The organism is Acrocarpospora corrugata, assembly GCF_009687845.1.
Lineage (GTDB): Bacteria > Actinomycetota > Actinomycetes > Streptosporangiales > Streptosporangiaceae > Acrocarpospora > Acrocarpospora corrugata.
This window is the reverse complement of the sequence record NZ_BLAD01000057.1, coordinates 16,735-74,405: the sequence shown is the minus strand read 5'-3', so window position 1 is coordinate 74,405 and position 57,671 is coordinate 16,735. Positions and strand designations below refer to the sequence as shown.

Annotated in this window: 47 protein-coding genes (1 of these 47 running past the window's edge); 18 read left to right on the top strand and 29 right to left on the bottom strand. The window is 70.2% G+C overall.

Annotated features, from left to right (window positions below; genetic code table 11):
* Together Acor_RS21735 and Acor_RS21730 are read right to left on the bottom strand one after the other, a co-directional pair.
* A protein-coding gene (locus Acor_RS21735) for a RecQ family ATP-dependent DNA helicase (protein WP_246238921.1) crosses the window boundary here: on the bottom strand, nucleotides 1–810 show its beginning. 1,272 nt of this gene lie to the left of the window's left edge; the window shows 810 of its 2,082 coding nt (coding positions 1–810); it begins with the start codon at nucleotides 808–810; its stop codon lies off the left edge, out of view.
* Between the two features lie 34 nt (nucleotides 811–844).
* Entirely contained in the window at nucleotides 845–1,666 is an 822-nt protein-coding gene (locus Acor_RS21730; RefSeq protein ID WP_155338547.1) for a TauD/TfdA dioxygenase family protein, read from the bottom strand.
* Nucleotides 1,667–1,847: 181 nt separating this feature from the next.
* Between Acor_RS21730 and Acor_RS21725 the strand changes: the two genes are divergently transcribed.
* Genes Acor_RS21725 through grpE form a run of 3 tightly spaced genes read left to right on the top strand, consistent with a single transcriptional unit; the run spans nucleotide 1,848 to nucleotide 3,177 of the window.
* Entirely contained in the window at nucleotides 1,848–2,258 is a 411-nt protein-coding gene (locus Acor_RS21725; RefSeq protein ID WP_155338546.1) for a hypothetical protein, read from the top strand.
* 30 nt (nucleotides 2,259–2,288) lie between these two features.
* Nucleotides 2,289–2,696, top strand: coding sequence for a hypothetical protein (locus Acor_RS21720; protein ID WP_155338545.1), 408 nt, complete (start codon nucleotides 2,289–2,291; stop codon nucleotides 2,694–2,696).
* Nucleotides 2,697–2,736: 40 nt separating this feature from the next.
* Nucleotides 2,737–3,177 (top strand): nucleotide exchange factor GrpE, encoded by a 441-nt coding sequence (gene grpE, locus Acor_RS21715; protein ID WP_155338544.1) that lies wholly within the window; start codon nucleotides 2,737–2,739, stop codon nucleotides 3,175–3,177.
* A gap of 1 nt (nucleotide 3,178) precedes the next feature.
* Here the strand turns inward: grpE and Acor_RS21710 are convergent, their stop codons facing one another.
* Nucleotides 3,179–3,757 carry an RNA polymerase sigma factor gene (locus Acor_RS21710; RefSeq protein ID WP_246238920.1) on the bottom strand — a complete coding sequence of 193 codons (579 nt, stop codon included), beginning with the start codon at nucleotides 3,755–3,757 and terminating at the stop codon, nucleotides 3,179–3,181.
* Nucleotides 3,758–3,867: 110 nt separating this feature from the next.
* On the opposite strand from Acor_RS21710, the gene Acor_RS21705 reads away from it, so the two are divergent.
* The 3 genes from Acor_RS21705 to Acor_RS21695 are packed head-to-tail and all read left to right on the top strand — an operon-like array spanning nucleotide 3,868 to nucleotide 7,761.
* Nucleotides 3,868–4,116: a hypothetical protein gene (locus Acor_RS21705; protein ID WP_155338543.1), complete on the top strand. Its 249-nt coding sequence runs from the start codon at nucleotides 3,868–3,870 to the stop codon at nucleotides 4,114–4,116.
* Nucleotides 4,113–5,903: a dynamin family protein gene (locus Acor_RS21700; RefSeq protein WP_155338542.1), complete on the top strand. Its 1,791-nt coding sequence runs from the start codon at nucleotides 4,113–4,115 to the stop codon at nucleotides 5,901–5,903. The genes Acor_RS21705 and Acor_RS21700 overlap by 4 nt, the downstream gene beginning before the upstream one ends.
* Entirely contained in the window at nucleotides 5,893–7,761 is a 1,869-nt protein-coding gene (locus tag Acor_RS21695) for a dynamin family protein (protein ID WP_155338541.1), read from the top strand. The genes Acor_RS21700 and Acor_RS21695 overlap by 11 nt, the downstream gene beginning before the upstream one ends.
* Here Acor_RS21695 and Acor_RS21690 read toward each other — a convergent pair.
* On the bottom strand, nucleotides 7,729–10,098 hold the full coding sequence (locus Acor_RS21690) for an Hsp70 family protein (protein WP_155338540.1): 2,370 nt from the start codon (nucleotides 10,096–10,098) through the stop codon (nucleotides 7,729–7,731). The genes Acor_RS21695 and Acor_RS21690 overlap by 33 nt on opposite strands.
* Before the next feature lie 113 nt (nucleotides 10,099–10,211).
* Here Acor_RS21690 and Acor_RS21685 point away from each other — a divergent pair, with 113 nt between their 5' ends.
* A complete protein-coding gene (locus tag Acor_RS21685) occupies nucleotides 10,212–12,704 on the top strand; it encodes a DNA gyrase/topoisomerase IV subunit A (RefSeq protein WP_218034409.1) in 2,493 nt (830 codons plus the stop codon).
* 51 nt (nucleotides 12,705–12,755) lie between these two features.
* Here Acor_RS21685 and Acor_RS21680 read toward each other — a convergent pair whose 3' ends face one another.
* Complete coding sequence (locus Acor_RS21680; RefSeq protein ID WP_155338538.1) at nucleotides 12,756–13,118, bottom strand: VOC family protein; 363 nt, start codon at nucleotides 13,116–13,118, stop codon at nucleotides 12,756–12,758.
* A 139-nt stretch (nucleotides 13,119–13,257) separates the two neighbouring features.
* Here Acor_RS21680 and Acor_RS21675 point away from each other — a divergent pair, with 139 nt between their 5' ends.
* On the top strand, nucleotides 13,258–13,815 hold the full coding sequence (locus tag Acor_RS21675) for a thioredoxin family protein (RefSeq protein WP_155338537.1): 558 nt from the start codon (nucleotides 13,258–13,260) through the stop codon (nucleotides 13,813–13,815).
* Here Acor_RS21675 and Acor_RS21670 read toward each other — a convergent pair.
* On the bottom strand, nucleotides 13,812–14,054 hold the full coding sequence (locus Acor_RS21670; RefSeq protein WP_155338536.1) for a hypothetical protein: 243 nt from the start codon (nucleotides 14,052–14,054) through the stop codon (nucleotides 13,812–13,814). The genes Acor_RS21675 and Acor_RS21670 overlap by 4 nt on opposite strands.
* A 167-nt stretch (nucleotides 14,055–14,221) precedes the next feature.
* On the opposite strand from Acor_RS21670, the gene Acor_RS21665 reads away from it, so the two are divergent.
* Complete coding sequence (locus Acor_RS21665; protein ID WP_155338535.1) at nucleotides 14,222–14,722, top strand: beta-class carbonic anhydrase; 501 nt, start codon at nucleotides 14,222–14,224, stop codon at nucleotides 14,720–14,722.
* Here the strand turns inward: Acor_RS21665 and Acor_RS21660 are convergent.
* A complete protein-coding gene (locus Acor_RS21660; protein ID WP_218034407.1) occupies nucleotides 14,719–16,785 on the bottom strand; it encodes a DNA gyrase/topoisomerase IV subunit B in 2,067 nt (688 codons plus the stop codon). The genes Acor_RS21665 and Acor_RS21660 overlap by 4 nt on opposite strands.
* A gap of 250 nt (nucleotides 16,786–17,035) precedes the next feature.
* Between Acor_RS21660 and Acor_RS44550 the strand changes: the two genes are divergently transcribed.
* Entirely contained in the window at nucleotides 17,036–17,266 is a 231-nt protein-coding gene (locus Acor_RS44550) for a DUF7455 domain-containing protein (RefSeq protein ID WP_155338533.1), read from the top strand.
* 54 nt (nucleotides 17,267–17,320) lie between these two features.
* On the opposite strand, the gene Acor_RS21650 is transcribed toward Acor_RS44550, so the two are convergent.
* Nucleotides 17,321–18,058, bottom strand: coding sequence for a GNAT family N-acetyltransferase (locus tag Acor_RS21650; protein ID WP_155338532.1), 738 nt, complete (start codon nucleotides 18,056–18,058; stop codon nucleotides 17,321–17,323).
* Nucleotides 18,059–18,111: 53 nt separating this feature from the next.
* Between Acor_RS21650 and Acor_RS21645 the strand changes: the two genes are divergently transcribed.
* Entirely contained in the window at nucleotides 18,112–18,861 is a 750-nt protein-coding gene (locus Acor_RS21645) for a YaaA family protein (RefSeq protein WP_155338531.1), read from the top strand.
* Here Acor_RS21645 and Acor_RS21640 read toward each other — a convergent pair.
* The 4 genes from Acor_RS21640 to Acor_RS21625 form a co-directional block, all read right to left on the bottom strand.
* Entirely contained in the window at nucleotides 18,851–19,750 is a 900-nt protein-coding gene (locus Acor_RS21640) for a hypothetical protein (protein ID WP_246238919.1), read from the bottom strand. The two genes, Acor_RS21645 and Acor_RS21640, sit on opposite strands and share 11 nt — an antisense overlap.
* Before the next feature lie 199 nt (nucleotides 19,751–19,949).
* The gene (locus Acor_RS21635; RefSeq protein WP_246238918.1) at nucleotides 19,950–21,584 is read right to left on the bottom strand and encodes an RNA polymerase sigma factor; all 1,635 of its coding nucleotides are present in this window, start codon (nucleotides 21,582–21,584) and stop codon (nucleotides 19,950–19,952) included.
* A 218-nt stretch (nucleotides 21,585–21,802) separates the two neighbouring features.
* Nucleotides 21,803–23,896, bottom strand: coding sequence for a SpoIIE family protein phosphatase (locus Acor_RS21630; RefSeq protein ID WP_155338528.1), 2,094 nt, complete (start codon nucleotides 23,894–23,896; stop codon nucleotides 21,803–21,805).
* Nucleotides 23,897–24,078: 182 nt separating this feature from the next.
* Nucleotides 24,079–24,642, bottom strand: coding sequence for an HhH-GPD-type base excision DNA repair protein (locus tag Acor_RS21625; RefSeq protein WP_155338527.1), 564 nt, complete (start codon nucleotides 24,640–24,642; stop codon nucleotides 24,079–24,081).
* Nucleotides 24,643–25,371: 729 nt separating this feature from the next.
* Here Acor_RS21625 and Acor_RS21620 point away from each other — a divergent pair.
* The 4 genes from Acor_RS21620 (at nucleotide 25,372) to Acor_RS21605 (ending at nucleotide 29,162) form a co-directional block, all read left to right on the top strand.
* Nucleotides 25,372–26,871 (top strand): hypothetical protein, encoded by a 1,500-nt coding sequence (locus tag Acor_RS21620; RefSeq protein WP_155338588.1) that lies wholly within the window; start codon nucleotides 25,372–25,374, stop codon nucleotides 26,869–26,871.
* A gap of 70 nt (nucleotides 26,872–26,941) precedes the next feature.
* Nucleotides 26,942–27,700 carry a LamB/YcsF family protein gene (locus Acor_RS21615; RefSeq protein WP_155338526.1) on the top strand — a complete coding sequence of 253 codons (759 nt, stop codon included), beginning with the start codon at nucleotides 26,942–26,944 and terminating at the stop codon, nucleotides 27,698–27,700.
* Nucleotides 27,697–28,320: a 5-oxoprolinase subunit B family protein gene (locus Acor_RS21610; protein WP_155338525.1), complete on the top strand. Its 624-nt coding sequence runs from the start codon at nucleotides 27,697–27,699 to the stop codon at nucleotides 28,318–28,320. The genes Acor_RS21615 and Acor_RS21610 overlap by 4 nt, the downstream gene beginning before the upstream one ends.
* Nucleotides 28,317–29,162 carry a 5-oxoprolinase subunit C family protein gene (locus tag Acor_RS21605; RefSeq protein WP_155338524.1) on the top strand — a complete coding sequence of 282 codons (846 nt, stop codon included), beginning with the start codon at nucleotides 28,317–28,319 and terminating at the stop codon, nucleotides 29,160–29,162. Before Acor_RS21610 ends, Acor_RS21605 begins: the two co-directional genes overlap by 4 nt.
* A 16-nt stretch (nucleotides 29,163–29,178) precedes the next feature.
* Here Acor_RS21605 and Acor_RS21600 read toward each other — a convergent pair whose 3' ends face one another.
* The 13 genes from Acor_RS21600 to Acor_RS21545 form a co-directional block, all read right to left on the bottom strand.
* A complete protein-coding gene (locus tag Acor_RS21600; protein WP_155338523.1) occupies nucleotides 29,179–30,873 on the bottom strand; it encodes an ABC transporter family substrate-binding protein in 1,695 nt (564 codons plus the stop codon).
* Nucleotides 30,870–32,768, bottom strand: coding sequence for an ABC transporter ATP-binding protein (locus Acor_RS21595; RefSeq protein WP_155338522.1), 1,899 nt, complete (start codon nucleotides 32,766–32,768; stop codon nucleotides 30,870–30,872). The genes Acor_RS21600 and Acor_RS21595 overlap by 4 nt, the downstream gene beginning before the upstream one ends.
* Nucleotides 32,765–33,724, bottom strand: a complete 960-nt coding sequence (locus Acor_RS21590; RefSeq protein ID WP_155338521.1) for an ABC transporter permease — start codon at nucleotides 33,722–33,724, stop codon at nucleotides 32,765–32,767. The genes Acor_RS21595 and Acor_RS21590 overlap by 4 nt, the downstream gene beginning before the upstream one ends.
* Nucleotides 33,721–34,689, bottom strand: coding sequence for an ABC transporter permease (locus Acor_RS21585; RefSeq protein ID WP_155338520.1), 969 nt, complete (start codon nucleotides 34,687–34,689; stop codon nucleotides 33,721–33,723). Before Acor_RS21585 ends, Acor_RS21590 begins: the two co-directional genes overlap by 4 nt.
* Before the next feature lie 64 nt (nucleotides 34,690–34,753).
* Nucleotides 34,754–35,707, bottom strand: coding sequence for an ABC transporter permease (locus Acor_RS21580; RefSeq protein ID WP_155338519.1), 954 nt, complete (start codon nucleotides 35,705–35,707; stop codon nucleotides 34,754–34,756).
* Nucleotides 35,708–35,713: 6 nt separating this feature from the next.
* Nucleotides 35,714–36,661, bottom strand: coding sequence for an ABC transporter permease (locus tag Acor_RS21575; protein WP_155338518.1), 948 nt, complete (start codon nucleotides 36,659–36,661; stop codon nucleotides 35,714–35,716).
* On the bottom strand, nucleotides 36,636–37,703 hold the full coding sequence (locus Acor_RS44545; RefSeq protein ID WP_281353248.1) for an ABC transporter ATP-binding protein: 1,068 nt from the start codon (nucleotides 37,701–37,703) through the stop codon (nucleotides 36,636–36,638). The genes Acor_RS21575 and Acor_RS44545 overlap by 26 nt, the downstream gene beginning before the upstream one ends.
* Complete coding sequence (locus Acor_RS44540) at nucleotides 37,700–38,704, bottom strand: ABC transporter ATP-binding protein (protein WP_246238916.1); 1,005 nt, start codon at nucleotides 38,702–38,704, stop codon at nucleotides 37,700–37,702. Before Acor_RS44540 ends, Acor_RS44545 begins: the two co-directional genes overlap by 4 nt.
* Nucleotides 38,704–40,461 carry an ABC transporter substrate-binding protein gene (locus Acor_RS44535; protein ID WP_246238914.1) on the bottom strand — a complete coding sequence of 586 codons (1,758 nt, stop codon included), beginning with the start codon at nucleotides 40,459–40,461 and terminating at the stop codon, nucleotides 38,704–38,706. Before Acor_RS44535 ends, Acor_RS44540 begins: the two co-directional genes overlap by 1 nt.
* Nucleotides 40,462–40,533: 72 nt before the next feature.
* Entirely contained in the window at nucleotides 40,534–42,879 is a 2,346-nt protein-coding gene (locus tag Acor_RS21560) for an AAA family ATPase (protein WP_155338516.1), read from the bottom strand.
* Between the two features lie 96 nt (nucleotides 42,880–42,975).
* Complete coding sequence (locus Acor_RS21555) at nucleotides 42,976–43,932, bottom strand: isopenicillin N synthase family dioxygenase (protein ID WP_155338515.1); 957 nt, start codon at nucleotides 43,930–43,932, stop codon at nucleotides 42,976–42,978.
* 6 nt (nucleotides 43,933–43,938) lie between these two features.
* A complete protein-coding gene (locus tag Acor_RS21550; protein ID WP_170317026.1) occupies nucleotides 43,939–44,640 on the bottom strand; it encodes a DoxX family protein in 702 nt (233 codons plus the stop codon).
* Between the two features lie 67 nt (nucleotides 44,641–44,707).
* On the bottom strand, nucleotides 44,708–46,270 hold the full coding sequence (locus Acor_RS21545) for an MFS transporter (RefSeq protein ID WP_155338513.1): 1,563 nt from the start codon (nucleotides 46,268–46,270) through the stop codon (nucleotides 44,708–44,710).
* Between the two features lie 152 nt (nucleotides 46,271–46,422).
* Between Acor_RS21545 and Acor_RS21540 the strand changes: the two genes are divergently transcribed.
* Both Acor_RS21540 and Acor_RS21535 read left to right on the top strand, forming a co-directional pair.
* Nucleotides 46,423–47,442, top strand: a complete 1,020-nt coding sequence (locus Acor_RS21540) for an alpha/beta hydrolase (protein WP_246238912.1) — start codon at nucleotides 46,423–46,425, stop codon at nucleotides 47,440–47,442.
* A gap of 217 nt (nucleotides 47,443–47,659) precedes the next feature.
* Nucleotides 47,660–49,261 carry a pyridoxamine 5'-phosphate oxidase family protein gene (locus Acor_RS21535; protein WP_174876180.1) on the top strand — a complete coding sequence of 534 codons (1,602 nt, stop codon included), beginning with the start codon at nucleotides 47,660–47,662 and terminating at the stop codon, nucleotides 49,259–49,261.
* On the opposite strand, the gene Acor_RS21530 is transcribed toward Acor_RS21535, so the two are convergent.
* The 4 genes from Acor_RS21530 to Acor_RS21515 all read right to left on the bottom strand — a co-directional run bounded on the left by Acor_RS21530 (nucleotide 49,262) and on the right by Acor_RS21515 (nucleotide 55,720).
* Nucleotides 49,262–50,563: a GH1 family beta-glucosidase gene (locus tag Acor_RS21530; RefSeq protein ID WP_155338511.1), complete on the bottom strand. Its 1,302-nt coding sequence runs from the start codon at nucleotides 50,561–50,563 to the stop codon at nucleotides 49,262–49,264.
* Entirely contained in the window at nucleotides 50,560–51,552 is a 993-nt protein-coding gene (locus tag Acor_RS21525; protein ID WP_155338586.1) for a LacI family DNA-binding transcriptional regulator, read from the bottom strand. Before Acor_RS21525 ends, Acor_RS21530 begins: the two co-directional genes overlap by 4 nt.
* A gap of 5 nt (nucleotides 51,553–51,557) precedes the next feature.
* Entirely contained in the window at nucleotides 51,558–54,335 is a 2,778-nt protein-coding gene (locus Acor_RS21520) for a glycoside hydrolase family 3 protein (RefSeq protein ID WP_155338510.1), read from the bottom strand.
* Nucleotides 54,336–54,505: 170 nt separating this feature from the next.
* Complete coding sequence (locus tag Acor_RS21515; RefSeq protein ID WP_246238904.1) at nucleotides 54,506–55,720, bottom strand: ROK family transcriptional regulator; 1,215 nt, start codon at nucleotides 55,718–55,720, stop codon at nucleotides 54,506–54,508.
* Nucleotides 55,721–55,947: 227 nt separating this feature from the next.
* On the opposite strand from Acor_RS21515, the gene Acor_RS21510 reads away from it, so the two are divergent.
* Nucleotides 55,948–57,612, top strand: coding sequence for an extracellular solute-binding protein (locus Acor_RS21510; protein ID WP_155338509.1), 1,665 nt, complete (start codon nucleotides 55,948–55,950; stop codon nucleotides 57,610–57,612).
* The last annotated feature ends 59 nt before the right edge of the window (nucleotides 57,613–57,671 follow it).

The following is a 57,671-nucleotide window of genomic DNA, read 5'->3' as shown; positions in this document are numbered from 1 at the left end:
CTGCTCGCGGAGATACGCGGCGATCTCCTGGGCTGCGGCCACGGTCAGCGTGTAGACGATCCCCGACCCGGGCAGCTCGCGCAGCGTCTGCGCCAGCCAGGCCAGCCGCTGCCCGGCCCCGGGCAGCTTCACCACGCTCAGATGCAGGCTCTCCCGCTCCAGCGGCCCGCGCAGGACGAGCGTCTCCTCCTCGTCCCCGGCCAGCTGCTCGGCCACGTCCCGGGTGACGCGCGCGTTCGCGGTCGCCGTGGTGGCCAGCACCGGCACTCCGGGCGGCAGCTCGGCCAGCATGGTCCGCAGCCGCCGGTAGTCCGGCCGGAAGTCGTGCCCCCAGTCGGAGATGCAGTGCGCCTCGTCGACCACCACCAGACCGGCGCTCTCGGCCAGCTCGGGCAGCACCTGGTCGCGGAACTCGGGGTTGTTCAGCCGTTCCGGGCTGACCAGCAGCACGTCCACGGTCCCCTCGGCGACCTGGGCGTAGATCTTCTCCCACTCCTCGGCGTTGGCCGAGTTGATGGTGGCCGCGTGGATGCCGGCCCGCTCCGCGGCGGCGATCTGGTTGCGCATCAGCGCCAGCAGCGGCGACACGATGACCGTCGGGCCCTCGCCCAGGTCGCGCAGGAGGGCGGTGGCGATGAAGTAGACCGCCGATTTGCCCCAGCCGGTCCGCTGCACGACCAGCGCCCGCCGCCGATCCACCACCAGCGCCTTGATCGCCAGCCACTGGTCCTCGCGCAGTCGCGCGTCCGGGCCCGCGAGCGCCCGTAGACGCTCCTCGGCCTCCTCGCGCAACACCTCTTCTTCGGTCACCGGTCCTTAGTACCAGGTCCCGGCGACGGTTTCGTCACCGATCCAGGTGCTCGGGGAAGGCGTTCACGGTCACCCGGTGCATCCGGCGCCGCTCGGTGTAGTCGGCGACGGCGTAGTGCTGGGTGCTGCGGTTGTCCCAGAACGCCAGCGTGCCCACCCGCCAGCGCAGCCTGACCTGGTATTCGGGGTTGCGGACGTGGTCCACCAGCAGCGGCAGCAGCACTTCGTTCTCGCGGTCGGTGAGACCGGCCAGGCGGGTGGTGGAGGCCCTGTTCACGAACAGCGCCTTGCGGCCGGTCTCGGGGTGGACGCGGACCACCGGGCGCTCGATCGGCGGCCACTTGCGCTGGATCTCGGCCAGGTCGAAGTCGTGGCCCTTGGAGATCGCCTTCCTCATCGAGCCGGTGATGTCGTGGATCGCGGTCAGCTCGTCGCAGAGCCGCTGGATCGACGGCGAGAGCGTCTCGTACGCGAGATAGGTGTTGGCCCACATGGTGTCCCCGCCCACCGAGGGCAGGATCATGCAGCGCAGCAGCGAGCCCATCGGCGGGACCGGCTCGAAGGTGTTGTCGCTGTGCCACTCGTCGGCGCCCTCGCCCTTGGGGGAGGTCTGGTCCAGGACGTGGATGGGGGTGCCGCTGTCCTTCTTGAAGGCCGGGTGGTTGATCGTGCCGAAGTGCTCGGCGAACCGGATGTGCTCCTCGTCGGTGATCTCCTGGTCCCGGAAGAACAAAACCTTGTGCGCGAGCCAGCCCTGCCGGACCGTCCGCGTCTCCTCCTCGGAGAGCGGTTTGCGCAGGTCGACCCCGGTCACCTCGGCCCCGATGTGCCGCGTCATCGGTATGAACTCGATCATGGCAGCCTCCCGGTATCAAGCAATCGCTTGGTCAAGCATAGGACGATCGGGCCGCCCTGCCGAACTCCCAGGTCAGAGGTTCGCCCGAAAAATCGGACCGATACAAAGATCGGTGAAACAAAGCCGGTCCCGCCCGCATCTACCTCCATGACGATCCACCCAGCAGACTTTGGAGTAGAAAATGGACGTGTACGACGCCGGCACCTCTGAGCTCGCCGACACCGACGGCGACGGCTACTACGAGACCGCCGCGTATGACAGCAACAACGACGGCGTCGCCGACGCCGTCGTGTCCGACCTGGACGGCGATGGCGACATCGACATGGAGGCCTACGACACCGACGGCGACGGCAACGTGGACACGGCGATCCTCGACACCGACAATGACGGCGTCGCGGACACCGCGCTGTTCGACACCAACAGCGACGGCCAGGCCGACGTGGTGGCGGTCACCATTCCGCCCACCGCCGACGACGCGCCGCTGTTCCCCGAGACCGGCGCCACCACCCCCGACACGGCCACCGAGGAGCCCGGCCTGAGCTCGCACGACATCGTGGAGGGCGCGCTGCCCGGTCCGGAGTACACCGCCTAGCAGGAACGTTCCACCGGAAGGAAACCCACCATGGGGAACCCCCAGGACCCGAACCAGCCCCCTCAGCCCCAGCCCGGCTCCTACGGCCAGCAGCTCCCGCCGTACGACGCGGGCGCGCCGCTGCCGCCCCAGCAGCCCGGCTACCAGTACCCGCCACCCCCTCCGTACGGCCAGCAAGGTCCGCCGTACGGGCACCAGTACGAGCAGTACGGGCAGCACAACAAGCAGGTCAGCGGCGCTCAGACCATGTCGATCATCGCCTTCGTGCTGGCCGGTCTGGCCCTGCTGATCCTCCCGATCATCCTGGGCCCGGTCGGCATCGCGCTCGGCGTGATCGGCCACCGGCGCGGCGAGAAACTCGGCGTCGCGGCCGCGATCACGGCCGGTGTGTGCATGGTGGTCGGCATGGTGCTGGGCTACGTCCTGGCCACCATGTAGGCCGGTCGGGCCACGAACCCCACCTCCCCGAGGAGCCAGAATGCCCACCGGCCGCCCTGCCCCCTCCCCCGCTCAACCCCCCCTGAGCGCGGGAGAAGGGCTGGCGCGCGCGCTCGCCGAAGTGGCGGCGGGCGGTCCGAGCCCGGCCGTCGCCCAGCAGATCGAGCGCCTGCTGGAGACCCGGCCGGACCGCGCGGCGCTGGCCCTGGCCTGCGCCCGCTTCCGCGACCAGCTCGGCGAACGCTCCCCTGACCTGGCGGAACTGCTGGGCGCCGCGCTGGCGGCGGCCGGGATCAGCGAGGTGCGCCCCGACGGCGAGCCGTTCGACGGCGAGCGGCACGAGGCCGTGGACACCGCGCCCACCGACGACCCGGACGCGCACGACACGATCGCCGAGACCGTGCGGGCCGGGTATCTGGACGGCGCCGAGGTGCTGCGGGTGCCGCAGGTCGTGGTGTATCGGCGGGATCCGCCGTCATGAGCTATCCCAGCAGTTCGCGCAGGCTCTGCCGGCCGCGGAAGATCCACACTTTGACGGTGTTCAGCGGCACCTCCAGTGTGGCCGCGGTCTGCTCGTACGTCAGCCCGCCCGCCCATAACAGCAGCGCCGACCGGTGCGCGGGAGAGAGCGTGCCCAGTGCCCTGCGCAGGTCCACCAGGCCGGCCACGGTCTCGTCGAACCCGCTCTCGGCCGCGCGCGGTTCCGCCGCTTCGGGGAACAGCAGGTCGTCGTGGGAGCTGCGGCGCCGTACCACCGACAGGGCGGAGTTCCTGGCGATGGCCAGGACCCAGGCCGCGAACGGCGCCCGGCCCTCGAACCGGTCCAGGCCCTTCCAGGCGGCGATCTGGGTGTCCTGCAGCGCGTCGAGAGCGTCCGGGCGGTTGGCGGTGAGGTGGAAGCAGAGGCCGAAGGCCCGCCGTTCGACCGGCTGCCAGAGCTGGCGGAACGCCTCGGGGTCGCCCGAGCGCGCGGCCGCGACCAGCGCGGAGTCGTCGCCGGGCATGTCGCCACCGAGATCACCGAGATCACCGATGTCACCGCCGACAAGCGGAGCAGGCATCCGCGGCACATCCTCCCGAATCCGAAAATGCCCGGCACTGGGGGCTAGAACCGGGAAAACTGCAACGATCAGACCACTCCCGCCGCTGAAACGACATGAGATGTCACGGCATGATATTCGACCGTAATGAGGGCTTGGAGGGAGATGACGCGGCGGCGTTCTACGACCTCCTTTATGGCCTGGTCCCGGCTCCCACTCCGGCGGAAAGCCTGGCCATGTTCGAGGAGACGATGAGCACCACCGAGGCCGAACCCGAAGACCTTTACCAGGATTTCGAGGGGCATTTCGACCATTCCGTTAAAGAAACGGACTTTAGTGACGATTTCTCTGATTTAGGGGATTTCGGGGACTTTTCATGAACCCAAGTGACCGACTGCGGGAGCTCTGCGGCACGACCATCGCCAAACTGGCCGATCCCGGTCTGCGGGACCGGGTTCACCAGGTCCGGGTCCGGCTCGACGCACCCTTGAAGATCGCCGTCGCCGGCGCGGTCAGCAGCGGGAAGTCCACCCTGGTGAACGCCCTGCTCGGGCTCCCGGTCGCGCCGGTGGACGCGGGCGAGTGCACCCGGGTCGTCACCCAGTACGAATACGGCCCCGACGACGGCCGGGTCGAGGTCGACTGCGAGGACGGCCGCACCTTCCTCACCCGCCTGGACCCCGGCCACCGCCTCCCCGCCGAACTGGGTGTCCCGATCGACCTGGTCCGCCGGATCCGCGTGCAGCTGACCTCCGAGGCCCTGCGCGCCATCACCGTGGTCGACACCCCCGGCATGAACACGGTGACCGTCGAGAACGAGCGCGCCGCCCGCCGCATGCTGTTCGGCACCGACCAGGACGACGACCACGCGCAGGCCCTGATCTACGTGCTCCGCTACGTCCAGGCCTTCGACGACAGCACCCTCGCCGAGTTCCGCGGCCTCACCGAGGCGTGCGGCATGACCTGCGTGAACACCCTGGCCGTGCTGAGCCAGATCGACCGCCGCGGCGACGAGGAGGACCCCTGGCCGACGGCCAGGCGGCTGGCCGTCAAGGCGTACGCGGATCTGCGCGCCTCGGTCTTCGACGTGGTCCCGGTGATCGGCCTGCTGGCCGAGACCGCGGGCACCGGCGCGCTCGGCCCGGCCGAACTCGACGGCCTGGCCGCCCTCGCCACCCTGGACGAGGCCGACCTGGAGTTCCTCCTCCTCGACCTGGACGACCTCGCCGACTCCCCCGACTCGCCGCTCACCCCCGAGGTGGCCGCCCGCCTGGTCCGCCACCTGCACCGGTACGGCTTACGCACCGCGATCACCCACGTCGGCGAGGGCCCCGAAGCCCTCCGCCAGACATTGCTCGATAAATCGGGATTCGGGGTTGGGGCCAGGAGCGGCACCGTCGCCGGCGGCATCGCCCACTTCGCCCGCCGGGCCGGCCAGCTGAAAGCCCTGGCCGCGATCACCCAGCTGCGCCGGATCACCCGCTCCCCCGCGTTCGGCTCCGACCTGGCCGTGCTCGACGCCCTCGCCAATGAACTCGACGAGACCAAGCCGATCGCCGCCGGCCTGCACGGGCTGCGCCTGTTCGCCGCCGTCGAGGCGGTCGCCCGCGGCCAGCTGGTGCTCACCGACGAGATGTCCAACGAGCTGTTCCGGCTGGCCCGCTCCGACGACCCGGCCGAACAGCTCGCCGTACCCGCCCAGGACGTGCCGGAGGCGGCGCGGCGGGCGACCGAGCGGTGGCGGGCCCGCGCGATGATCGAGCGCGGCCGGGTCGGCGGGCAGCGCGCCAGGGACGTGCTCGGCGTGCTGGAGGACCTGGCCGCGCCGCCGCGCCTGCAGACCCAGGCCCCGATCTTCCTGCCGGTCCCTGCGGCCCCCGTGGACGCCGACGCGGTCCGCCGGCTGCTGGCCTCGCCGCTGGTCCCCGCCGAGGACCGGCAGGCCCTCGGCAGCCTGCTGGCGGGCGCCGACGGCGCGGCCCAGGTCGGGATCGCCGGCGGGCCCCCCGACGTGGCCGCCTACGCGGCCGCGCTGAGCGCGCGGTTCCGCTCGCTCAGCCATTTCCTCCCGTTCACCGCCGACCGGCGGGCCGCCGAGAGCGTCAGCGACAGCTACGCCCACCTCGCGGTGACCTCGGTCCAGAAAGGTTCCCCCCATGTCGGCTGAGCTCGTCACCCGCGTGCTGCGCCTGGCCAACGAGGTCAACACGCTCGCCAAGCAGGCCGGCCGCGCCGACCTGGCCGAGGTGCTCGTCCAGGTCGCGGCCAGATGGAAGGAGACCGAGACCACCATCGTGCTGGCCGGCGCCCAGAAGCGCGGCAAGAGCCGCCTGCTGAACGCGCTGATCGGGCACCCCGGGCTGCTCCCGGTGGACGCGGACGTGGCCACCAACTGCTACCTCGGGCTGCGCCGGGGCCCGGCGCTGACCGCCAAGGTGCACAAGGCGAACGAGGACTTCGCCATCGACCCCGCGCAGATCACCGACTACGCCTCGATGACCGGCGACCCCGCCAAGCGCCGTGAGGTGGTCAACGTCGAGCTGACCGTCGACCACCCACTGCTGGAGGGGGTGCGGCTGCTGGACACCCCCGGCGTGGACAGCCTCACGGTCGGGCACCGGCAGGCCACGGTGGCGATCCTGCAGCGGGCCGACGCGCTGCTGTTCGCGCTCAGCGCCCAGGACCAGCCGGTGCTCCGCCACGAGCTGGAGTTCCTGGCCGAGGCGGTGCAGCGGGTCCAGGCGGTCACCTTCGTGCTGACCAAGGTGGAGGACTCGGCCAACTGGCAGGCGCTGCTGGCCGAGAACCGCCGCAGGCTGGAGCTGTTCGTGGCCGAGTCCGGCCTGGTCACGCCGGAGAACGGGCGGATCCTGCGGGCCGCGGCCTGGCTGCCGGTGAGCGCCAAACTGGCCGAGGCCGCGGTCGCGCAGCGCCGGCTCGGCCGCCCGGAGCGCGCCGACCAGCTGCACGAGCGGAGCGGGATCGGGCGGCTTGAGGACTACCTGCGCAGCTGCGCGGAAGGCCGCGAACTGGCCCGCAGCGCCACCGTGGTGTCGGCGTGCGCCTCGGTGCTGGCGGCGGTGGGCGCGGTCGCGACCGACCATGTGGCGGGGGCCTCGGACGATTCGAAGGAGCCCGCCAAGCGGCTGGCCGAGGTCGAGGCCGGGCTGGCGGAGCTGGTCGAGATCGGCAGGGAACGCCGCAGGCAGGCGGTGGGCAACCAGTTCCTCGGGCGGGAGGTGGCGACCATCGCGCGGGCGCATCTGGCCCGGGTGCGGCAGCCGTACGAGCAGGCGGTGGGCGAGCTGACCAAGCGCGCCGATCTCGATCGCTACCTGCAGCAGCTGCCGGAGAGCGTCGAGCGCTCCATCCAGGCCGCCTGGGACGAGATCGTGGCCGAGGTGAGCACGCTGGTCGGGACCGCGCTCAACGAGTTCCTGCGCTCGCTCCGGCTGGACCCGATGGACATGGACCTGGCCAAGGTCGCGATGCCGCGGGTCTGGTCGCACGAGCTCAAGAGCGAGCCGACCACCGGCGCCAAGATGGACCTGTTCCGGGAGGGCGTGCCCGCCGCCGCGATGGCGGCCAGCCTGGGCCTGATCATCGCCCACCTCAACCCGATCGGCTTCATCATCGGCCCGGCCCTGGCCGCCGCCGTGCTGGTCCGGCGCCGCGAATGGGACGAGGTGCACCGCAACCAGCAGGCCCTGCGCCGGCTCCTGGCCGAGCAGTTCAACCAGGCCGGCAACGAGATCACCCTCGCCCTGGAACGCGAGGTTGCCAACTGGCGCACCACCGTCGAGCAGAGCGCCGACACCGCGCTGGCCACCCAGCGCAAGGACCTGGAGTCCCGCCGCGCCGAACTGCGCACCCTGGCGGTCAGCAACGCGGCCGACAAGCGCGATGCGCGCGAGTCGGCCACCAAACGCCTGGAGACGATCAAGACCCTCACCGGGCGCGCGGCCGGGCTGCGGGGCGAGATCGCGACGGCGCTAGTCCGGCAGGAGGCAGAGCCGGCCGGGTAGCGACTGCTCCGGCCCCGGCACGGCCTCGGGGAGCCGCAAATAGAGCAGCCCTGAAGGGACCCTGGCCAGCGGCTCGGCCCAGCCGGGCGCGCTCAGCGCCTGGCGCACCCCGGCGGGCGTGACGTGCATGATCCGGGAGGTGTTGCGCGCGCCGGACACCCCCAGCCAGAGCGTCTCCCCGTCCACGATCACCCGGGGACGCTCGCCGGGCAGCCGCGAGGTGAGGTGCCCGAGCAGCGTCCCGGCCGGCTCGTGGGCGAGCGTGCGCAGGTTGCCGGTGCTCCGGTCGCAGTGCTGGACCGACCAGCCCTGGGACGGCAGCACGGTGTCCATGCCGACCGCGTACATCTCCCGGCCGGCCGGGAACCAGCGCAGCGCGCCCGTGCGCGGCCGGGTGGCGAGCACCCGGGGCGGGTTGGGGGCGGCGTCGATCTCCAGCCCGGCGCTGGTCGCCACGAACCACTTCGACTCGTGCAGGACGACCTGCTGGAGCCAGTTGGGCGGGCGGCGCTCGACCCGGCGGACCCGCCCGCCCGGGTCGATGATGAGGAAGACCTGCCAGGGCAGGAAGCCGTTCTGGAAGGCGTACTGGCCGAGCACGACCGTGCAGCCGGGCGAGCCGACGGCGAGCGCAGGTTCGACGCCGGTGGGGCTGTCCTGGTCCAGGAGCCTGCGCCGGACGCCGTCCTCGTTGACGAACCAGCGGGCCGAGGGGCCGAGCGGCATCCGGGCCGGCTCGGGGAAGAACCCGCCCAGCCGGAACTCCAGCATGGTCAGCTCGCCGGCCTCCCCCCACGGCAGCCCGCGCGAGTTGTCGACCGGCACGACCGGGCCCGGCGCGAAGAACGCCCAGCCGATCCCGTTCTTGGCGATCGTCCGCACCTCGGCCACGCCGGGCAGCACCTGGGTGGACTGGATCACCAGTTCCGGCGTGAGGGTGCGGATCACCGCGCCGTTCGGGCCGCGTTCGGCCAGCAGGATGCCCTCGTCGGCGGCCGCCCAGTCGATGACGGGACCGAAGGCCAGCTCCCGGTCGGCGCGGCCGGTGGCGACGTCCAGCCGCCTGAGCAGCTGCCGCCCGCCGTCGACGCAGAGGCAGTAGGTTCCGGTCGCGGTCACCCGGACCGCGAGCACGCCCTCCATGACCGTTTTGAGGGATCCGCCTTCCAGCGGCTTGGACGGCGGCTTGAGCGGGCTCACGATCGTGTTGAGCGCCGCGTTCTTGGCGGCGTTCTTGGCCGCGACCTTGGCGGTCTCGGCTTCCAGCACGGTCCAGGCGAGCCGGGCCGCGCCCAGCGCGACGACGATCTTGGGGTCGTCGTAGGTGCGGACCAGGTCGCCGTGCCTGGCCTTGATCGTCTCGTGGACCAGCGGCATCCGGCTGGCGCCGCCGGTCAGGAAAATGCCGGATAACTGGTGACGTTCCACCCGGGCGGCCGCGATCGTCTCGTCCAGGATGTCGGCCGTCCTGATGATGTCCGCGCCCACCAGGGCGTGCAGGTCGGCCCGGGAGATCTGGACGTCCACGTCCGCGCCCGCCACGTACTGGCTGGCCGTGTCGTACGCCGACAGGGTCTCCTTGGCCGCCCGCGCCTCGTCCAGCAGATCGGCCGCCGCGGCCCGGTAACGGCGGTCCGGGTTGGCGCTCACCTCGGCCCACCAGTCGGCGGCGGAGCGCTCCAGCTGGGCCCCCAGGAAGGCGAAGACGCGCTCGTCGAACACCTCGCCGCCGATCATGTCGTCCCCGCCCGGCTCCCCGATCACGTTGAAGTCGGCGCCGTCGGCGGACAGCACCGCCGTGTCGAAGGTGCCGCCGCCGAGGTCGTAGACGGCCACCTGCCGCCCGCCGGAGACGCTGTGCAGCGAGGTGTAGTGCAGCGCCGACGCGACCGGCTCCTCCACGATGACGATCCGGGCGCCCGGCACCACCGCGCGCCCGGCCTCCTTCAGGATCTCCCGCCGGTCGGGCCGCCAGGCGACCGGGCAGGTCAGCACCACGATGGCCGGATCCGCGCCGTCGAACCGGGTGCGGCCTTCGGCCACGAACAGCGACAGGATGGCCGCCATCGCGTCCTTCACGTCCACCGCGACGCCGCCGAGCAGCATCGCGGCCCGCCCGACATAACGTTTGGGGTTGCGCTCCACCCGTTCCGGATGGCGGACCATGGACCGCTGCGCGACCCGGCCAGACACCAGCACGCCCTGGTCGTTCAGCAGGATCGTGGACGGCACCCGGCGCTCCCCGCCGACCTCCAGGATGTCCACCCGCCGGTCCGTCGCGATCGCTCCCGCGGAGAAACTCGTCCCCAGGTCCACGCCGAGGCACCACTGCGCCATCCCGGCCTCCTCCCGCTCAAACCCGGCCAGGCGACAACGATAGTGGTGCAAGCGGGCCTCCGCTGAGGGGCGGATGCGCGTCTGAGTCGCGGCATGCGGAGATGACCGGCAAAATGTTCGACATGGCCCGACGAACCACCAGCCCCCCACCCGAGGATTTCGAGGAGCGGATCGTCGACATCGACGTCTCCGCTGAGATGCGCACCAGCTTTCTGGAGTACGCGTACTCGGTGATCTACCAGCGCGCGCTCCCAGATGCCCGGGACGGTCTCAAGCCCGTGCAGCGGCGCATCCTCTACTCGATGAACGAGATGGGGCTGCGGCCCGACCGGGGGCACGTGAAGTCCTCCCGCGTCGTCGGCGACGTGATGGGCAAGCTGCACCCGCACGGGGACAGCGCCATCTACGACGCGCTGGTCCGGATGGCGCAGCCGTTCTCGATGCGGCTGCCGCTGGTGGACGGCCACGGCAACTTCGGCTCGCCCGACGACCTGCCGGCCGCGATGCGCTACACCGAGGCGCGGCTGTCGGCCGCCGCCATGCTCATGGTGCAGTCCATCGACGAGGACACCGTCGACTTCAAACCCAACTACGACGGGCAGGAGACCGAGCCCACGGTCCTGCCGTCGGCCTTCCCGAACCTGCTGGTGAACGGCTCGACCGGGATCGCGGTCGGGATGGCCACCAATATGGCCCCGCACAACCTCGGCGAGGTCATCGCCGCCGCCCGGCACCTGATCAAGAAGCCGGACGCGACGCTGGAAGACCTGATGCGCTTCGTGCCCGGTCCCGACCTGCCGACCGGCGGTCTGGTCATCGGCCTGGCGGGGATCAGGGACGCGTACGAGACCGGCCGTGGCACGTTCCGGATGCGGGCCAAGGCCACGGTCGACAACGTGACGCCGCGGCGCAAGGGGCTGATCGTCACCGAACTGCCGTACAACGTGGGCCCGGAGCGGGTGATCACCAAGATCAAGGAACTGGTGAACGCCAAGAAGCTGTCCGGGATCGCCGACCTGAAGGACCTCACCGACCGGCACAAGGGCCTGCGGCTGGTCATCGAGATCAAGAACGGCTTCATCCCCGAGGCCGTGCTGGAGGAGCTCTACCGGCTGACGCCGATGGAGGAGACCTTCGGCATCAACAACGTGGCCCTGGTCGACGGCCAGCCGCGCACGCTCGGCCTGCGCGAACTGCTCCGGGTGTACGTGGACCACCGGCTCGACGTGGTCCGGCGGCGTTCGCAGTTCCGGCGGCGCAAGCGGCAGGAGCGCCTGCACCTGGTGGACGGCCTGATCGTCGCGCTGCTCAACATCGACGAGGTCATCCAGGTCATCCGCGCCTCCGACGACTCGGGCGCCGCCCGCGCCCGGCTGATGGAGATCTTCGAGCTGAGCGAGATCCAGGCCAACTACATCCTGGACACGCCGCTGCGCCGGCTGACCCGCTTCGACAAGCTGGAGCTGGACAAGGAGAAGGAGACGCTGACCCGGGAGATCGCCGAGCTGACCGCGATCCTGTCCTCGGAGGACCGGCTGAACAAGGTCGTCTCGGACGAGCTGGCGGAGGTGGCCAAGACCTATGGCACGCCGCGGCGTACCGTGCTGCTGGAGTCCTCCGGGGTGTCCAGGACGGCGGCGGTGCCGCTGGAGGTCGCCGACGACCCGTGCCTGGTGCTGATGTCCTCCACCGGGCTGCTGGCCAGGACCGGCGACGCGGCCGAGCTGGCGGGCGACGGTGAGCGCACCGTGCACGACGTGCTGGTATCGGTGGTGCGCTCGACGGTCCGGGGCGAGATCGGCGTGGTCACCTCGCAGGGCCGGATGATCCGGGTCTCGGTGGTGGACCTGCCCGCGCTGCCGCCCTCGGCCAACCCGCCGTCCCTGGCGGGCGGCCATCCCGTCGCCGAGTACGTGGCGCTGAACCCGGACGAGGTCGTGGTCGGCCTGGGTTCCCTCGATCCTGTCAGCCCCGGCCTGGCGCTGGGCACCGCGCAGGGCGTGGTGAAGCGGGTGGTGCCCGAGTATCCGGCCAACCGCGACGAGTTCGAGGTCATCGGCCTCCGCGACGGCGACACCGTGATCGGCGCGGTCGAGCTGATCTCCGAGGAGCACGACCTGGTGTTCATCTCCTCCGACGCGCAGATGCTGCGCTATCCGGCCTCGAACGTGCGGCCGCAGGGCCGCCCGGCCGGCGGCATGGCCGGCATCCGGCTGGAGCCGGGGGCGCGGGCGATCTGGTTCGGCTCCGTCGACCCCGCCCGCGAGTCCCGGGTGATCACGATCGCCGGTTCCTCCACGGCGCTGCCCGGCACCCAGGTCGGCGGCGGCAAGGTCTCCGACTACACGGAGTTCCCGGCGAAGGGCCGCGCCACCGGCGGCGTCCGCGCCCAGCGCTTCCTGAAGGGCGAGGACACCCTGCTCCTGGCCTGGGCGGGGCCCGCCCCCGCGAAGGCAGTCTCCGCCGTCGGCAAGCCGGTCCCGCTGCCCGAGGACCTCGGCCGCAGGGACGGCTCCGGGGTACGGCTCACGCACACCGTGGCCGCCATCGGCGGGGCCCTCACCGGCCCGGGAACCGAAGCGGCCGAGGAAGCGCCGCTGTTCTGAGAGAAGACGAAAGTGGACCACCCCGACGCGGGGTGGTCCACTTTTCTGTTCCTAGTCGACCAGGCAGAACGGGTGGCCGGCCGGGTCCAGGAAAACGACGAAGCCGTCCTCGTCGCCCGGCTGATGGTCGTGTTTCACCGCGCCGAGGGCGAGCACTTCCGCCGTGCCCTTCTCCAGGTTCTCGACGCGGATGTCGAGGTGGAGCTGCTGCGGGTGGTCGGCGTCCGGCCAGACCGGGGGCTTGTGGTCGGGCGCGAGCTGGAAGGCCAGCTTGAACGGCCCGTCGCCGGTAACCGTCGCCCAGTCGGGGGCGGTGCGCTTGGCCTCCCACCCGAGGATCGCCGCGTAGAAGGCCGCCAGCTCGCCGGGGTCCGGGCAGTCGAAGACGATTTCGCTGAGAGTGCCGATTGCCATGAATTCCTCCTCAATGCGTAACCATCGAAGAGCGTATACCGGTGTCGTTGACGACCGCCAGGGTGCGCCGGTATTGAATAGTCGGAACGGGGAGCGCCTCTCTTCCCGAGCAGATCCCTTTAAAACAGATAGGGAAAACGTGGCTGTCAATTCGTTCATGGTGCCGCTCGGCTCCGCCGCACCCGATTTCGACCTCCCCACGATCACCGGCGACCGCGTCGCCCTCGCCGGCCTGAAGGGCACCCCCGTCCTGGTGGTCTTCCTGTCCAACCACTGCCCGTACGTGCGCCGCATCGAGAACGGCCTCGGGCGGTACGCCGCCGACTACGCCGGCCGGGTGGCCACGGTCGCGATCTCCAGCAACGACGTCGTCAACTACCCCGACGACGACACGGCGCACCTGGCCGAGCAGGCCGCCCGCGCGGGGTTCGGCTTCCCGTACCTGATCGACGAGACCCAGGACGTGGCGCACGCCTACCGGGCCGCCTGCACCCCCGATTTCTTCCTCTACGACGCCGACCACCGCCTCGCCTACCGGGGCGAGTTCGACGGCGCCCGCCCCCGCAACGAGGAGGCGGTCACCGGAGCCTCCCTGCGGGCCGCCACAGACGCCCTGCTGGCCGGTGAGACCCTCACCGACCAGAGCCCGAGTCTGGGCTGCGGGATCAAGTGGAAGCCCGGGAACGAGCCCTCCTAGGCCTTCAGCAACCGCAGCAGATCGGAAGGCTCGCCCCAGGGCCAGTGCCGGACCACGTCCTCGATCTCCGGAAGGTCGGGCAGCGGATCACCGGCCGGCAGGGTCTCCACGTAACAGGCGGCGTCAAGGAGGGCGAGGGCCAGCCGGGCGTTGCGGCCTTCGTCGCGGGGTTCGACGCGGTCGAGGCGGCGGCGGGCCTGCGCGCGGAGGTGGTCGGCCAGCGTCTCGGTGGTGGTCATGATGTCTCCTCGGGACTCGGCGACGCCGCCGTCGTGGCGGACAGTCACCGATCTTGCACTTTGGGTCACGACATCATCACCCAAGGTAACCGGTGATCGTGCGATCTTCGGAGTATTGGTAGACCCCGGAAAAGCTAATGAAATGGCCGTAAGGGAATATCGGAGTCATGACCGGAGCCTTCGATGACCTGCTAGCCGCCAACGCCGAGTTCGCGAGCACCTTCACCGGATCCGCGCTGACCGGCCGGGCCGCCCGCGGCCTGGCCGTCGTGACCTGCATGGATTCGAGAATCGACCCGCTCGGTCTGCTCGGGCTGGAACCCGGCGACGCCAAGATCCTGCGCAACGCGGGCGCCCGGGTGACCGACGACGTGCTGCGCACGCTGGTGCTGGCCGTATTCCTGCTCGGCGTCACCCGGGTGCTGGTCATGCCGCACACCGACTGCGGCATGGCGAAGGTCACCGACGAGGACGTGCACGCGCTGGCCCGCGCCCACGACGTGGACACCCGCAGCCTGGAGTTCCGGACCGTGCCGGATCAGGACGCGGCGCTCCGGCACGACCTGATGCGGATCAAGGCCAGCCCGTTCCTCATCGAGGAGCTGGCCATCGGCGGCGCGATCTACGACGTGCACACCGGCAAACTGCGGGCGATCCAGCTGCCCTAGGCGTCGATGTGGTCGCGGTCGACCTCGGCCGCGCTGCTCACGATGAACTCGCGGCGGGGGGCGACGTCGCTGCCCATCAGCAGGTCGAAGATGCGCTCCCCGGCCTCGACGTCCTCGATCCTGACCCGGCGTAGCACCCGGTGGCGCGGATCCATGGTCGTCTCGGCCAGCTGGTCGGCGTCCATCTCGCCCAGGCCCTTGTAGCGCTGCGGGGGCTCCTTCCAGCGCTTGCCCTTCTTGCGCAGCCCTTCGAGCACCTTGTGCAGCTCGGCGTCGGAGTAGCAGTAGACATACTTCTCCTGGCCGCGGCCGGGATTGGTGAGCTCGACCCGGTGCAGCGGAGGCACGGCCGCGAAGACCCGCCCGGCCTCGACCATCGGCCGCATGTAGCGGTGGAACAGGGTCAGCAGCAGGCACCGGATGTGCGCGCCGTCGACGTCGGCGTCGGCCATCAGGATGATCTTGCCGTACCGCGCGGCCTCCAGGTCGAAGGAGCGGCCGGAGCCCGCGCCGACGACCTGGATGATCGCGGCGCATTCGGCGTTCTTGAGCATGTCGCTCACCGACGCCTTCTGCACGTTCAGGATCTTGCCGCGGATCGGCAGCAGCGCCTGGAACTCCGAATCCCGGGCCAGCTTGGCCGTGCCCAGCGCGGAGTCTCCCTCGACGATGAACAGCTCGCTGCGGTCCACGTCGTCGCTGCGGCAGTCGACCAGCTTGGCCGGCAGCGCGGAGTTCTCCAGCACGCTCTTGCGCCGCTGGTTGTCCCGGTGCTCGCGGGCCGCGATGCGCGCCTTGGCCGCCGCGACGATCTTCTCCAGCACCGAACGCACGGCCAGCTTCTGGGCCCGCTTCGGGCTGGCGAACAGCTCCTTCAACTCCCGGGAGACCACGTGCGCCACGATCCTGGTGGCCGCCGAGGTGCCGAGCACCTCCTTGGTCTGGCCCTCGAACTGCGGCTCGGGCACCCGCACGGTCACCACGGCCGTCAGGCCTTCGAGGATGTCCTCCTTGGTGACCGGGTCGTCCCCGTTCTTGAGCAGCCGCGTCTCCCTGAGCTGCTCGTTCACCGTGCGTGCCAGGGCCCGGTCGAACCCGGCCACATGGGTGCCGCCCTTGGGGGTGGCGATCACGTTCACGAACGACCGCACGGTCGTGTCATAGCCCTTGCCCCAGCGCACCGCGACGTCCACGGTCAGCTCACGCTCGACGTCGGTCGGGGTCATGTGGCCCTGCTCGTCCAGGACCGGCACGGTCTCTCTGAAGTGCCCGACGCCCTGCAGCCGTAACACCTCGCAGAGCGCCTCGTCCCTGGCCAGGAACTCGGTGAACTCGGAGATCCCGCCGTCGAAGTGGAAGGTCTCCTCGGTCACCTCCTCGGTACGGCTGTCGCGCACCATCAACGTCAGCCCCGGCACCAGGAAGGCGGTCTGCCGGAGCCGGACGTGGATCTCGTCCAGCGACACCTCGGCCTCGGGCAGGAAGATCTGGTGGTCCACCCACCAGCGCACCCGGGTCCCGGTGATCTTCTTGGTCAGCCGCCCGCCGTCACGCAGGCCCGACTTCTTCCGGAATTTGGCGGTCGGCCCGTCGCCCTCGAACACGCCGGGCACGCCCCGGCGGAAGCTGATCTCGTGCACCCGCCCGTCCCGGTCGACCTCGACGTCCAGCCGCGAGGAGAGCGCGTTCACCACCGAGGCGCCGACTCCGTGCAGGCCACCGGACGCGCCGTAGGACCCGCCGCCGAACTTCCCGCCGGCGTGCAGCTTGGTGTAGACGAGTTCGACTCCGGGGAGCCCGCTCTTGGGCTCGACGTCCACGGGGATGCCGCGGCCGTTGTCGCGGACCTCGATGGAGCCGTCCGCGTAGAGCTCGACCTCGATGCGATCGCAGTAGCCGGCCAGGGCCTCGTCGACCCCGTTGTCCACGATCTCCCAGAGGCAGTGCATCAGCCCCCGGCTGTCGGTGGACCCGATGTACATGCCAGGACGCTTGCGGACGGCCTCAAGCCCTTCCAGCACCGAAAGGTGACGAGCCGTGTAACCCGTCTCCGCTACCGTCACACCAGCTCCCACACTCACGAGTCGAACACGCGTACGCAGCTTAGCGTGCGTCGCGAAACCCCGACTACATAGCTTGCCAGGGATGCGGCGATCCACGTTACCTGGCGTGTGATCCGCGTCACTTTTCGGAACATTCCGCTCTCGGCGTAGCCAGGGGGTGATTGGGAACGCCCTCATCGGGTTAGATGTTGTCCCAAGTGACTGTGACGCCAACATCCCCGCTCAGGCGGGGTGACCCGAAAGGCGATACGTGACTGGAGCTCTCGCCCCCGCTAAGCCGCTGACCGCTCTGGACCGGTGTGACCGGTGTGGCGCTCAGGCCTATATTCGAGCGACGCTGCAGGTAGGTGCGGAACTTCTGTTCTGTGCCCACCATGGGCGTCAGCACGTGGCCGTTCTGCGCGACAAAGGTGCCGAGATCCAGGACGAGTCAGCTCGACTCTCTGAAACCCCTGCGACGGCGATGGCCGACGAACGTTGATCATACGCAACGGCGCGACCGGGTTCACACCCGTTCGCGCCGTTGCCCATATCTTCAGGGGTTCACTCGGTAGTGGTACCGGCCTGAGATCACGAATCCGGATCGTTCATACATGGCCCGCGCCGCGGCGTTGGCCTGGGTGACGACCAGATAGGCCCGCCGCGCGCCGTGCTCGTGGCCCCATCCCAGTAACCCGTTCAGTACGGTCGTTCCGTTGCCTTTACGGCGCGCGGGCGGCCGTACTGCCATGCAGTAGATCCCCAGCCAGTCGCCCTGCCGGACGCCTCGCCCGACGGCGTCCGGCCCGGCGGCGGCGTAGCCCGCCGGGACGCCGGTCAGGATGCGCTCGGCCCAGTCCCGGGCGTCGGGGATACCGGGGTGCCGCCCGCCGTCGACCTCCCACCAGGTGGTCAGCCAGTCCGGCGAGGGCCGCGAAGCGATCTGTATCGGGGCGGCCGGGGCGGTCTCCCCCGTCATGATGAAAGTCGGGTCGACGACGCGGTAGCCGCGGCGCTCCAGTTCGGCGTCCAGGCCCTGCTCCGCTCCCGGGCCTATCGAGAACACGCACGGGCGTCCGCGCTCGCGATAGAAGCGCTCAGCCGCGTCCACGCGGTCCCAGGAGCCGGTGCCGCTGAGCGGAAGCACGGAATTGGCCCGTTTTGTCACTCCGGCGGCGTAGCGGAAGATCCAGGACCCGGCCCGGACCTGCTCGGGCGCGGGCCAGGCCTGATGGATCAGGTGGTCGAAATCCTGGGGAGAGCTTTCCCCGCCGGAGGTTTCAAAGTCTCGCATTCCGGGACAATAGCCCCTCCGGCCTGCGGGTTCGCGGGCGGTAGGGTGAGCGCGTGCTGATCCTGCTGCCGCCCTCAGAAGGCAAGTCCACGGCCAGGCGCGGCGCCGCGCTCGACCTGGCCGGTCTCAGCTTCCCCGAGCTGACCTGCCATCGGGAGAAGGTGCTCGACGCGCTGGTGGAGCTGTGTCACACCCCGGCGGCGCGGCAGGTCCTGGAGCTGACCGACGGGCTGGCCGGGGAGATCACGAAGAACCGGGGGCTGCGGACGGCGCCCACGCTGACGGCGGCGAAGCTCTACTCCGGGGTGCTCTACGACCATCTCGGCCTGACCACCCTGGCGCCCGCGGCCCGGCGCAGGGCCCATCAGCGCGTCGTCGTCATGTCCGGGCTGTGGGGGGCGCTCCGGCTGACCGATCGGGTTCCGCCGTACCGGCTGTCGATGGGGGTCAGGCTGCCGCCGATGGGCGGGCTCGCCGCGTTCTGGCGGCCGGCGCTGGGCCCGATCCTGGACGCCGAGCCGGGTCTGGTGGTGGACCTGCGCTCGGCGACGTACGGGGCGGCCTGGAAACCGCGGCGGGAGGCGCAGGCGCGCGTGGTCGCGGTGCGGGTGCTGCAGGAATTGGCGGGGAAAAGAACCGTGGTCAGCCACATGGCGAAAGCGACGCGCGGTGCGGTCGCGCGGTCGCTGGTCGAGAACACCAAAGCTCCGGCCACGCCGGAGCAATTCGCCCACATCCTGACCAGACTCGGCTACACCGCCGAACTCCACCCGGGACGTCTCGACGTCATCATCAGTGCGTGATCACATTCAGTTTGCCGCAGGCCCGCTGAAACTGGCTTTCCGGATCCCCCAGATGCGACCAGGGCACCCGGCTGTACCGCCCGCTGGTCCGCAGCAGGTGACCCCGCGCGGGCCGGCGGAGATCGGCGAGGTAGAAAGCCGCGCCGAACGCGTTGTGCGCCTCGATCGAACGCGGATGCGGCGGCCCGATCCGGCGCTCCGACCACTGCCCGGCCACCGAAACGATCTCCCGCTGCACCTCGAAGGGAAACCAGCCACCGCGCGACATCGGCGTGCGCTCCGCCACCACATTCTCGAAATGCGCCAGCGGCACCAGCGCCGGTAGCGGACTGCCCTCCGGCGCCCTGTTCGCAGTAGTCCTGGCGAATTCGAACATCTCGTGCGCGGTGCCGCCCCAGCCCGGCGAAAGCGTCACCAGCCTGGCCACATTCGCCGAATACAGCGTCGGCCACCGCCGCGAACACTCGAACCACACCGAATCCTTGTCGGCCCTGGGCCGCTCAAGCCCCAGCGCCAGCCACAACATCGACTCCCACGGCACCGGGTCGTTCGGCGCCAGCCCCGCCGCCGTCAGCAGCGGCTGCCTGGCCAACTCCATCGCCGCATGAAAAGCCTCAAGCCGATGCGCCTGTACGGCTCTCGCCTTGACCTCCGGTTTTATCTCCCAGGCCTCCTCTATTCTGGTCCGCCCCAGCCACAACCACAGATCGGCATTGGTCTGGTCTCTGACGATGAGGCTCTCGATGCCCCGGCTCATTCCCACGGCCGCGCGGGAGAGCGCCTCCACCCGGAGCGCCCGCACTTCGGGATCGGCCCGGGACGCGGCGAGCGCGGGCAAGCCAGCTTCGAGATTTCTACGATGGACGGCGGTCACCGTCTCATCGAGCATGATGTCCGCCCAAGGGCGGTCCGGGATCACTCGTGGCCCCCGAGCACGTGCCCGATCCACTTCGATAACTCCCACGGGGCGGAGCCTAGGCCCCTCCCGTGCTACTGGCGCTAAAACCATGTTACGCACAAGTTAACGGCCCCACTTTCGCAAAATCCAAAAGTGAGGCCGCTAATTGTTTCGCGCAGAAATTCCGGTTTTAGTCCAGGTAATCCCGCAGCACCTGGGAACGCGACGGGTGCCGGAGCTTCGACATGGTCTTGGACTCGATCTGGCGGATCCGCTCCCGGGTCACGCCGTAGACCTTGCCGATCTCGTCCAGCGTCTTCGGCTGGCCGTCGGTGAGACCGAACCGCATCGACACGACACCGGCTTCGCGCTCGGACAAGGTGTCCAGAACGCTGTGCAGCTGCTCCTGGAGCAGCGTGAAGCTGACGGCGTCGGCCGGGACGATGGCCTCGGAGTCCTCGATCAGGTCGCCGAACTCACTGTCGCCCTCCTCACCGAGGGGGGTGTGCAGGGAGATCGGCTCGCGACCGTACTTCTGGACCTCGATGACCTTCTCGGGGGTCATGTCCAGTTCGCGGGCCAGCTCCTCCGGCGTGGGCTCGCGGCCCAGGTCCTGCAGCATCTGCCGCTGGACGCGGGCCAGCTTGTTGATCACTTCGACCATGTGCACCGGGATGCGGATGGTCCGCGCCTGGTCTGCCATGGCCCTCGTGATCGCCTGCCGAATCCACCAGGTGGCATACGTCGAGAACTTGTAGCCCTTGGTGTAGTCGAACTTCTCCACGGCGCGGATCAGGCCGAGGTTGCCCTCCTGGATCAGGTCCAGGAACAGCATGCCGCGCCCGGTGTAGCGCTTGGCCAGCGAGACCACCAGGCGGAGGTTGGCCTCCAGCAGGTGGTTCTTGGCACGGCGGCCGTCCTCGGCGATCCACTCCAGCTCGGCGCGGACGTCCACCGGCAGCTGCTCGCCGTCGGTGCCGAGCTGCTCCTCGGCGAACAGGCCGGCCTCGATGCGCTTGGCGAGCTCGACCTCCTGCTCGGCGTTGAGCAGCGGGACCTTGCCGATCTGCTTGAGGTAGTCCTTGACCGGGTCGGCGGTGGCGCCGGCCGCGGCCACCTGGGCCACGGGCGCGTCGTCATCGTCGTCGGTGAGGATCAGAACTTCTTCCTCGACCTTGGCGACGACCTCCGGCTTCGGCTCCTCCTCGACCTCGGCGTCCGGCTCCGCCTCGACCTCGATCTCGACATCCTCGATCTCGAGGTCGAGGTCCTCGATCTCGACATCCTCGATCTCGATGTCGTCTTCGTCGTCGGCCAGGTCGGCCGACTTCGGCTTGGTCTCGGACTTGGCGCCCGCCGGAGCCGCGGCCGCCGACGAGGCGGCGGGCTCGGCCTTCGGCTTGGCCGGGACCGCCTTCTTGGCGGGAGCGGCCTTCTTGCTCACCGGCTTCTTCGCCGCGGTCGGAGCGTCGGACACCGGATCGTTCACCACAGCGGTGACGGTCTCCGGGTGTGACTCCTTGGCCGCGGCGGCCTTGGTGGTGGTCTTCTTTACGGGCGCGGCCTTGGCGCGGCTCTTCGCCGGGCCCTTGGCCTTCTTGGGCGCTGCGGAGTCCTCAGCCGTGAGCCTCACGATGATGCCCTCTTTGCTGAGGCTACGCAGGATTCCGGCGACTTGCGGAAGTGGAATATCCGCTTCCTCGACGGCCCGGCGGACATCCTCAGATTCGAGGAAACCCTGCGAGCGCCCACGCTCGAGGAGCTGCTGAATCACTGGCTCGTTCAGCTCCGACGGCTTCGAGCGAGTCGAACTTGCAGGCGACACGAACACCTCTCGAACGAACGCATGGCGAGAATGGACCCAGGTGGTTGCTTCTTTTCCGATGGCGAGGCCGCGCGGACCGCGACATGCCATTCTGGCACGCCACGACAGCCCGTACGGCCACCTCCGGCCGGTTGCTCTCCACCCTAGGCCGACCGAGACAGTAGTGCGTACGGAAGTCGGTCACCGATACCCGAAAGCAACCGTTATGACTGTTTCATTCAGTCACTCTTCGTGGTGGCGGGAACGTGAACTGCGAGCACGGTCACGTCGTCATCCTGCTCATACCCGGACAACATCCTGTCCACCAGGAAATCCAGCAACATATGCGGACTTGTCACAACTTCTTCTGGCGCTTCGGCCACCACGCTCACAAGTTCCCTGAGTCCGGCATCGAGACCGCGCTTGCGGTTCTCCACCAGACCGTCGGAATAGAGCACCGCCGTGTGCCCTGGCGGCACCGCGAAGCGGAACTGCTTGCGGCTGGTCGCCCAGCCCAGCGGCGTGCCGGGCTCGGTCTCGTACAGGATCGCCGTGCCCTGCGGCGAGACCAGCAGGGGCGGCGGGTGACCGGCCAGCGCCAGCGTGCCCTCTCCGGTGCCGGGCTCGACCACCATGTAGGCCAGGGTGGTGACCTGCTCTTCCTCCTCGGTGGCCTCGAACACCCGGTCCAGGCCGGTGAGGACCGCCGCGGGCGGCGGATTGGTGAGTGCCAGGGCGCGCATGGCGTTGCGGATCCGGCCCATCCCGGCCGCCGCCTTGACGCCCTTGCCCATCACGTCGCCGACCACGGCCGCGACCCGCCCGTCCTGCAGGACGAACGCGTCGTACCAGTCGCCGCCGACCTGCACGTGCCGGGAGCCGGACCGGAACCGCTGGGCCAGCACCAGGCCGCGGACCACCGGCAGCCGGTCGGGCAGCAGGCTGCGCTGGAGCGTCTCGGCGGTCTTGTGCTCGCGCTCGAACAGGGTGGCCCGCTCCACGGCCAGGGCGCACTGCCCGGCCAGCGCCTCCAGGAAGACGCCGTCCTCCTGGGAGATCTTCTGCGGCCGGGTGAAGGAGAACCGGAGCGCTCCCAAGGCGCGGCCAGCCGCCAGCAGGGGCAGGCCCACCCAGGCCCGCTCCTCGGTGTGCGACAGGAAGCCGTTGATCTGGGCCAGCTCGCCGCCCGCGTCGGTGAGCTGGGTGCGCAGGCTGTCCGGCGACTCGGCGAAGACCGGGCGGCGGCTGTTCACGGCCATGGTCATCACGCTGGACCTGGACAGCAGGATGTCCTCGCCTGGCGCGCTCGGCACGTCCGGGATGCCACCGCTGTTGATCACCTTGAGGCTGGCGCGTTCCTGGTCCAGCAGGGCCACCGCCGAGTGGTCGGCGGCCAGTGCCGTCCGGCCCACGTCGATGATGACCTGGACGACCTGCTCCACGGTGAGCGCCTCGGCCAGCATGGCCGTGGCGCCCTGGAGGCGGGCGGTGCGCAGCGCGGCGGCGCCGAGCTGGTCGGTGAGGCGGCCGCGCATCTCTTCGGCCTCGCGCTGCGGCGTGACGTCGGAGTTGGCGCCGACCCACTCCACCACCCGGCCGTGCCGGATGATCGGGACGGCCCTGACCTCGAAGTGCCGGTAACCGCTGGCCCGGGTGCGGACCCGGTAGCTCCACTCGAACATGGTCCGGCCGCGCAGCGCCTCCCGCCAGGCCTCCTCGGCGGCGGGCCGGTCGTCCGGGTGGACCGCGTCCAGCCAGCCGTGCGCGAGGTACTCCTCCAGGCCCTGGCCGGTGATGGCGCGCCACTGCGGCGCGTCCTCGATCACGGCGCCGCTGGGCGAGGTGATCCAGACCAGCTGCTGCTGGGACTCCACCAGCGAGCGGTAACGCTCCTCGCTGCGGCGCAGGTCCTCCTCGGTGAGCTGGCGCTCGGTCACGTCCACGCCGAACAGGGCGGCGCCGATCGAGGCGCCCTCCTCGTCGTGCATGGGGAAGAAGGCGACCGTCCAGTGCCGGGTGTCGCCGTTCTCCGCGCGGGTCCTGAGCCTCTGGTCGGTGACCGGAAGGCCCTCGTCCGCGATCCTGCGCAGCGCGGAGTCGATCAACGTGGTCAGATCCGCGGAGAGCAGATCGGCGGGGTGGCGATCAAGATGCCGCTCGACAGCGAGCCCGGTCAGCTCGGTAAAGGTTGAGTTGACACGGACGAACCGACCAGACGGGTCGAAAAACGCGAAGGCGAACGGCGCCTCCGACATAAGGCCCCGAAAGAGGCCCGTGTCTGAGATGTCCAAACCCGACTCCCGGGGACGGGGCACGGAGGTTTCGGCGCTCATGGTCGGCACCTCCGTCGCGTGCCAGGGTCTCCCACGAGGCACATCTCCATAACTGTGTTGAGTAGCGCAGGTCTGCCCTACATCATCGGCGATGGGCATGCGCGGACGGAAGCCCCGCCCGGCATGCGGTCAACGCATCCTGTCAAAAAAGCGCCACCTCGCGCAGCAAGATCTGAGGACGACTACTTGCCGGCCCTCTTCGCTTCCTGCTTCGTCTCGCGCACTTTCGCCAGGCTGTCGGGGTCGACCACGTCGGCCACCGACCGGTGCACCCCCTCCTCGCCGTACGGCCCGGCCGCCTCGCGCCAGCCCCGGGGACGGACCCCGAGCTGCTTGCCCAGTAAAGCCAGGAAGATCTGTGCCTTCTGTTTGCCGAACCCGGGCAGCGCCAGCAGGCGGCGCAACAGCTCGGCGCCGTCGTCGACATCGGTCCAGATCCCGTCGGCGGAGCCATCGTAGTGCTCGACCAGATAGGCCGCCAGCAGTTGGATCCGACCGGCCATCGCGCGCGGATAGCGATGCACCGCGGGCTTGGCGGCCAGCAGGGCCTCGAACTCGGACGGATCATAGGAAGCGATCGCGGCGGCGTCCAGATCCCGGCCCATCCGGTCCGCGATCGTGTACGGCCCCGCGAACGCCCACTCCATCGGAACCTGCTGGTCAAGCAGCATGCCGAGGAGCAACGCCAGCGGGCTGCGGCCGAGCAGCTCGTCGGCGTCCGGCTGCTGGGCGAGCTGGATACGCATGGGTCCAGCTTCGCACGCGGGGGCCCGCCGGGGAGCGAGGACAGCCGATCGAGGGGAAAGATCACCCTTAATCCGGTCAGAACCAGACCACAATTAGGCTTGACACCAGCGCGGAAAGTTATGGAATGAGAGACGCACGACCCCCCATATCGTTGATGACAGCGCCCGTGCGAAGTTTCGGACATCTTCGGAAATCGAGAGCCTGTCGGCATTGAGCCCCAGCCAGCGAGGAGTGCATCCGTCCATGCCTGTTCTCGCCACACGTAGTCCCAACAATCACAATATTCCCGACAAAACCGGAATATCCGGCATAACGGTCGGGCCGGACCCTCGGCTCACCCAGCCGGTCAGTGCCGTGCTCGCGGCCGAATTCGCCGCCGTACCCGGCCCGACCGTGGAGCGATGTGTCGCAGATGTGTGGGCTTGTGCGGAACACCTCGGGGTTGCGGTGACACCAGCTATTATCGAAAGGATCGCTCGCGAGCACCTCCTCGCGATGATCAACTCTGCCCCGCCGAGCAGCAGATAACGGGGTAGTCACCAGCCCGCGTTCCGGATGCCGTTTCCCGCCATAATGCGAGAAGGTAGAGGCGTGAGTGTGCGGAGCGAGCGAGCCGACTGGCACGGCAGTCGTGACGCGGGGAACGACGGGCGGACCGAGGAGCCCCCGTGAGTCGAAGACGGCGACGAGATGCCCGTGAGAACCCGCCCGACGACGTATTCCAGGAGATGCTGCTGGCGGCGCGCGAACTGCTCGCCGTAAGGAGCCCGCTGGACGCCGAGCTCATGGTGTCCGACATGCTCGGCGCCTGGTGGGGGAAGCGGCTGCGCGGCGGGGACGTCGAGCAGATCCTCGGCGAAGGGCTCGTCGACTACGCCGCCAAGACCGGCACCCCGGCCGCGCTCACCCTGCTGATCTCGGTCGCCTATCTGGGCACCGCCCGGCAGGCGGCCAAGGCCGAGGGCGCGGCGCTCGCCCTGATGGAGTCCGACGTGGCCCGGCCGGGCTGGGCCGAGCGGGTCGGCGCGGTCAAGCCCTCGGGCTGCTTCGTGTCGCGCGACATCTACGGCGACCAGGACACCGTGGTGTGCACCTTCGCGTACAACGGCGAGGACACCCACGCGCTGGTCATGGTCGTCGACTACAACATGCGCGGGATGGCCCGGGACGCCTGGGTCTCCACCCAGGTCGACAAACTGCTGGAGCAGGCCGGCCTGGAGGCGGCCGGCAACCCGATGCTGCGCTTCGAGGAGATCGAGCCGCAGCAGGCCCGGGCGCTGCTGGAGTTCGCGATGAAGGCGACCAAGGAGACCTACGACCGGAAAGCCCCCAAGCTGGTCAGCGACAGCTACAGCGCCTACCACGCGTTCGCGCGGTCCCGGATCAAGGCGTTACCGCCCGGGCGCAAACGCCCCGCGCCGCCGCACAGCGAGGCTCCCTACAACCGGGAGCGGCGGGCCATGCTGGCGGCCGAGTTCCTCGGCTCCGACGCGGCCGAGAACCTGTCCGACCCGTCGGCGGCCTCCCGCTGCGCCGACCACATCATCGACTACGGCTGCGACCAGGACTTCGGCCGCCCCCGGCGGGTGAGCCCGACCAAGTGCGAGACCTTCCTGCTCGACTGGCTGCCGCGCAAGGTCATGCTGACCCCCGCCGAGCAGGACGCGATGCCGCACGTGCTGGCCGCCTGGGTGCGCTTCGCCGGTTACCGCATCGGCCTGTCCGAGCACGCGGTACGGGCGACGCTCGACGCGGTCTGGGAAGCCACCAGCCGTTTCACCGAGGCCTACCGCGACCCGACCACCTTCGGGCTGGACCGGTCGCTGGTCGAACGCCTGCTCCCGGACGGCGACCTGTCCGCGCTGGCCCGGCGGGCGTTCGTGTTCCCGATGCTGCAGGGCAAGCACGGCGACATCGACCTGGACGCGCTGAACCCGGCCGACGAGGCGGACCGGCGCATCCTGCTGGAGATCGACCACGCGGGCGAGTTCGACCGGCCGGACTTCGCCGAGCATCTGGCCTGGCATCAGGAGATCGCCGGACGGCTCTGGAACGGGGATCCGCCGCAGATGTGGGAGGCGGCCCAGCGCCTGATCGACCTGGGTCACGACCGGCACGACGTCCTGCACGTGCTCATCGAGATCGCCGAGCGGATCGGCGACCACCCCGACGAGCTCGCCGCCGCCCTGGACGACATCGCCGATATCCCGGACGAACCTCCGGTCTGACCCGGCCGACGTGGCAAAGCCTGGGGAGTTCCTGAGGGCGGTGAGCTCCCGTGACGGGCATGATGTGACGATGATCGATCTCAACGCCGACCTGGGCGAAGGGTTCGGCGTCTGGAGACTCGGCGACGACACGGCCCTGCTGGACCTCGTGACCAGCGCGAACGTCGCCTGTGGCTTCCACGCCGGCGATCCGCTCACCATCCGCGCCACGTGCGAGGCCGCCGTCGCCCGGGGTGTCGCGATCGGCGCCCAGGTCTCCTACCGTGACCTGGCCGGGTTCGGCCGCCGCGAGATGGACGTCCCGCCCCGCGAGCTCCGCGCCGAGATCCTCTACCAGCTGGCGGCCGTCGACGGCATCGCCCGTACGGTCGGCGGCCGGGTCTCCTACGTCAAACCGCACGGCGCCCTCTACAACCGCGCCGTCCACGACGTCGAGCAGGCCGAAGCGCTGCTGCAGGCGGTCGCCGAATACCCCGCGTCGGCGCCCCTCCCGGTGCTCACCCTGTCCAATTCGGTGATCCATGACATAGCGGCCCGCTATGGGACCCCCACGATCATCGAGTTCTTCGCCGACCGCGCCTACACCCCCTACGGCACCCTCGCCTCGCGCCGCGAAGCCGGTTCGGTCCTGCACGACCCGGCCGAGGTGGCCGCCCGAGCCGTCCGGATGGCGACCCACGGCACCGTCCTGACCACGACTGGCAGCGAACTCCAGCTGGCGGCGCGTTCCTTCTGCGTGCACGGCGACACTCCCAACGCGGTGGCTCTCGCGCAGGCGGTGCGGACCGCGTTGACGGACGCGGGGACGACCATCGGCCGGTTCGCATGACCGGGATCCTGCGGCGGATGGGCGAGCACGCCCTGCTGATCGAGACGGGGGCGCTGGCGGAGTCGCATCGGCTCGACGCGGAATTGCGCAGACTCGGGATCAAGGGCGTCGAGGAGATCGTCCCGGGGCCGGAAAGCGTGCTGGTGGTGGTTTCCGGCGGGGACCTTGAGGTCATCTGGGAGCAAGTCGAGCTGATGGTCGGCGAAAAGGGCACGCCGGGTCAGGCCACCGGGTGGGAGCCGGCGGAGGTCGTCGTCGAGGTCGAGTACGACGGAGCGGACCTGACGGCTGTCGCCGAACTGACCGGGTTGGGGGTCGATGAGGTGATCGCCCGGCACAGCGGGTCGTCGTTCGTGGTCGGGTGGCTGGGGTTCGCGCCGGGGTTCGCCTATCTGGTGGGGCTTGACCCGGTTCTGGCGGTGCCTCGGCTGGAGGTGCCGAGGACTTCGGTTCCGGCCGGCTCGGTGGCGATCGCGGGCGGCTATTCGGCGATATATCCGGCGGCTTCGCCGGGTGGCTGGCGGCTGCTGGGGCGCACCACGACTCGGGTCTGGGATGTCGAGGCCGATCCGCCGTCGTTGTTACAGCCGGGCACCCGGGTTCGGATGGTGCCGGCATGATTGAAGTTGTGGAGCCGGGGCCCTACGCGACCGTCCAGGATCTCGGGCGGCCGGGGTACGCGCATCTGGGCGTGCCTCGCTCCGGGGCGGCCGACCTGCGGAGCGCGGCCCTGGGCAACCGGCTGGTCGGGAATCCGGAATCCGCGGCCCTGGTGGAGCTCACTTTTGGCGGGGCGGTCCTCCGGTTCAGCCGGGGAGTGTGGATCGCGGTCACCGGCGCCTGCTGTCCCGTCGAGGTCCAAGGGCGGGAAGTGGGCATGTCGGGGCCGGTTTGGGTGCCGGCGAACGGCGAGTTGCGGGTGGGGATGCCGTCCACCGGGTTGCGGACCTATGTCGCGGTCCGCGGCGGCATCGAGGCCGAACGGGTTCTCGGGAGCTGTTCCACCGATTCGCTCTCGGGCCTGGGGCCCCGGCCCCTTCGGCGGGGGACGAAGCTGCCTCTCGGCAAGGGCTGCGGGACCCTGTCGGTCGATCTCGCGCCGGTCGCCCCGTTGCAGAGCCAGCCGGTCATCGGGGTACTCAGGGGTCCGCGGGACGACTGGTTCGTCCCGAACGCCCTCCACGACCTGTGCGCCGAGCCGTACGAGGTGAGTTCGGACAGCAACCGGGTCGGCGCCCGGCTGGTGGGGCGGCGGCTGGCCCGGAGCCGCCAGGGGGAACTGCCGAGTGAGGGCATGGTGGCGGGCGCGATCCAGGTCCCGCCGAATGGCCAGCCGATCGTCTTCCTGGCCGACCATCCGCCCACGGGCGGCTATCCGGTCATCGGGGTCGTCAGGTCATCGGACCTGCCGACCGTCGCCCAGTGCCGCCCCGGGACCCGGATCCGCTTCCGCCTCACTTAGGACCTACGAGAGTCCGCTACGAGGGGTTCTGGACGAAGCCGATGTCGGCGTAGTCCAGATCCCGGAAGCCCCGCGCGCCGATGTTGGCCAGGTTCGCGCGCACCGCGACGTTCTGCGGGCGCTGGTAGAGGGTGAGCACGTTGACCTGCTGCCAGACCATCCGATCGGCGGCGTTCAGATGCGCCCTGGCGTGGACCGGATCGAGTTCCGCGCCGGCCTGGCGGAGCATGGTGTCGATCTCACGACTGCCGCTGCGCCCGAGATTGGCGTTCCACAGGATGTCGTCCCCCGGACCGCTGACCCCGTTCGCATAGGTCCCATAGCTGGACGAAACCGGAAACGGCGTACCCACATAAGAAAAAGGTGCGATGTCGTAGTTGCCGGGGATGATGTATTTGGTGAAGAAGTCGCCGCTCGGCACGGTCTGCAGGTTGATCCGGACGCCCAGTGGTCGCAGCATCGCCTGGACGATCTCCCCCTCGGACTTCGCCAGCTGCAGGCCGGACGGGATGACGAACCGGACCGCGAGTTCCTTCCCGTTGCGGGTCCTGAACAGGCCGGTCTTCTTCCAGCCCGCCTCGTCCAGCAGCCGGGACGCCCGCGCCGGATCCGGCTTGCTGAGCGCGCCCGCGTTCGCCTGATACCCCTCCTGGCTGTTCATCAGGAAGTGGTTGTCCAGCAGCGTCGCCGGCCAGTTCAGCCCCTGCAGGTCGGACTGGGCGAGCACCTTCCGATCCACGCCGAGCGCGATCGCCTGCCGGACCCGCAGGTCGGACAGGACCGGGCTCTCCCCGTTGAAGGTGAGATGCCGGAAGTCGGGCGCGGCGGCCTGGCGGACGACGCCGCCCTGGGTGGTCCGGGCGCGCGCGTAGTCCGGCGCCGAAGGACCGATGTCGAACACGTCAAGTTCCCCGTTGGCGAACGCCCCGATCCTGGCGTCGGACTCAAGCCCCCGGAAGATGATCTTGTCGAGCTTGGCCTTGTCCCCCCACCAGACGGTGTCCCTGGCGATCGTCACCGTCTTGGCCGTGTGGTCGAAGGCGGCGAACTTGAACGGGCCCGCCGTAATCGGGATCCGGCTCGTCCAGGCGCTGTTGAACGCCTCCGGCGTGACGTTGGCCGAGGCCGGGTAGAGCGGCGAGAACAGTGACTGCCAGTCCCCGAACGGCCGGGCGAAGGTCACCACCACCTGGTGATCGTCCTGGCCCTTCACGACGCCGGCGATGTCCTGGTAGCCGGTGACCGACGCCACCTGGTAGCCGGTGTTGACCCCCCGCATCGCCCGCCACTGCGCGATGTAGTCCAGATAGGTGATCGGCTTCCCGTCCGACCACTTCGCCTTCGGATTCAACGTGTACGTGACGACCTGCCGCGGCGCGCTGGCCGTGACCCGGGCCGCGAGCACGTAGTTGGGATCGACGCTGATGTTCGCCCGCTCGTCCGACCGGAAGGCGTGCGGCATCAACGCGTCCATCACGGTCTTCACGTCCGCGTGGTTCCCGTCGATGTGGTGCTGATTCCACTGGGTGGGATATTCCGTCAGCCCCCACCGCAGCGTCCCGCCCTCACTCACCCGATCCCGCGCCACAGGATTGATGTCGTACGCCTTGACCGGGGACGCCGACCGCGCCGTCTCCGTCGGCGAGGCCCCGCAGGCCGACACCGCCAGCAGCAGGCCCGGCAGCACTGCCCCGATCCATCGTGCTTTCAACCTATTCCTCCAGAAGAGTGGTGACAGGCGGCCCCATCCGCCGCGCCAAGCTCGGGCTCCTCGCTCACGCACCGGGACCCCAGCACGCTGGGCAACCCCGGATATAGGGGACAACGGGTTCGAAACCGGCAGCCGGAGGGCGGGCCGGCCGGCCGAAGCAGATGATCTCCGGGCGGATCGCCGCTGAGCAGCAGCCGCGACCGCGCCCGTTCCCGCACCGGATCGGGCACCGGAACCGCCGCGAGCAGAGCCCGCGTGTACGGGTGCCGTGGCTCCGCGAAAACATCCTCAACCGGGCCGATCTCCACGATCCGCCCCGAGTACATGACCGCGACCCGATCCGCGATCCTGCGCACGACCGCCAGATCGTGCGCCACGAACAGATACGAGAGCCCCAGCCGGGCTTTCAGCTCCAGCAGCAGCTCCACCACCTCGGCCCGGATCGACACGTCCAGCGCCGACACCGGCTCGTCGAGCACGAGCAGCCGGGGCTCCAGCGCCAGCGCCCTGGCGATGGCGATCCGCTGCCGCTGCCCCCCGGAGAAGTCCTGCGGATACCGCGCGGCGTGCTCCGCCTCCAACCCGACCAGCCGGAGCAGCCCACCCACCCGATCGATCGGCAGCCCGTGCGCGCGCAGCGGCTCGGCGACGATGTCGTGCACGGTCATCCGGGGGTCCAGCGACGCCATCGGATCCTGGAACACCACCTGCAGGTCCCGGCGCAGCCCCAGCCGCTCCCGCCCGGACAGCCCCGCCGTGTCCCGCCCGAACACCACGACCCTCCCGCCCTGCGGCGCCCCCAGCGCGAGGATCTCCATCAACAGGGTGGTCTTCCCACACCCCGACTCCCCGACCAGCCCAAGCGTCTCCCCCGCCCGGACATCAAAACTGACCCGATCCACCACCCACCCACCACGCCCATACCTCTTCACCAGCCCCTCAACCTCAAGCACCGCCCTACCGCCCCGCCGAACGGCACCCCAGCCGACCTGAACAGGCGGGGCAGAGCGAGCCTCGCCGGAGTGGGCGGGGACGGGCGGGGTGGAGCGAGCGTCGCCGGGGTGAGCGGGGGCGGGCTGCGGAGGCAGAACCGGCCGCCCGGAATAGCCGGAGCGGGCGGGATGATCGTGGATTCGTGGCACGGCGTCGAGCAGGGTTCGGGTGAATGGGGAGCGTGGCCGGTAGAAGAGGTCGTCCACGGTTGCGGTCTCGACCACCTGGCCGGAGCGCATCACCAGGACTCGATCGGCGATGCCCGCCACCACGCCGATGTCGTGGGTGACGAGGACTACGGCGGCCCCGGTCTCCCTGCGGGCGGTTCTGAGCACGTCCAGGATCTGGGCCTGGACGGTGACGTCGAGCGCGGTGGTCGGTTCGTCGCAGATGAGCACGTCGGGGTCGTTGGCGATAGCCATCGCGATCATCACGCGCTGGCGCATGCCCCCGGAGAACTCGTGCGGGAAGGCCCGCGCCCGGCGAGCCGGGTCGGGGATGCCCACCAGGTCGAGCAGTTCGACGGCACGCAGCCGGGCAGCCTTGCTGGAGACGCGCTGGTGCACTCGAACGGCCTCGGCGACCTGGTCGCCGACCCGATGCACCGGCGTCAGCCCGGCGAGCGGGTCCTGGAAGACCATGGCCATCGACTTGCCGCGCAGTGCCGTGAGTTCCTTCTCCTGCGCGCCGAGCAGCTCGCGCCCGTGCAGCCGCACCGACCCGCTCACCACCGCGCGGGGCGGCAGTAGCCCCAGCACGGCCAGGACGCTCACCGATTTCCCCGACCCGGACTCCCCGACGATCCCGAGGACCTCTCCGCGCGCGACCTCGAATCCGACCCCCTGGACGGCCTGCGTCTCCCCGAACCGCACCGCCAGATCGCGCACTTCCAGCACCGTCACCGCCGCCCCCTGTTCGAGGTGGGGTCGAAGGCGTCCCGCAGCGCGTCGCCGATCAGATTGACCGCGAGGATCAGCAGCACGAGCAACCCCGCCGCGAACCAGAACGTCCACGGCGCGTAGACCGCCGTCCTGGCCCCGTCCGCGATCAGCCCGCCGAGGGACACATCAGGCGCCTGAACCCCGAACCCGAAATAGGACAGCGAGGTCTCGGTCAGAATGGCCGCGCTCACGTTCACCGTCGCGTCGACGATCAGCAGCGACGCCATGTTCGGAATCACATGCCGAAAAATGATCTTGTAGCCCGGCACCCCCATGAACTGGGCCGCCCGCACGTACTCGCGCTCCCTGATCGAGATGGTCATCCCCCGGACCACCTTCGAGGTGACCATCCACATGAACGCCGCCAGCAGAACCACCAGCGCCAGCCAGGCCCCCTGCCCGAGCGCGGGCGACAGAACAGCGATCACCAGGAAGGCCGGCAGCACCAGCAGCAGATCCGTGACCCACCCGAGAACCCAGTCGGTCCACCCCAGGTAGTACCCGGCGAACGCCCCCACCACCGCCGCGACCGCCGTGGACACCACCGCGACCAGCAGCCCGATCAGCAGTGACTTCTGCATCCCCCGCAACGTCAGCGCGAACACGTCACCACCGGTCTGCGTGGTCCCGAACCAATGCGCCCCCGTCGGCTCCTGCAGAAACGCCAGGAAGTCCTTGTCCAGGTATGACCACGGCACCAGCACCGGCCCCACGAAAGCCAGCAGAAACAGCCCCAGAAGCAACAGCCCCCCGAACCGCCCTCCCCACGACCCCGCGAACCGCCCGAACACGATCCGCCACCGCGACGGAACAACCGAACCAACCGAAGCCCCGGCGACCGGCCTGGCGAGCGCGGTCCCCGCGGCGGCCCCCGGGCCCACCTGACCGCGCGGGCCGGTGACCTCCTCTGACGTCATACCGTCCTCACCCGCGGATCGAGTACGGCATGCAGGAGGTCAGCGACGACGGCGGCCACCAGCAGAGCCAGCGCGGCCAGAAAGCTGATCGCCGCGACCGTGTTCACGTCGTTCGTCCGGATGGAGGAGACCAGCTGATGCCCCAGCCCGTACCACCCGAAGATGGTCTCGGTGATCGTGGTCCCGACGAGCAGCGCGCCGAAGGTGAAGGCGAAGTAGGTGACCACCGGAATCAGGGCGACGCGCAGGGCGTGCCGGCCGTAGGCGGCGCGGCGGCTGAGGCCCTTGGCGCGGGCGGTGCGGACGAAGTCGGCGCCGAGGACGTCGAGCAGGATGTTGCGCTGGTAGCGGCTGAAGACGGCGGCCATGCCGAGCGCCAGGGTCATGGTGGGCAGCACGAGATGCTGCACGCGATCGAGAAGCGAGTCGACACCGGGAGTGACCTCACCGCTGACCAGGAAGACCTTCACCCCGGTCAGGTCGTTGAACCAGACGGCGCCGATGATCAGCATGTTGGCCAGGACCACGGTGGGCACGGCCAGCACGCCGAACGAGGCCACGGTCGAAAGCCGATCGAACCACCCGTACTGCCCCACGGCCGCGCACGCCCCCACGGCGACTCCGGCCACCGCGCCGATCACGAGCCCGGCCACGACCAGCCGCAGCGTCACCCCGGCCCGGCGGCCGAGATCCTCGTTCACGGACGAACCATTCCAGGCCCGCCCGAAATCCCCCTGCAAAACCCCTTCGGCCCACGTCACATAACGGGCGGCCAGCGGCTCCTTGTCGTTCAGGTTGTAGGCCGCGAGCTGTGCGTCGACCACCGAATCCGGCGGGCGCGGCGTGCGCTCCGCGTAGTTGGCGCGCGGGTTCAGCGCGGCGGCGGCCAGCAGGTAGGCCATGCTGGTGGCGACGGCCACCAGCACCACATACCCGATCAGCCGCCAGGCCAGAAACCCCGCCACCGGATCGCCTCCCGCCACCGGAAAACAACAGTCCGCAACAGAGTAGCGACTATGAGTGACAGTTTCAGGCCAGCCGTACCCGCGGATCGAGGAACGAGTACGCCACGTCCACCAGGATGTTGGCGATCACGATGAACGCCGCCGCCAGGATGGCGGCGCCGATGATCACCGGCAGGTCGCCGTCCCGGACCGAGCGGATCATGAGCTGGCCGAGTCCCTGCAGGCCGAACACCGATTCGGTGACGACGACGCCGCCGAGCAGCGTCCCGATGTCCACCCCGAACTGGGTGATGACCGGGGTCAGCGCCGCCCGCAGCCCGTGCCGGTAGATGATCCTGTGCTCCGGCGCGCCCTTCGCGCGCGCGGTGCGGATGTAATCCTCGCCCAGCGTGTCGAGCATGGAACCGCGGGTCAGCCGCACATACACGGCGGCCTGCACGACGGCCAGGCAGACCCACGGCATGATCATGACCTGCAGGAATCCCCTGAAGTCCACCAGCGGCGAGATGTACGGCCCCGGCCCCAGCCCGAACCACGGGAACACCGACAGCGCCAGGTAGATCATCAGCATCCCGAGGATGAACGTCGGCACCGAGATCCCCGCCAGCACCAGCACGGTCGTCACCCGGTCCCGCAGCCCGCGCGGCCTGGTCGCGCTGATCACCCCGCCGGTGATCCCCGCCGTCATCCACAGCACCGCCGACCCCGCCACCAGCCAGAGCGTGCCCGGCAGGCTCTGCACGATCAGCGTCGTCACCGGCGTCTGGCTGATGAACGAGATCCCCAGATCACCGTGGAGCAGATTCCCGAGAAAGCTCACATACTGCTCCCACAGCGGCCGGTTCAGCCCCAGCGTGTCCTTGATCTGGTTGATCACCTCGATCGGCGCGCGCGGCCCGGCCAGCCGGCGGGCGACGCTGTCGGCGGGCCCGGCGAAGAAGAGCAGGAACACGGTGGTGGCCACCAGCCAGAGCACCAGCACCCCGAACAGGATCCGGCGCAGCAGGAAGCGGGTCATCGGCGGCTACTTTCGGGTGTGCAGCCGGTCGCTGCGCGGGTCGAGGGCGTCGCGGATTCCGTCGCCGAGCAGGTTGAACGCCAGCGTGGTCAGCAGCAGCATGGCGGCCGGGAAGATCAGCAACCCGGGCGAGACCCGGAAGAAGTCGATGGAGTCCGCCAGGATCGCCCCCCAGCTGGGCGTCCGCGGATCGACGCCAAGCCCGAGGAAGGACAGCGTCGCCTCGAACACGATCGAGGTCGGGATCAGCAGCGTGGCCAGCACGGTGACCGGCGCGATCAGGTTGGGCAGCACGTCCACGAACATCGTCCTGACCTTGCCCGCGCCCAGCGACCTGGCCGCCTCGATGAACTCCCGTTCCCGGTACGCGATGGTCTGCCCCCGCACCACCCTGGCCATCGCCGCGAACGAGAAGAACGCGATCACGAAGATCATCAGCGGCACCCCGGCCCCCAGCGCCGCCACCAGCACGATCGCCACCAGCAGGTAGGGGAAGCTCAGCACCACGTCCAGCACCCGCGCCAGCACCCCGTCCACCCAGCCGCCGTAGAACCCCGCGAACATGCCCACGACCACCCCGAACACGGTCGCCAGCAACGTCGACAGCAGCCCGACCAGCAGCGAGATCCGCGCCCCGTACAGCAGCCGGACGAACAGGTCGCGCCCGAGGCTGTCGGCTCCCAGCCAGAACCCCGACCCCGGCCCGATCGGCAGGCCCTGCGGCGACAGCCCGATCGACGGGAACTGCTCCTGCGGATCGTGCCCGGTGACCGCCGCGAACACCGGCGCGAGCACCGCCAGCAGCACGATCACGGCGATCACCCCGAGCGACACCATGGCCGCCCGATCCCGGGTCAGCCGCTCCCAGGCCAGCTGCCACGGCCCCTTGCCCTGGACGACCGCGACCTGCTCGGGAACATGTTCCGCCTCAGTCGCCGCGTCGGTCAGGCTCATCGTCCACCCCGCTCTCGGTGCGCCCCACCGTCGGTTCGGTGGACTCCTGCTGGATTTGCGGCGTCTCCGCGCCCAGATGCTCGCCCGGCTGGACCGGGAAGTGGCAGGCGGCCTGGTGCTCGCCCTCCGGGGTGAGCCGGGGGTCCTCGGCCACGCAGCGGGGCATCGCCTTCGGGCAGCGGGTGTGGAACCGGCAGCCCGCCGGAGGCGAGATCGGCGACGGCACGTCCCCGGTCAGGATGATCCGCTCGCGCCGCGCCGACAGGTCGGGGTCGGCCACCGACGCGGCCGACAGCAGGGCGTTGGTGTACGGATGCTTCGGCACCTTGTACAGATCCTCCCCCGGCGCGATCTCCACGATCCGCCCGAGGTACATCACCGCCACCCGGTCACTCACATACCGGACCACCGACAGGTCGTGGGCGATGAACACGTAGGTCAGCCCCAGCTCTGCCTGCAAATCCTTCAGCAGGTTGATGACCTGGGCCTGGATCGACACGTCCAGCGCGGAGACCGGCTCGTCGCAGACCACCAGCCGGGGCCGCAGCGCGAGCGCCCTGGCGATGCCGATGCGCTGCCGCTGCCCGCCGGAGAACTCCGCCGGGAACCGGTTGTAGTGCTCGGGATTGAGCCCGACCAGCTCCATGAGCTCCTGAACCCGCCGCCGCCGTTCGGTCTTGGTCCCGATCCGGTGGATGACCAGCGGATCGGCGATGATCGACCCGATCCGCCTGCGCGGATTCAACGACCCGTACGGATCCTGAAAAATCATCTGAACGTCGCGCCGGAACCCCTTCGCCCCGAGCGGCGCCCCGTCGAACTCGATCGACCCCGACGTCACCGGATACAACCCCGTGATGCACCGGGCCAGCGTCGACTTCCCGCACCCGGACTCGCCCACGATGCCGAGCGTCTCCCCCGCCCGCACCTCCAGGCTCACCCCGTCCACAGCGTGAACCCGCCCGACCTCCTTCCGGAAGAACAACCCCTCCCGGATCGGGAAATACTTCCGCACATCGGTAACCCGGAGCAGCACGCTCACGAGGAAGCCTCCGTCCTGCGCCGCGCGACCTCGGGCCCGACCCCTTCGAGGTCCAGCGGCAGCCAGCACGCCGACTGATGCCCGTCCCCCATCAAGGGCGGCACATCCACCCGGCAACGCGCCATCACGTACGGACAGCGCGGATGAAAAGGACACCCGCCCGGCGGATTGAGCAGACTGGGCGGCTGCCCCGGCACCGGCTTGAGCCGCCCTTTCGCGCCGGTCGCGCTCGGCACCGACTCCAGCAGCCCCACCGTGTACGGATGATGCGGCCGGTAGTACACATCCCGCCGCCCGGCCCGCTCCACCGGCTTGCCCGCGTACATCACGAGCACCTCGTCCGCCATGTCGGCGATCACCCCCAGATCGTGGGTGATCATGATGAGCGCGGTGTCGAACTCCCGCCGCGACCGGGCCATCAGATCCAGGATCTGGGCCTGCACGGTCGCGTCCAGCGCCGTCGTCGGCTCGTCCGCGATGATCAGCTTCGGGTTGAGCGCCAGCGCCATCGCGATCATCGCCCGCTGCCGCATGCCGCCGGAGAACTGGTGCGGATAGTCGTCCACCCGCTGCTCCGGCTGCGGGATGCCGACCATGGCCAGCTGTTCGATCGCCAGCTTGCGCGCCTGCGCCTTCGTGGTCGCGGGCTCGTGGATCCGGATCAGCTCGATGATCTGCCAGCCGACCGTGTACAGCGGATGCAGGCTCGACAGCGGATCCTGAAAAATCATCGAAATCTGGGCGCCGCGCAGCCGCCGCAGCTCGCCCTCCGGCATCCCGATCAGCTCGCGTCCCTCCAACAGCGCCGACCCGGACACCTCCGCGCCCCGCGTCAGCCCCATCAGCGTCTGGGTGCTGACGCTCTTCCCCGAGCCCGACTCGCCCACGATGCCGAGCGTGCGCCCCCGTTCGACCTGGAACGTCATCCCGCGGACGGCCTGCACCGGCCCGTCCGGTGTCGGGAACGACACCTTCAGGTCGGTGACCTCCAGCAGCGCCATCAGCCCAGCCACAACTGGGTGTAGTCGAACTGCTGGGACATCGGCGAATAGATCGCGTTCCGGACCCGGCTGGAGTGGAATTTCGGCACGTTCTGCGAGGTGAGCGGAACGATCGGGGCATCCGCCATGATCATGGCGTTGGCCTCTTTCCAGCGGTTCTCGGCCTCGCTCTCCGATCCCGCGGTGAGCGCCTTCGCGATGACCGCGTTGACCTTGGGGTTGTTGTAGGCGCCGTAGTCGGTGGAGCCCTCCGTGTAGTTGCTCCCGTCGAACAGCGGCACGACCACCGACCTGCCGTTGTTGCCGTACCAGTCGGGCAGCCAGGCCGGCGCGCCGATGTCCCATTTGCCCTCGCGGCTCTTGGCCACGCTCGACAGGTAGCGCCCGTAGAAGTCCTCGGGCGCGGTGGCGATCAGGTTGCTCCCGATCCCGCACTTGGTCAGGTCCCCCGCGATCGACTGCGCCACTTTCGGGTGGTTGCTGTTGGTCCGGTACGGGAACTGGAGCACCAGATTGGAGACCCCGGCCTGCGCCATCATGAGCCTGCACTTGGCCGGGTCACCGGCGTGCCCCGGCGTCGCGAATGGCCGGACCTCCGTGTCGAACCCGATGCTGCCCGGCGGGACCGCCCCGTCCAGCACCGTGTTCAGCGTGGTCCCGCCCCAGATCTGCGCGATCGCCACCTTGTTGATGGCGAAGTTGATCGCCTGCCGGACCTTCACGTTGGCCAGCGCCCGGTTGTTGTTCGGGCTCTGCAGGTTGAACACCAGGAACGGGTTGAGCGAGGACCCCTCGAACACGTGGTAGTCCGGATCCCCGATCAGCCGCTGAATCGCCGAGGTCGGCACCGGCTGGTCCCAGGACACGTCCGCCGTGCCGGCCTCCAGCTGCTGCTGGACGACGTCCGCGCTGTCCTGCCCGAGCGTGATCTGGATCCGGTCGACGTACTGCTGCCGGACCGAGTCGGCCGCCTTCTTCCAGGCGGGGTTGCGCAGCAGCACGATGGCCCGCCCGGCCTGGTAGCTGTCGATCCGGTACGGCCCCAGCGAGATCGTGTGCTGCCGGAAGTCCGGCCCGTCGGGCAGGTACCTCTCGTACTCCACCGGCGCGGGCGAGGCGAACGGCAGCGCCAGGATGTTCAGGAAGTCACTGGCCCGGGTGGTGAGCTTGATCTCCAGCGTCCGCGGATCGATCGCCCGCACGCCCCGGATCGGGGTCCGCGCCATGAACTGGGCGATCGCCGGCACGGTCTTGGGGACCTTCTGGAACGCGGTGAAGAACTCCTGCATCCCGTCGATCGTCCCGGTGTAGTACGAGATCCCCCCGGACGGCTGAACCGGATTGGCCAGGCGCTTGAGCCCCCGGACGAAGTCGGACGCGGTCACCTGCCGGGCCGGGCTGGTGTTCCACAGCACCCCGTCGCGGATCTTGAAGGTGTAGGTGCGGCCGTCCGCGCTGATCTTCGGCAGCGCCTCGGCCGCATCCGGCACGATCTTGATGGCGGTGTCGAAGTCGTTGCTGGCCGGATAGGTCACCAGCTGCCGGGTCCAGGTCCGGTTCAGGTTGTAGGCCACGGTCGTGTACGACGAGGACGGGTCGAGATGGTCGACGTCCCCCGACCCGACGACCTTGAGCACGCCCCCCTGCACCGGAATTCCGCCGCCGCCGGGGAAGACGTTCTTCTCGCCGGTGCCGCCGCAGGCCGTCCCGCCGAATATCAGGACCGTCGCGATCGCCACTCCGCCGCGGATCTTCACCGAGCCCACCCCCCGGCATCAATAGTGAGATCCGGTGTGGTGGCCTAACGCCACCTGCGGGCAAAATTCTGGTCAGGACAGCTCGTCGACCGCCGACCGCACGTCCTCGCTGGTGATGGTGACCAGTTCGGCGGCGCTGGCGCTGCTCTGCGCCGCCAGCCGGACGTCCCGCCGCAGGGCGGCCCGCTCGTACAGCGAGCGCGCGAACCGCCCGTTCCCGAGCCCGTCGATCAGGCGCTCCTGGCAGACCCAGGCGAACACGTCGGCCAGGTCCCTGGTGGCGGCCGGGTCGAACCGGTCGCCCGCGCCCTCCGCGGTCATCGCCGCGATCTCGGCCAGCTCCTCCGGCGAGTAGGACGGGAACCCCACCCGCTGGTTGAACCGGCTGGCCAGCCCGGGATTGGTGGCCAGGAACGCGTCCATCTCCCGCTCGTAGCCGGCCAGGATGATCACCAGCCGGTCCCGGTCGTCCTCGGCCCGTTTCAGCAGCGTCTGCACGGCCTCCTGGCCGAACGCGTCACCGCCGGAGTAGCCGGTGTTGGCCAGGCTGTACGCCTCGTCCACGAAGAGCACGCCGCCGATCGCGCGGTCCACCAGCTCATTGGTCTTGATCGCGGTGGCGCCCAGATGCTGCCCGACCAGATCGGCGCGGGACGCCTCGACCACGTCCGACTTGGCCAGCAGCCCGAGTGCGGAGAAGATCCGCCCGAGGATTCTGGCCACGGTCGTCTTCCCGGTGCCGGGCGGCCCGGCGAACACGAAGTGCCGCATCTGGGACTGCACCGGCAGGCCCTGCTCCTCGCGCATCCGGGCCACCCGCAGCTGCGCGGTGATCGCGTGCACCTGCCGTTTGACCGGTTCGAGCCCGGCCATGCGATCCAGGTCGTGCAGCGCGTCGGCCAGCGTCGGCGTGGCCTGGTAGCCGCGGAACCGGGCGGTGATCTCGCTGAACGCCTTGGTCACGTCGGCGGCCGTGGTGGTGACCAGATCCTCGCCCCTGGGCACGCCCCCGGCGCTGACCACCCGGACGTCCCTGGCCTGGGCGGCCGCTTCGACGACGCTGCGGGCGAACCGCGCGTTGCCCAGCTCGTCCACCAGGCCGCGCCGGTGCACGTCCTCGAACAGGCCGCGCAGCACCGGCCGCGCCTCGGGGGCCAGCCGGTCGCCGCGCCCGGTCTGCAGCGTCTCGGTGATGGCCAGCAGTTCGTCGGCGTCGTAGCTGGGGAACCTGACGCGGCTGGAGAAGCGGCTGGAGAGCCCCGGGTTGGAGGCCAGGAATCCGGCCATCTCCTTCTCGTACCCCGCCAGGATGATGATGAGCCGGTCCCGGTCATCCTCGGCCCGTTTCAGCAGCGTCTGGACGGCTTCCTGGCCGAATCTGTCGGGCTGCCCGTCGCCGGAGTTGATCAGCCCGTACGCCTCGTCCACGAACAGCACGCCGCCGAGCGCGCGGTCGATGAGCTCGTTGGTCTTGATCGCCGTGGCGCCCAGGTACTCGCCGACCAGGTCGGCGCGCTGGGCCTCGACCACGAACGGCGTCTCCAGCAGCCCAAACGAGTAGAAGATCTTGGCGAGGCTGCGCGCCACGCTGGTCTTGCCGGTGCCGGGCGGCCCGACGAAGACGAAATGCCGCATCGGCGGTTCGGTGTTGTAGCCCGCCTCGCGGCGCAGCCTGGCCGCCTCGATGGAGGCCGCGATCGACCGCACCTGCTCCTTGACCGGGGCCAGCCCGATCATGCCCTCCAGTTCGCCGAGCGCCTGCTCCACCGTGATCGGCGGCGGCGCCTTGTGCCCCCGGTCGGCCGGCGCGGGCTGGAATCCTCCGGCCCGCCCCCGCTGCTGCACCGGCGCTTCCTCAACGGGCTGTTCCGCCTTCACCCGCCGGGCCTGCACGAACCGGAACACCAGCGCGACCGCCGCCACCCCCCACGCCCCCCAGATACTGGCGGCGAGCGAGATCGCGGACAGCGCGAAGCTGACCACGGCGGCGGGCCCCAGCGCCGACAGCGCGGTCAGCCACGGCGGCACCCAGCGGATCAGATGCGCCGCCGCCGCGACCACCACGCCCAGCAGGAACAGCATGATCAGCGCGTACGGCCCGCCCGCGCTCTGGTTGCTGAGCGCGCCGCCCGCCACCGGAGCGATCGCCATCCACCCGGCCAGCACCAGCGTGGTCGCGGCGGCGCGCGGGTAGCGCAGCGCCAGCGCGATGAAGGCCAGCAGCACCACGGTGACGAAGAAAGTGCTCCAGAGCGACCACCCGAAGGCCACCGCCAGGATGAGCGCGCCGATCAGCACGCCGATGAAGACCACCCGTCTGGCGACCGGCGGGAGGTGGAAATAGCGAAGTCTCACCTGCTCGAACAGGTCCCGTGCTGCCGCGCGTCCCGTCGGACGGGCCCGGCCATCCTCCCGCATCACGCCTCCCCGGTCCGCCCCCGGTTATACCGCACGGAAGCGCCGAATGGACGCCCCCGCGAGTTTCGGCGCGTCTTCCCGGCTACCCGCAAAACGTCAGTCCAGTACGTCGGCCCGCAGTTGCGGAAACACCTTGCCGACCTTGCCCAGCAGGTAGTCGCCATATGGGCCGGTGAAGGCCCGCAGATCCTGCCCGTCCCAGCGCGCCCTGCCGCCATCTCGCCGGGCCAAGGAGGGCAGGGGTGGCACTTCGCTGTCCCAGCCGGGATCAAAGAAGAACGGGAAGGACAGCCGCTCCCGGCCGCTCTCGTTGCGCACCCGGTGCGGGGTCGACCGGTAGTGGCCGCCGGTCAGCTTGTCGAGCATGTCGCCGATGTTGCACACGAACGTGCCGGGGATCGGCGGCGCGTCCACCCAGCCGCCCGTGGTGTGCACCTGGAGCCCCGCGTTGTCGTCCTGAAGAAGCAGGGTGAGCAGCCCGTAGTCAGTGTGCTCGCCGACACCCCAGCCGTCGTCAGCCGCGGCGGGCGGATAGTGAAATATCCGGAACAGGATGGTCGGATCGGCCGTGTACCCGGTCGCGAAGTAGTCCTCGTCCAGCTCCAGGCTCAGCGCGACTCCGCGCAGCACCCCCTGCGCCACCTCGGTCATCACCCGCAGGTAGCTCAGCACCGCCGCCCCGAGTTCGGGGACCTCGTCGGGGAACAGATTCCGGCCGCTCAGCGGACGCCCGTCCGGCTCCCGCTCCGCGCCGAAATAGATGCCTTCCTTCAGGTCGGGCCGCCCCGAGGTGAGCTCTCCGCCCACCGGGAAGAACCCCCGCCAGGCCCGCCCGCCCCGCGCCATCGAGATCTTCATCTTGACCTCGTCGGGCAACGCGAAGAACCGCCGTGCCGCCGCGTCCATCCGGGCGATCAGCTCGGCCGGGACGCCGTGCCCACTGATGTAGAAGAACCCGCTGTCCACACAGGCCGCCTCGATCTGCCGGGCGGCCCCGTCGGCGGATCGCCCGTCGAACAGCGGCGAGACGTCGATGACCGGAAGTTCGCCCATCCGCGCCTAGTCCGCCTTCCCGCTACGCCGGCCCGCCACCAGCGTGTCGCCGGACTCGCCGCCGGACCTCGCCACCTCGACGGGAGCCTCGGACTTGTTCTCCGCGCTCTCCTCGGCCCGCTTGGGCCGCCGCGGGCGCGGCTTCGGCAGCGCCTCGGTGACCTCCTCGGAGGTGCTCGACGAGGCCGGGAAGGTGACCGGGCCCTTCGGGTCGGGTTCGGCCTTGGGGCGCGGCTCGCGCAGCGCGTTGATGACGGCGTCGGCCTCCGCCTCGGCCGCGAAGTCGTCGGCCTCCTCGGCGTCCCGGCGTTTGATGACCACCATGTGGTCCACCGAGAGCCGCCCGCCGCCGTTCACGGCCAGCAGCACGGAGGCCGCGCCGAGGGCGACGATGAGGTTGATGTCGCCGCCGGTCAGCGGCAGCCCGGTGTCGCCCGCGGTCAGGATGAAGACCGCGAGCGCCTCGGCGAACAGCAGCAGGCCGACGAAGGAGACGGTGAGCCCGGCGATCAGCAGCGTGCCGCCGACCAGCTCGATGAGCATGGTGGCGCCCGCCCACAGCCGTGGCGCGGGGGCGCCCAGCTGGGCGAACTGCCCGCCGGTCTCGATCAGCCCGGCCTCCAGTTTCTGCCAGCCCTGGGCGAAGAAAATACCGCCGACGCCCATCCGGGCCGCCAGCGAGGCGAGATCGTGGAGTGTTCTGTTCACGGGAACCATTCTCGGACTCTAGGGGGACGCTTCCTATGCATTTCTCCCCATAACAGGCATGGTCATGTCAGGCGGCCACGCGTTCGCGCTCCCGCTCCACCACCGGAGCCGCCTGCCGCCGGGGCAGCAGCACCGCCACCGCCACCGCGGTGACCAGCAGGAACGCGATGCTCACCAGCACCGTCGAGTGCAGCGCCGTGACGAACGCGAGCCGGGCTCCGGCGAGCAGCGAAGCGCCCACCGGACCGCCCAGTTCCTCCGCCACATGGGCGGCTGCGGCCAGCGACTCACGCGCCAGGACGGCAGGGCCTGCGGCCAGTTCGGCCGGGACGACGAGCGCGGGCGCGTAGACGATCGTGGTGATCGTGCCGAGCACGGCGATGCCGAGACCCGCGCCGAGCTCGTACGCGGTCTCCTCGATGGCGGCGGCGCTTCCGGCCCTGGACTCCGGCGCCGAGGCCATGATCGTGTCGGAGGCGGCCAGCAGCGCCACCTCGACGCCGAAGCCGATCCCGACGAAGCACATCGCGAGCGTCAGCGGATGGTCCTCGACCCCCCAGCCCAGCACCGGCGTCAGCGACAGCGCGGTCAGCGCGAGGCCGCCGCTCATGGTGGCGCGCAGGCCGAGCCGGTCCAGCAGCCGGGCCGCCGTCAATCCGCCGACGATGGCGGCCACCATCAGCGGCACCATCCTGATCGCCGCCCCTGACGGGGACAGGCCGAGCACCAGTTGCAGGTACTGGGCCAGCATCAGTTCCAGGCCGACCAGCGCGAAGATGGCCAGCAGCACGCAGGCGACGCCGGTGGCGAAGCCGCGCTGCGCGAACAGGGCCACGTCCAGCAGCGGCGTGGCCAGCCGGCGCTGCCGGGCCGTGAACCAGACCAGCAGGGCGACGCCCAGCGCGAAGACCAGCACGGCGGGGCCGCGCCCGATCGTGTGACCGTACCCGGCCTCCTTGAGACCGAAGGCGAGGGCGAGGATGCCGGCCACCGACAGGACGGCGCTGAGTGCGTCCCAGGGGTGTGGGTGGCGGGTGGTGGGCGGGAGCAGGCGGATCGCCAGCGGGAGGGCGATCAGCAGCAGCGGGACGTTGATCAGGAAGACGGCGCCCCACCAGAAGTGCTCGACCAGGACCCCGCCGAGGATCGGGCCGACGGCCGCGCCGCCGGCGGCGACCGCGCCCCAGACGCCGAGGGCGATCGCGCGTTCCCTGCGGTCGGTGAAGACCTGCCGGATGATCGACAGGGTGGCCGGCATGATCATCGCGCCGCCGACGCCGAGGCCTGCGCGGGCCAGGATCAGCGCCAGCGGGGTGGTGGCGAACGCGGCCGCCAGCGAGGCCAGGCCGAACACGAGGTAGCCGCCCAGGACGAAGCCGCGCCGGCCGTACCGGTCGCCGAGGGTGCCGAAGGTGACCAGCAGGGGGGCCACGACCAGCGAGTAGATGTCGATGATCCACAGCAGCTGGACCGCGGACGGCTCCAGCGCGGCGGTCAGCGCGGGCACCGCGATGTGCAGCACGGTGGCGTCTACGGCGACGAGGAGGAGACTGAAGCAGAGCAGCGCCAGGACCGGCCACCGGTTCGCGTGCCGCACGGCTCCTCCAGGTTCGCCCCCCAGAATGGTCATCGCTCGCTCAGGGGGTCAGGGCCCGGATGGACATGCGTGGCAGCTTAGGTGAAAGCCGAAGGATCCTCAGGCGTTCCGGCAAACAGTCAAGGCACCCATTTCACGCACTAGTAGTCACATATCGTGAGGCCATGATGCCTTGGAGTCCTGAAATGTCCGGACGCCTGGAGAAGGTCACGGTCGTCAGCGCACTGCTGCGCGGCAATGCCCTCGGCGACCCGCACGAACGGCCACTCTGGATCTACCTGCCGCCGGGCTACGACGACACCGCCGCCCGCTACCCGGTGATCTACGTGATCCAGGGGTACTCCGGCCAGGTGACGATGTGGGGCAACCGCTCGCCATGGCGGCGCACCTACCCCGAACTCCTGGACGAACTGTTCGCCGCCGGGGACACCCCGCCCGCGCTCGTCGTCTTCGTGGACGCCTGGACCAGGCTGGGCGGCAGCCAGTTCGTCGACTCCCCCGGCCACGGCCGCTACCACTCCTACCTGTGCGACGAGATAGTCCCGTTCGTGGACGCCCGCTACCGGACCCTCGCCGCCAGGGAACACCGCGCCATCACCGGCAAATCCAGCGGCGGCTACGGCGCGATGATCACCCCCATGCTCCGCCCCGACCTGTTCGGAGCCCTCGCCACCCACGCGGGCGACGCCCTCTTCGACGTCCTCTACCTGCGCGAGTTCCCCCCGGCCGCCCGCACCCTGCGGGACGAGTACGGCGGCTCCTGGCAGCGCTACCTGGACCGCTTCTTCGCCACCGGCGGCCGATGCCCCGGCAGCGACCTGATCCTCCTGTACGGCAACGCCGCCTCCTACTCCTCGAACCCGGACGGAACGGTTGACATACCCTTCGACGCCAACGGCCACCTAATTCCGGAAACCTGGGACAGATGGCTGGAATATGACCCCGTAGTGATGGCCACCAAGCGCCCCGAAGCCCTCCGCACCCTCCACTCAATCTGGATAGACGCTGGCAAAAGCGACGAATACTTCCTCGACCTCGCCGCTGCCGCGTTCCACGACGCCGTACTAACCGCCGGAGTCCCCGCCGACCGCGTGCGCCACGAACTCTTCGACGGCACGCACAGCAATCTTGAACACCGGTACGTACTTGCCGTGAAATGGCTCGCGCCGCGCTTGACTGCTGACAACCTCTCTAGAGAGATATAGGTATATGTCCGACACCTAGGCAATCAAGGACGGGCGGCGGATCATGCGTTGGGTGGGGAACGATGCCGAGGAGTCATCCGCGCGTGCCCGGCGCGAAACCGGTTCCGAGGACTCGGCCCCGAACGACCGTGCCGACCCTCGGGCGTGGTGCGCGGTTGCGGCTACCAGGCTCGGCCGCGACCAACCGGAGGCGGCACTAGAGGCCGCTCGTCAGGCGGTGGACCGTGAACCGCACGGCGAGTGGGGGCATCGCCTGGCGAGCCTCGCCCTGGAGCGCCTGGGCCGCGATTCCGAGGCAGTGGACGCGGCCCAGGAGGCGGTCAGGCTGGCGCCTGGCTCCTGGGCCGCGCGGCTGCGCCTGGCGGGCGCGCTGCGGCGGGTTCCCGGCCGCTGGCGCGAGGCGTGGGCGGAAGCCCAGAAGTCCGTCCGATACGCCCCCGAGGAGCCCGGCCCGCACGCGCTGTCGGGGGATCTGGCGCTGGACCGGGGCGACCACCGGCGCGCGGCGGCGGCCTACCGGGCGGTGCTGCGCCGCGATCGCGACCATCTCGGGGCCCGGGTGAACCTGGGACTCACCCTGCTCGGCTGGGAGCCGCCCGGCCGGCACCACGATCCGGCCTGGGAGGCCGATCCGGCCGAGACCACGCGGGCGCGCGAGGCGCTGGTGGTCTGGTCCTGGCAGGTGCGCGGGCTGCTGGCGGTCGCGCTGGTGGCGGTCGTGGTGGCCGCGTTCGGGTTCGGCCTGCACCTGCAGGCGCAGATCGGCGGGGCGCTGGTGCTGGGCCTGGTGCTCGCGGTGACGCTCCGGCAGGCCGGGAAGGTCGGGATCTGGTCGCACGTGCCCGCCATGCTCGGCCGGGACCTGTGGCTGAGCGTGGCGGTCTCGGTCACCGTCTTCGTCATCGCCGGATACCTGATCGGCCTGGCCACCCTGCCGGAGCCGGACACGGTCGACTGGGCCTGGTCGGGGGCGCTCGGCCTGGTCGTGTTCAACCCCGTCGGCGTGGCGCTGCTGTGGCTGCTGGTGGAGGCCTGGCGGGGGCGGCCGGTGCAGGCGCTGGCCGAGTTCGCGCGGGCGTCCGGCGCGCGGGTGGCCCGGCGGAACATGGACGTGGCGCTGTGGATCGTCGCCGGGCGGGCCTGGTGGGGGCTGCTCGTGCTGTCGGTGCTGCCGGTGCCGCGGATCGCGCTGGCGGCGCTGGCCGTGCCGGTGGCCATGGTCCTGGTCGGCCGCAAGGCCAATCTGCGCGGGGTGGTGCGGCGGGACCGGTGGCTGGTCGGGGCGCTGGGGTTCCTGGTGGCGTCGGCGATCTCGCTGACGGCGGCGGGTGTCGTACCGGAGCTGGAGCGGGCCTGGCAGGGGGCGTGGCTGGCCCTGCTGGCCGTGGCGGTGGCGTTCTGCGCGCGGGCGGTCCGGGCCAGGTTCCGGAACACGCCAGGGCCGTGGCGGTCCGCGCTGACCCGGGTCGAGCTGCCGACCGGGGACACCAGCCCGTCCTCCGACCTCACCGACGAGGTCCGGCACGCGGTCACCTTCTCGCGCAGCGTGGTGCTCTCCTACATGGCCCCGGACGGCCCCCGGTCGATCGCGGTGAGCGCGGTGACGTCGGTGAGCCGATCGGGCGAGCTGCGGGTGATCGCGGGCGAGGAGTCGTGGGAGGCGGTGGAGCGCGACCCGCGGGTGGCCATCTTCGTCGGCGACCCGCGGTTCTGGGCGGAGGTGCGCGGGGTGGCGATCGCGGACCACGACGTGCTGCGGATCACGCCCAGGGACGTGGTGGTCCGCGAGTACCCCGGCCGCCAGGCCCGCGCCCGCTGATCAGTCCAGGCCGTTGCGCGCGATGACCTCGCGGTACCAGTGCGCGCTCGCCTTCGGCAGCCGTTCCAGCGACTCGTAGTCGACCCGGACCAGGCCGAACCGCTTGTGGTAGCCGCGCGCCCACTCGAAGTTGTCCAGCAGCGACCAGACCAGGTAACCGCGCAGGTCGGCGCCCTGCTCGATGGCCCGAAGCGCGGCCCGGAAGTGGCCGTCCAGGTAGGCGATCCGCTCGGTGTCGGCGACCTGGCCGTCCTTGACGGCGTCGTCGTAGGCGGCGCCGTTCTCAGTGATCATCAGGGGGGTGCCGGGGTAGTCGCGGCTGAGCCGGAGCAGCAGATCCTCCAGGCCGGACGGGATCACCTCCCAGCCCATCTCGGTGGGCACGCCGTGCGGCGGCAGCCAGGCGATGCCCTCGCTGCCCGGGTACTCGGCGTGGCCGGGCGCGGCCGGGTCGGCGGCCAGCCGGGCGATCGTGTAGTAGTTCACGCCCAGCACGTCGATCGGCTCGTACGGCAGATCGCCGAGATCCAGCCCGGTGAACTTCGCGATGTGCGCCCGCACGTCGTCGGGGTAGCTCCCGCGCAGCACCGGATCGAGGAAGAGCCGGTTGGCCAGCCCGTCGATCAGCGTGGTCACCTCCGGGTCCCCGGCCATCGGCGTCAGGTTGAGCGTCACGCTGATCTCGTCGGCCCCGGCCGCGCGCAGCGCCTGCGCCCCGAGCGCGTGCGCCCGCAGCAGGTGGTGCGCGGCCGTGAAGGCGGCGGCCGGGTCGGTCACCCCGGGCGCGTGCCGGCCCGAGCCGTACCCGACGAAAGCCGACACCCACGGCTCGTTGAGCGTCGTCCAGGTGGCGACCCGGTCCCCCAGCCGGTGGTGCACGATCTCCGCGTACTCGGCGAACTTCTCGGCCGTGTCCCGGTCCCGCCAGTCCAGCTCGGCGGGCAGGTCCCAGTGGTAGAGCGTGGCGACCGGCGAGATCCGCCGCGCCAGCAGCTCGTCCACCAGCCGGTCGTAGAAGTCGAGCCCCGCCGCGTTGAACGTGCCGCCCGGCAGCACCCGCGGCCACGACACCGAGAACCGGTAGGCGTGCAACCCCAGGTCCTCCATGATCGCGACGTCCTCGCGGTACCGGTGGTAGTGGTCGCAGGCCACGTCCCCGGTGTGCCCGTCGGCCACCTTCCCCGGTGTGTGGCTGAACACGTCCCAGATGGATGGTCCCCGGCCGTCCTCGCGCGCCGCTCCTTCGATCTGGTACGACGCGGTGGCCGCACCCCATACGAATCCTTGGGGGAAGGTCGTCAACGTGTGCTCTCCCTGATCGTGAGTCGTGGTTCCAGCAGCACCGAATCCGCCGGAAGACCGTCGAGCTTGGCCATCAGCAGCCTAACCGCCTGGTGCCCGACATCCTCGGCCGGAATGAGCACGGAGGTGAGCGCGGGACTCGCCCGTTCCGCCACGTCGTCGGGGCAGATCGCGACCACCGACACGTCCTCCGGCACCGACCTGCCCAGCGCGCGCAGCGCGGCCAGCACGTGCCCGACCGCGGCCTCGTTGTGCACCACCAGCCCGGTCAGCCCGGGATGCCGGTCGAACAGGAGCTTCACCGTCTCGGCGACCTCGTCGTAGGTCTCCTCGCACGGCACCGCGACCGCGTTCAGGTCGCGGGCCGCCTCGGTGAATCCGGCCAGGGTGCGCTCGGCGTAGCCGGTGCCGCGCTCGTAGACCACGCGCGGCGCGCCGAGCAGCGCGATCTCGCGGTGCCCGCCGGCCGCCAGGTGCTCGGCGCAGAGCGCGCCCGCCCGCGCGAAGTCCAGGTCGACGCAGGTCAGGCCCTCCGCGTCGGCCGGGAAGCCGATCAGCACGCTCGGCTCGCCGAGTTCGCGCAGCAGCGGCACGCGCGGGTCGCGCACCTCCACGTCCATCAGCAGCAGCCCGTCCACCAGCGCGCTGGCGGCCACCCGTTGCAGCCCTTCGGGGCCCTCGTCGGCGGTCATCAGCAGCACGTCGTGGTCGTAGCGGCGGGCGGTGGCGACCACCGAGGTGGCGAACTGCATCAGCACCGGCAGGTTCATGCCCGCGCGCAGCGGCAGCACCAGCGCGATCACGTTGGCCCGTTTGCTGGCCAGCGCCCGCGCGCCGGCGTTGGGGTGGTAACCCAGCGCGCGCACGCTCTCCTGCACGCGCTGGCGGGTGGTCGCCGAAATCGCCCGTTTGCCGCTCAGCACGTACGAAACCGTGCTGACCGCGACTCCCGCGTGCCTGGCGACGTCGGCGATGGTGACCGTGCGCACCTTCCTCACCGGCGGAACCCGAGCGTGCGCACTGTGACTCCCTCGTTCTCGAACACGACATAAAGATCGCGTACCCCGGTCGCGGGCGAAAGTGGCGTGGCCGCCTCGACGAAATCGTGCCCGCCCGCCGTGGGCCGGACCGTGACCGTGCCGAGCACCTCGCCGTGCAGGGGGTTGTCCAGGCGGAGCGTGAGCACGCCGCCCTCGGTGCTGGCCACGCTCAGCGCGGCCGTGCCAGCCGTGTGATCGAGATCGGCGTCGCGGAAGACGATCCACGCGCCCGGCCCGGCCGAGCGCACGGCGTCGCCTCGCTCCCTGGCGGCGTCACACAGCACTATTCCGTCGTACTCGTCATGGTCGGCCGCGTCCAGTGCGCGCAGGTCCCTGGGCGGGACCCGGTCGCCCTTCACGGTGAAGGGCGCGCACAGCCGGATGTCCCGGCTGGAGCCGCCGACCTGGACCTTGTGGCTGGCGTCCTCGATCGCGAAGCGTCCCCGGGTGACGTCCCAGAACGCCAGGTCCCCGATCGGCACCGGCACCTCGACGGTACGGCTCTCGCCCGGCGCCAGCCGTACCTTGCGGAAGCCGCGCAGCGCCCGGACCGGCTGCTTCACCCGGGAGCGCTGCTGATGGGTGTAGACCTGCACGACCTCCTCCCCGGCCCGCCAGCCCTCGTTGCGCACGGTCACCCGGACAGTGAGGGTCTCGTCGGGGGCGAGGTCGTCGCTGGACAGGGTCAGGTCCGAATAGGTGAACCGGGTGTAACTGAGACCGTGGCCGAACGGATAGAGCGGCGTTCCCCGGTAGTACAGGTAAGTGGCGTCGGTGGCGATGATGTCGTAGTCGAACAGGTCGGGCAGGTCGCCGGCCGAGCGGTACCAGGTCTGGGTGAGGCGGCCGCCCGGGTCCTCGTCGCCGAACAGCACGTCGGCGAGGGCGTGACCGTACTCCTGGCCGCCGTGCGAGGACCAGATGATCGCGGGCATGTGCGCGTCGGCCCAGTTGACCGCGAACGGGTAGCCGCTGGAGATCACCAGCACCGACGCCCGGTTCGCCTCGTGCACCGCCCTGACCAGTTTCTCCTGCATCGGCGGCAGCGCCAGGTCGGCCCTGTCCTCGGTCTCCCTGCCGTTGACCAGCGGATGGTCGCCCACCACCACGACGGCCACGTCGGCGTCCGCGGCGGCGGCAGCGGCCTGCGCGGCACCGCTCTCGACCAGGTCCACGGTGAACACGGTGGCCGCGTCCGGGTCGTCGGTGAGGCGGAGCGTGCCCTGGTCGGCGGTGACGTACTGGTCGGTGGCGATGTGCCGGAGCACGACGCCGCGGAACCGCTCCTCCATCCGGAAGGTCTGCCTGACCTCCCAGCCGTTCGGGCCCGGCTGGTCGTTCACCAGCACGCCGTCGTCGCCCACGCTGACGTGCCGGCCGTTGGCCACGCTGCGGAACGCGAACGCGCCGCCACCCCAGTCGAACAGGTCGAACTCGGCCGAGGCGCCGATGCCCAGCGGGCCGCCGGTGTAGTCGCCGGTGGCGCTCACGTAGCCGTCCTCGGCGCGCAGCGTGATCCGGTCCACGCCCTCGCAGTACACCGTCTCGCACCGCTCGGCGATCCCGTTCCGCGCGGTCACCCGGTACGGCAGCGTGCCGCTGTACCAGTCCTCCAGCAGCACGTCCGCCAGCGGGCCGATCACCGCCACCCGCTTCGGCGCGCAGAGCGGCAGCAGGCCGTCGTTCTTGAGCAGCGTGATCGACTGCCGGGCCGCCTCGCGGGCCAGCCGCTGGTGCTCGGTGCAGTTGACCACTTCCTCGTTGATCTCCTCGTACGGTTCCACCGGGTCGAACTCGCCGAGCCGGAACCTGATCGACAGCGCGTGCCGGATCGCGGTGTCCAGGTCGGCCTCGGTGAGCAGGCCACGGTCGAGCGCGGTCCTGATGTGGCCGAGCGTGGTGGCGGAGTCCGCGTCGTCCTGGGTGAAACTGTCCAGACCGGCCCTGATCGCGTGCGCGTACGCCTCGGCGGGGTCGGTGTGGTAGGCCTGCGCGCCGTACAGGTTGCCGGGGGCGTAGGCGTCGCTGACCACCAGCAGGTCCTGCCCCGACCAGGTGCGCAGCACGTCGTTGATCAGCGGGGAGAGGTGCGCGGGGCGGCCGTTGACGAGGTTGTAGCTGGGCATCACGGCGACGGCGGCGCCCGCCTCGATGGCGGGGCGGAAGGCGCGCAGCTCGTACTCGTGCAGCACCCGGGGCGGCAGGTTGCTGGAGCTGACGCAGCGGTCGGTCTCGTTGTTGTAGGCCAGGAAGTGCTTGAGGGTCGGCGCGGTCTTCAGCACCGGGCCGACCCCGCGCAGGCCGGTGGCGTACGCGGTGCCCAGCACGCCGGTCAGCCACGGATCCTCGGAGTAGCCCTCCTCGTTGCGCCCCCAGCGCGGGTCGCGGAGCGGGTTGACCACGGGCGCCCACACGTTCCGCCCGGCCCCGGCCGGGTCCTTGCGGTGGAAGGCGATCACCTCGTCCGCGGTGGCCGCGCCCACGCTCCGCACCAGCTCCGGGTTCCAGGTGCTGGCCAGGCCGATGGCCTGCGGGAACACCGTCGCGGGGCCGAGCCAGGCCAGGCCGTGCAGGGCCTCGGTGCCGGTACGGAACCGGCGCACCCCGAGCCGTTCCACCGGCGCCTGGTACTGGTGCAGCAGGCCGACCTTCTCGTCCGGAGTGAGCCGGGCGACGAGGTCGCGGACCCGTGACTCCGTCGGCAGGCTCGGATCGCGGAACGGCTCGCTCATTTGGATCCACCATCCTCATGTGTCGAAGCGCTTCGATGAATGGGCGAAAGAAGGCGCTTCCGTCGAAGCGCTTCGATAGGTTTCACCCAGATGAATTCGGCCTCACTCCCGAAGGGTGCCGCCTGCCGAACTTCCGGTCAAGACCCCATTTATCGGGCTAAGTCAGCGCCTCAGGTCAGTGCGGGCAACCGGCCCGAGTCGACCGAATCCAGCACCCGCGCCGCCGCGCCGAGCGCGCCCGCGCCGTGCCCGAGGGTGGAGACGACCAGGCGGCAGCCGCCGCCTCCGGGGGCGATCGAGCGGCGGAACATCTCCTCCTCCGCCCGCTTGTGCACCCATGGCGCCAGCGTCACGAAATATCCGCCGAGGACGATGACCTCGGGGTTCAAGGTGTTCGCCACGATCGCGACGCCCTTGCCGAGGTTGTGGCCGACCGCGTCCAGGATCCGCAGGATCTCGGGGTCGCCCGCGCGGGCCCGGCGCAGCACCTCGTCCAGTTCGGGCTCCAGCTCAGCGGGCGGCACGCCGGGGGCGAGCACCGCGCCGATCCCGGCCATCGCCTCCAGGCAGCCGTGCCGGCCGCAGCGGCAGAGCGGGCCGCCCGGATCGATCTCGATGTGGCCGATCTCGCCGGTGTAACCTTGCCCGCCACGGCGCAGCCGGCCGTCCATGATCACGCCGGAGCCGACGCCGACCTCGCCGGTCAGGTACACCAGGTCGTTCACGCCGCCGTGCGGGCCGAACCTGAGCTCCGCCAGCGCGCCCAGGTTTGCGTCGTTGTCGACCATGACGGGGAAACCGGGGTCGCGCATCGCCTTGGTCAGGTCGCCGCACAGGTCGACGTCGCGCCAGCCGAGGTTCGGCGCGAGCCGTACTGAACCGTTCACGTCCACCAGGCCGGGCACCGCGACCGTCAGGCCGAGCACCTGGCGGGCCTCTTTCGCCATCCGGCTCACCACCCGGCGCGCGATGGCGGCCATCCCGGCCACCGCCTGCGCCGCCGAGGCCGTGCCGCCGGAGAAGGACCGCCGCCAGGACAGCAGCTCCTCGCCCTTCAGGTCGACCGCGACCGCGGTCAGGTAGTCGACGTTGACCTCGATGCCGATCGCCGCGTACGGCGAGCCGTCCAGCACCAGCATGGTCGCCGGGCGGCCGACCCGGTTCTCGGTCAGGCCGGTCTCGCGCAGCAGCCGCCGGTCGATCAGATCGGCGACGAGGCTGGAGACGGTGGCCTTGTTCAGGCCCGTGGACGCGGCGATGTCAGCGCGGGAGCAGGGCGAGTTCTCGCGGACGAACCGCAGGACGACGGCCAGGTTGGTGGCGCGGACGTCGGTGAAGTCGGCCGGCTGAGGCCCGTTCTGCGATGTGGTCCTCGGTGTTATCAAGGTCAGCCCCGTTCCTGCTCGGGCTCATCATGCCTCATGCGCCCCCGATCCGGCCTCTGTCATCAATCTGTGATCGGGTCCCGGCGGTCCCGCCCTGGGCGAAACCTTGTGGTAACCGTCACCCTCGACTAATTTGTTTGGTCGAAAGACGAACTAACTCTACCGCCTAGATGTGGTTCTTCAACACCCCTCTCCGCACGTACGAACCTAAAGGAAGGGAGCGCGTCATGACGCATTCCCCCGATGGCGCGAGCACCACCCGGCGCGGGTTCCTCGGCCTCGTCGGCCTCACCGCCTTATCGGCCGCCTGCTCCACCCCGGCAGGACCCAAGCCGGGCGCGGCCCGGGCGACCGCCACCGCCATGGACAAACTCACCGCGCTGATCCCCAAGTACGTCCCGCTCCAGGTGGTCAAGCCGGACATCATCGGCAGCGTGCCGGGCTTCGGCCGGGACGGCTTCCTCAAGTACCCGACCGCGCTCGTCGACTCCGTCACCGCCAAACCCGGCAAGGGCGGCACGTACAAGGTGATGGTGCCTACCTGGAGCCCGCTGCCGCCCCCGCTGGGCAGCAACTCCTACTACGACGCCGTCAACACCGACATCGGCGCCACCGTCGACTTCAACTACCTCGACGGCCTGACCATCCACGAGAAGCTGCCCACCCTGCTGGCCGGCGGCGACGTCGCGGACGTGACCACCGTGCCGGGCTGGGCGCTGACCGCCGTGCCCGACTACTCCAAGGCCGTGGACGGGCTGTTCGAGGACCTCACGCCGTACCTGGCCGGCGACATCTCGGCCAAATATCCGGCGCTGGCCGCGATCCCCACGCTGGCCTGGCAGTACTCGGTGTTCGGCGGCAAGCTCAAGGCGGTGCCCGCGTGGCCGACGCCCAGCTTCGGCCTGGTGCTGTTCCACCGCAAGGACCTCTGGGACAAGTTCGGCCTCACCCCGCCCAAGTCCGCCGACGAGCTGTTCGAGATGGGCAAGCAGGTCACCGACCCGAAGGCGGAGCGCTGGGCGTTCAGCGACATCTTCCTGGTCATGCAGGAGATCTTCCGGGTGCCGCGCAAGTGGCGTAAGGAGGGCGGCAAGCTCGTCCACGGCTACGAGACGCCGGAGTACGAGGCCGCGGTCGCGTTCATGCGCAAGCTCGTCGACAACGACCTGATGCACCCCAACGTGCTGTCCGCCAAGTCCGCCGGCGACGACAAGGAGCTCTTCAAGTCCGGCCAGATCCTGGTGAAATCCGATGGATTCAGCTTCTGGGCCGAGACGCTGATCCAGATGGCCAAGGAGAACCCCGACTTCTGGATGGAGCCCGTGCCGGTCTTCGGCGGGGACGGCGGCAAGCCCGAATACCGGGTCAACCAGGACCCGAGCTACACCTTCGTCAAGAAGGGCACCCCGAAGGAGAAGGTCGAGGAACTGCTCGGGCTGTTCAACTACTTCTCCTCCCCCTTCGGCACCCAGGAGCAGCTGCTGTTCAACAACGGCGTCGAGAACGAACACTTCACCCGGGACGCGAGCGGCGCGCCGCAGCAGACCGAGCTCGGCCCGAAGGAGATCGTCGGCAGCTACGTCTGGCTCGGCGGGCGGGTCGACCCGATCTTCGAGTCGCAGGCCCATCCCAACTACGTGCAGGCCGCCACGACCTGGTGGAACTCGGCCGTGCTGGTCCGGCACCAGGACCCGTTCGACGGCATCCGGGTGCAGGAACCCGGTGACTTCACCGCCGCGGTGAAACCGTTCGAGGACAAGGTGACCGACATCATCCGGGGCCGCCGTGACGTCAGCACGCTGTCCCAGGCCATCGGCGAGTGGCGCAAGGGCGGCGGCGACGCGGGCCGTGAGTTCTACCAGAAGGTTCTCACCGACAATGGCCGTGCTTAGGAGCCGTACCGACTCGGGACCGGCGGGTGACCTGACCTCACCCGCCGGCCCCGGCCCCC

Coding starts and splice junctions, on each gene's coding strand:
- Acor_RS21540 (WP_246238912.1), top strand. CDS start 46,423: ATGTCCGGACGCCTGGAGAAGGTCACGGTCGTCAGCGCACTGCTGCGC.
- Acor_RS44540 (WP_246238916.1), bottom strand. CDS start 38,704: ATGGCGCTGCTGGAGGTCACCGACCTGAAGGTGTCGTTCCCGACACCG.
- Acor_RS21705 (WP_155338543.1), top strand. CDS start 3,868: ATGATATTCGACCGTAATGAGGGCTTGGAGGGAGATGACGCGGCGGCG.
- Acor_RS21710 (WP_246238920.1), bottom strand. CDS start 3,757: ATGCCTGCTCCGCTTGTCGGCGGTGACATCGGTGATCTCGGTGATCTC.
- Acor_RS21720 (WP_155338545.1), top strand. CDS start 2,289: ATGGGGAACCCCCAGGACCCGAACCAGCCCCCTCAGCCCCAGCCCGGC.
- Acor_RS21590 (WP_155338521.1), bottom strand. CDS start 33,724: ATGACGTCAGAGGAGGTCACCGGCCCGCGCGGTCAGGTGGGCCCGGGG.
- Acor_RS21670 (WP_155338536.1), bottom strand. CDS start 14,054: ATGACCACCACCGAGACGCTGGCCGACCACCTCCGCGCGCAGGCCCGC.
- Acor_RS21685 (WP_218034409.1), top strand. CDS start 10,212: ATGTTCGACATGGCCCGACGAACCACCAGCCCCCCACCCGAGGATTTC.
- Acor_RS21620 (WP_155338588.1), top strand. CDS start 25,372: ATGCTGCTGGCGGCGCGCGAACTGCTCGCCGTAAGGAGCCCGCTGGAC.
- Acor_RS21575 (WP_155338518.1), bottom strand. CDS start 36,661: ATGAGCCTGACCGACGCGGCGACTGAGGCGGAACATGTTCCCGAGCAG.
- Acor_RS21640 (WP_246238919.1), bottom strand. CDS start 19,750: ATGCTCGATGAGACGGTGACCGCCGTCCATCGTAGAAATCTCGAAGCT.
- Acor_RS21605 (WP_155338524.1), top strand. CDS start 28,317: ATGATTGAAGTTGTGGAGCCGGGGCCCTACGCGACCGTCCAGGATCTC.
- grpE (WP_155338544.1), top strand. CDS start 2,737: ATGCCCACCGGCCGCCCTGCCCCCTCCCCCGCTCAACCCCCCCTGAGC.
- Acor_RS21690 (WP_155338540.1), bottom strand. CDS start 10,098: ATGGCGCAGTGGTGCCTCGGCGTGGACCTGGGGACGAGTTTCTCCGCG.
- Acor_RS21615 (WP_155338526.1), top strand. CDS start 26,942: ATGATCGATCTCAACGCCGACCTGGGCGAAGGGTTCGGCGTCTGGAGA.
- Acor_RS21730 (WP_155338547.1), bottom strand. CDS start 1,666: ATGATCGAGTTCATACCGATGACGCGGCACATCGGGGCCGAGGTGACC.
- Acor_RS21700 (WP_155338542.1), top strand. CDS start 4,113: ATGAACCCAAGTGACCGACTGCGGGAGCTCTGCGGCACGACCATCGCC.
- Acor_RS21555 (WP_155338515.1), bottom strand. CDS start 43,932: ATGGGCGAACTTCCGGTCATCGACGTCTCGCCGCTGTTCGACGGGCGA.
- Acor_RS21630 (WP_155338528.1), bottom strand. CDS start 23,896: ATGAGCGCCGAAACCTCCGTGCCCCGTCCCCGGGAGTCGGGTTTGGAC.
- Acor_RS21510 (WP_155338509.1), top strand. CDS start 55,948: ATGACGCATTCCCCCGATGGCGCGAGCACCACCCGGCGCGGGTTCCTC.
- Acor_RS21545 (WP_155338513.1), bottom strand. CDS start 46,270: ATGACCATTCTGGGGGGCGAACCTGGAGGAGCCGTGCGGCACGCGAAC.
- Acor_RS21610 (WP_155338525.1), top strand. CDS start 27,697: ATGACCGGGATCCTGCGGCGGATGGGCGAGCACGCCCTGCTGATCGAG.
- Acor_RS21665 (WP_155338535.1), top strand. CDS start 14,222: ATGACCGGAGCCTTCGATGACCTGCTAGCCGCCAACGCCGAGTTCGCG.
- Acor_RS21520 (WP_155338510.1), bottom strand. CDS start 54,335: ATGAGCGAGCCGTTCCGCGATCCGAGCCTGCCGACGGAGTCACGGGTC.
- Acor_RS21725 (WP_155338546.1), top strand. CDS start 1,848: ATGGACGTGTACGACGCCGGCACCTCTGAGCTCGCCGACACCGACGGC.
- Acor_RS21625 (WP_155338527.1), bottom strand. CDS start 24,642: ATGCGTATCCAGCTCGCCCAGCAGCCGGACGCCGACGAGCTGCTCGGC.
- Acor_RS21680 (WP_155338538.1), bottom strand. CDS start 13,118: ATGGCAATCGGCACTCTCAGCGAAATCGTCTTCGACTGCCCGGACCCC.
- Acor_RS21695 (WP_155338541.1), top strand. CDS start 5,893: ATGTCGGCTGAGCTCGTCACCCGCGTGCTGCGCCTGGCCAACGAGGTC.
- Acor_RS21650 (WP_155338532.1), bottom strand. CDS start 18,058: ATGCGAGACTTTGAAACCTCCGGCGGGGAAAGCTCTCCCCAGGATTTC.
- Acor_RS21580 (WP_155338519.1), bottom strand. CDS start 35,707: ATGACCCGCTTCCTGCTGCGCCGGATCCTGTTCGGGGTGCTGGTGCTC.
- Acor_RS21560 (WP_155338516.1), bottom strand. CDS start 42,879: ATGCGGGAGGATGGCCGGGCCCGTCCGACGGGACGCGCGGCAGCACGG.